This is a genomic window from Bacillus cereus group sp. MYBK95-2, assembly GCF_051915225.1.
Taxonomy (GTDB): Bacteria; Bacillota; Bacilli; order Bacillales; family Bacillaceae_G; genus Bacillus_A; species Bacillus_A cereus.
Genome location: NZ_JBQAEH010000004.1, coordinates 230687 through 288357, shown reverse-complemented (window position 1 = coordinate 288357; position 57671 = coordinate 230687). Strand labels below are relative to the sequence as shown.

Genomic DNA, 57671 nt, shown 5'->3' with positions numbered 1-57671 from the left:
TCAGATACGCCGACTTGCTGCGCTGTAATGGCTTGTAAATTTGAGAACAGTGCATTCGCAGACGTATCAGACCCTGTTAGGAATACGCCAATCCAGCCTAAGAATGGTGAGAAGAACGGGAATAGTCCGCCAGTTCCAGCTAATGCTAACGCTAACGTGGAAGATAGACCAGAATAGTTTGCGATAAATGCAAACCCTAGTACGAATCCGATAGATAGAATTGGCATTTTTAATTCGCTTAACGTTTCTTTAAATGTCACTACTGCATCTTTTACATTCATTTTCAAAATAAACATGGAAATGATACAAGCAATTAAAATCGCTGTTCCGGTTGCCGATAATACATCAAACTTCAGAATTGCCTCGTAAGGCGTTGGTTTATTTACAATTGGCTCTGCTTTCATTACTAGATTATGCAGACCTGGAATTTCAAACTTAAATACAAGACTTTCTAAAGCCCCTCCTGGAGTGAATAATGCCTTAAAGAAACTTTGGCTCCAAATGACTACCATAACCGTTAATACGATAAATGGGGACCATGCCTTCACTACTTTTCCAAACGTTAATTTCGGCATCGATGCCGCTGTCGTTGTTGCTGCTACTTCACTATTTGCTTGCCCAGATTGATAAATTTCTTTCGGCTGCCAAACTTTTAAGAACAGCGCTAAACTAATTAAACTTACAAGTGCCGATGTAATATCCGGAAGTTCTGGTCCTAAAAATGTCGCTGTAATGAACTGCGTAATCGCAAATGAACTACCCGCTACAAATAACGCAGGCCACGTTTGTCGTATCCCCTTAAATCCATCCATTAAAAATACGATAAAGAATGGCACAAATAATGATAGGAACGGTAATTGATGCCCAGCCATTTGTCCAATTTTATGTGGATCAATACCTGTTACTTGTCCAGCAACTGTAATCGGAATTCCCATCGCTCCGAACGCCACTGGTGCAGTATTTGCAATCAAACAAAGACCTGCTGCGTATAAAGGATTTAACCCAAGCCCCGCAAGAAGTGCTGCTGTAATCGCTACTGGTGCCCCAAATCCTGCCGCTCCTTCTAAAAATGCTCCAAATGAAAATCCAATTAAAATAACGAGTAGACGATGATCGCTCGTAATCGATAATACCGATGCACGAATCACATCGAATTGACCTGTTTTCACAGAAATTTTATATAAAAATACCGACATAATGATAATCCAAGCAATTGGCCATAATCCGTATAAGAAACCATATCCGGTCGCTGCCATTGCCATCGTGAACGGCATTTTATAAGCGAATAACGCTACTAAAACTGTAAGTACAACTGTAATAAATCCTGCCACATACCCTTTCATGCGGAAAACTGCTAAAGCTAAGAAAAAAAAGATAATCGGAATAAGTGCTACCGCTGCCGAAATCCAAATGTTTCCGAATGGATCATAAACTTGTGTCCATGTGTTCATTGTTCTCTCCCCCTAAAGAATCCCCTTTTAAATAGAATAACCTCATCAATAGACTATCAGGTCATCATACCTTTAAGTCTAAAATAAAAAAACGTTTAAGAAAACGTTTTCAACAACTTTCATTTATACTGTACCATAACAATTTCCATTAAAAAAGATTTTTTTGAAAATTTTATCATTTAACGAAAAAATCTTACAAAATCGTCATGTTCCTGTAATGTTCATCGATAGAAAGCTTGCAAAATTTATTGCATAATAATAGTATAACAACGGACATTATTTATGAGGTGATATATATGAATGGAAACAAAATATTAGCTGCTTTATCGTACTTTAGTGTACTATTTGCCCCTATCTTATTCCCAATTATCGTTTGGATTGTGGGGGACGCTGAAACAAAGCCACATGCAAAACGTGCTCTATGGACACACATCATTCCAAGTATTGCTACATTTATCGGCGTAGCCATTTTAGGAATTATGGGCATGGGATCTGACCAAGCAGATGTAACACTTGGAATTGGATCAATGATTGTCTTAGCTATTTGCGGAATCATCAGCTTATACTACTTCATCTGGAACATTGTAAAAGGAATTAAAGTGCTGAAAGCTTAATTTTAAACAAACGTTTGTTTAAAAAAGGACCCTTGCAAATTGCAAGGGTCCTTTTCCTAATTCGTTCACTTTATCTTCTGCGTTTCTTCTTTTTTCTCATCATTTTCTTTCGGCGCGTATTCACTTTATCCGCTATAATGTGAAGCGTACTTGCCACAACAATTCCCATTAAGAACGTTACAATTTCAACCTCATGTTTCTTCGCAATTTCTATTAAATTACCATCCAGTGCGATTACATTTAATAGAAATAAAAATGGAGAAAAGACGATTAACATGTACGCAATACGAATCACATCACCAAGTATAATCGTATGCGTAAAGAAAGATCGATGCGGCATTACTTTTTTATAAGGATACCAAAATATACGTAAGAAACCCCATTTGTTATAAGCATTACTGTACGTATCTAAATCTGGTGTTAAAAATGAAGTACCTACTAAAAAACCAATTGCAAAAGTTAATAAAAAATCAAAATTTGTTAATCCATACGAAAAGAGAAAAAACAAAACAACCGGAAGGGATATTAAGTTTATTTTCGTATGCGTTCTTCCTGATGGCATAATGCACTTCCTCGCTTACGTTCGTCCTGTCACCTTATGACAGGTTTCACCTATTGACCTAATTTCTGATCGATAAATGTTGTGTCTATATCCGAACCAAACCATTCTGCCAACTTCACTCGTGCCTTATCTTTCACATCTTCATTGACGTATAACGACACCTGTATTAGTGCGGCCGTTAACGCCCCTAAATCATCCGTATAGCCAATTCCAGCAATGAAATCTGGAATCGCATCAATCGGTGCAATAAAATAAGCAAGTGCTCCAATTACAATAATTTTCACTCGTTTTGGAACATCGGGTCTTTGCAAAACGTAAAACAGTAATAAACTTGCATAAATGACCGACTGCCCAGCTTGCTTTGCAACATGTTTTACTTTCTTCCAAAACGCTTCAACTGAAAATTTTTGTTTCATGTAAAAAGCCTCCCTATTTTTAAAAAGAAATAAGCTACAATATGTTATCAGTAAAAGTTCATGGAAATTACACAAAACCTATCAATGAACTTTTATTGTAACAAACAAACCAAAAAAGAACAAGTGTTCGTTAATTTTCACACGATTTCCTTCATATAATAGATTTCTAGATAACCCTTACCCATCTTCGTTTCTTATTTCTCAACAAAGAAAATTTTCACTTCTACTTAACATTCTGCTCTACCTTTGTTATATTTTCTAGTTGACGGACATATAAACGAATGTTAAAGTTTTCTCTGGTAGTGACAAATCTTATACAAAAAATGTAAAATGTTATAGTGTTTCTCAGAAATGAATTTTGTTGTATAATACAGAAATGACGTTATGCTTATGAGCAACAAAAGAAACCAAAAGGGTATGCATAGTTATAGTCGTATATGGGTGAATATAGAACCTTTAATTATGGCCAAGAAAACTATGTATTTTTTATTTTAGCATTTTTCGCTCCAAAATCGACCAAGCCTGATAGAGAAAGGGTGGAAATGAATGAAAGAAACCTTGAAATCACAATTTCAAAATGTGCGTTTCACTGTATTCGTAGCTTTAGCCTTATGGCTAAAAACTTACCTTATTACACGCACAAGCTTTGACTTAAAACTTGAATCTTTCATGCAAGAATTCATTTTATTCCTTAGCCCATTAGCAGCATCATTACTGCTTGTTGGTCTTGCATTATTTGCAAAAGGGAAAAAACGTAACTATATAGCACTTGGAATTAATTTTGTCTTAACAATCGTTCTTGTTGGTAACGTAATGTTCTACGGATTCTACAATGACTTCGTTACATTACCGGTGCTAGGACAAACATCTAACTTCGGAAGTTTAGGTTCTAGTGTGAAAGAATTATTTAACTACAAAATTATCCTTGCATTTGCAGACATTATCGTTTTCTTCGTTCTATTAAAGAAAATGAAGAACTTTGCACCTACAGAGCGTGTAGCACGCCCGATGCGTTCTCTATACTTCGTATCAACAGTTGCTATTTTCTTCGCAAACTTAGGACTTGCAGAAGCTGAACGCCCAGAACTATTAACACGTTCATTCGACCGCGTTATGCTTGTTAAAAACTTAGGATTATATGTACACCAAGTATACGATCTTGGCTTACAAGCAAAATCAAGTTCACAAAAAGCGTTCGCTGACGGTAGTAAATTACAAGAAACAGAAAACTACGTAAAAACAACACAAAGTAAACCAGATCCAAATATGTTCGGTACTGCAAAAGGGAAAAACGTAATTGTTGTCTCTCTTGAGTCATTACAAACATTCTTAATTGGTGCAACAGTTAACGGACAAGAAGTTACACCATTCTTAAACCAATTTACGAAAGAAAGTTATTACTTTGATAACTTCTTCCATCAAACTGGTCAAGGTAAAACATCTGATGCTGAATTCCTAGTAGATACTTCGTTATATCCACTAGACCGCGGTGCTGTATTCTTCACACACGGTAACAATGAATATACAGCAACTCCAGAAATTTTACGTCAGCAAGGGTATCACACGTCGGTATTCCACGCAAACAACGCAACATTCTGGAACCGTAACATTATGTATCCAGCACTTGGTTATGATCGTTACTACAACGAACTTGACTACAAGATTACACCAGAAACAAAATTAAACTGGGGATTAAAAGATATCGAGTACTTCGATCAATCTATTGATATGTTAAAACAAGTGAAGCAACCATTCTATACTCGCTTCCTTACTTTAACGAATCATTACCCATTCACTTACGATGACAGTACAAAATTAATCGACGAATACAATTCTGGTGATGGAGTATTTGACCGTTACATGGTAACTGCTCGTTACTTAGACGAAGCAATGAAACACTTTATTGAGCGTCTAAAAGCAGAAGGTATTTACGACAACTCAGTAATCGTATTCTACGGTGACCACTACGGTATTTCTGAAAACCATAACCGTGCAATGGCACAGTTCTTAGGAAAAGAAGAAATCACTGCATTTGACCATATGAACTTACAAAAAACACCGATGTTTATTCACGTTCCAGGTCAAAAAGAAGGTAAAACAATTTCGAAACCAACTGGTGAAATTGACATTAAACCAACTATTCTAAACTTACTTGGTGTAGATTCTACAAATGACGTTCGATTCGGTCATGATGTATTCTCACCTGATAATAAAGGATTCGTTGTTCTTCGTGACGGTAGCTTCGTTACAGATAAATACATGTACACAAACAGTACATTCTATGACCGTGCTACTGGCGAAGTTGTACAATTACCGAAAGAAGAATCTCAACCACTAATTGATCGCGCCCAAAATGAATTGAACATGTCTGATAAAATCATTGAAGGTGACTTACTTCGCTTCTCTGAAAGTAATAAGATCAAAACTGGTGAAGTAAAAACAGTTATTAAAGAAGAAAAGAAGAGTGCTGAGTAATCTCAGCCTCTTTTTTTATTTTCTTCCATACAACTACTTATATTCATTAACTTTAAAATTACATAACCTTTACCAAATATTCACATAGTGTTAATGAAGAATCTCTATAATAAAATATGTAAACGAGGTTCTACATATTTCTTATCTCTCATCTTTCGTAAGATCCCTTAAAGAAGTGTGTAAATCTTTTGTTTCTACTTTCTTATAATTGTCTTTCAACATGTTTTGTTTCCATACACAAAACATTCAACGAGACAATGTCCCTATGAAAGATAGCTACCCTCCTTGTGCAGCATTCCATAAGAATGTTGCTTTTTTTTATTTAAAAGCAGGATTCTCATTCTTATTTTCGAATTTGTATATACAAAATGCTGTAAAGTGAAACTTTAATCAGCCCTCACCAATCGGGCAGCTACGGGCAGTTATTCGCCCAATTCACTTCTTTGCTCCACCCGAATTTTTAAGTAGGAGTTTTACTGCCCGTTAATGCGGGGTAAACCATCCTTACTTCTCTATGATTTACAAATACATATACGGTCATATGTAGAGAATTGCTTACATAAAAATTACTATAGTGATTTTTATCTCGCATGAATGAAAGTTTCACATTACTTACGTACTTACGAAAGGATGGGACGGAAATTGGCATACGAAAAATTTGTACTTTGGAATGATGAAGTTATTGATACAACAAAACAACAAACGTACATAGAACTTGAAGAGAGAGGTTCGCAGTTCGGAGATGGTGTCTACGAGGTTATTCGCCTATATAAAGGGAACTTTCACTTATTAGATCCGCACATAACGAGATTATATCGATCCATGGAAGAAGTAGAATTATCGCTCCCTTTCTCAAAAGCTGAGCTCATCACTTTACTTTACAAATTAATTGAACGAAACCATTTCCACGAAGATGGCACAATTTATTTGCAAGTATCTCGTGGTGTACAAGCTCGCACACATGTATTTTCATATGACACCCCTCCGACAATTTATGCCTATATTACAAAAAAAGAAAGACCAGCCTTATGGATTGAATATGGTATACGCGCTATATCAGAACCCGATACTCGATGGCTACGCTGTGACATTAAATCATTAAATTTATTACCAAACGTACTAGCTGCTACGAAAGCTGAACGGAAAGGCTGTAAAGAGGCACTTCTCGTAAGGAATGGTATTGTAACGGAAGGAAGCCATTCCAACTTCTTTTTAATTAAAAATGGAACTCTTTACACACATCCAGCCAATCACCTTATTTTAAATGGCATTATTCGTCAATATGTCCTTTCTTTAGCGAATACTCTTCACATTCCTGTACAGGAAGAACTTTTCAGCGTTCGTGACGTTTATCAAGCAGATGAATGCTTTTTTACAGGCACAACAATTGAAATTTTACCAATGACCCACCTTGATGGAACCGCGATTCAAGATGGGCAAGTTGGACCTATCACCAAAAAACTGCAAAAATCTTTTAATAAAATCTTGTTACAATCCAATATGTCATCTTCTTAAACACGAATAATTTCTGTCCTTTTATATTCAATATATGCATTTAAATGGAAATCAAGGTGTAAATTTATACCTTGATTTTTTCTTGTAATCTTTTTGTCATATTCAGATTCCCACATAAGCCTTGACAGTAATCGACATGCTCTTTAGAATTTTTAACAGTTGGTAAATATTTCTTCACTACATTACAGACAGAAAGGAATCGACAAATTATGAAAAAGTATCTTGCCGGTCTTGCGGCAGTGTCTGTAGCAGGAGGAGCAGCACCTACACTTGATAGTGTTCAAGCTGCACCTGAACAAAATACACAAAAAGCTGCTACAACTGTCCAAGCTTCTGCGTCAAACAACTCATCTTATACGGTAAACGCGAGCGTCTTACATGTTCGTGCGGGATCAAGCACTTCTCACGACATCATCTCACGCGTTTATAACGGTCAATCACTAAACGTGATTGGCGAAGAAAATGGTTGGTTCAAAATTAACATTAACGGAAAAACAGGCTTTGTTAGTGGCGAATTTGTATCAAAAAGTGGAGCAGCAAACAACAATGTAAGCACAGGTGGAAACAATAAAGTTACCGCTGATGTATTACGTGTACGTACAGCTCCTAACACTTCTAGTTCTGTTTCTGGACGTGTATATGCAGGACAAACATTAAACGTAATTGGACAAGAAAATGGTTGGGTGAAAATTAACCATAATGGACAAGTAGGTTATGTAAGTGGCGAATTCGTATCTGGCGTTTCTTCTAATGGGGGTTCTTCAAACAACAATACGAATAATAACAACCAAGAAGTAAAACCAGCAAGCGGAAACTATACAGTAAATGTATCTTCCCTTCGCGTTCGTACAGGTCCTAGCACTTCTCACACAACTGTAGGTTCTGTCAAAAAAGGACAAGTAGTACAAGTTGTCGGCGAAGTTCAAGATTGGTTCAAAATCAATTACGCAGGACAAACTGCTTATATAAGCAAAGACTACGTAACAAAAGGCGGTTCTAACGAAAACGTTACAGAAGGCAACAAACAAGAGCAAAACAATAATGGAACTATTCAAACTGGCGGTTCTTACGTAGTTAACGCTACATCTTTACGTGTTCGTACAGGCCCTGCCGCTTACCATAGTGTAATTGGTGGCGTTTTAAACGGTACAACATTAAACGTAGTTGGATCTGAAAACGGTTGGTTTAAAGTAAATTACCAAGGAAAAACAGGCTTTGTTAGCAGCGAATTTGTAAAATTCGTTAAAGGTGGCACTACTACTCCTGAGCAACCAAAACAACCTGAAAAACCTAACCAAGGTGCGATTGGTGACTACTACATTAATGCTTCTGCACTAAATGTACGTAGCGGCGAAGGTACAAATTATAGAATCATAGGCGCACTTCCACAAGGTCAGAAGGTTCAAGTAATCTCTGAAAACTCTGGATGGAGCAAAATTAACTACAACGGTCAAACTGGTTATATCGGAACACGTTACCTATCTAAAACACCAGTTGGAGGCGCAGTAGATAATAAGCCTAACAATAACCAAAATAACAATCAAAACAATAACAACAACAACAACAACAATAATAATACAGGTAATAATAGCGGCGACAGTTCTTCCGTACTTGCATACGCAAAATCAATGCAAGGTGTACCATACGTTTGGGGCGGAACTTCTGCTAACGGTGTTGACTGCAGTGGTTACATCTACCACGTATTTAAGAAATTTGGTCATAACATTAGCCGCCAAAGTGTTGCAGGATATTGGAGTAGCCTACCAAAAACTTCAAGTCCACAACCTGGTGACTTAATTTATTTCCAAAACACTTATAAATCTGGTCCTTCTCACATGGGTATCTACCTTGGGGGCGGATCATTTATCCAAGCTGGAGATAAAGGTGTAGCAATCGCTTCATTAAGTAACTCTTATTGGAAGAGCCACTTCTTAGGATACACGAAAGCACCTTAATTAATAGTTTCAAAGCCTTCTAGTTTACTAGAAGGCTTTTTTGCTATGAGTTCAACATATTACTCCCTTTCTCCTACCTTCTCTCTACAAAAATAATGTATCCATTCTTCCATTTCATACACTTTATTCTGCAAAAACAATGCATAACGTTATCATAATGTATATATTCCCATAAAAAACATAACCTATTTCATGTCTATTTATTTCATATGTGTTTTTTTGAAGAATTTTCTTTTTATTTAAACTTTTCATTAGACGTTTGACCTCCGATGTCCATTATGATAAGTTACTTAAGATGTTATATTCGTAAACGTATAGACAACTGGTTTATACACTGTTTTTACTATGAGGAAGGAGCATACACTGCATGAATCTTTTATGGGGAATTGGCGGCGTGATTGGAGTATTAGCAATTGCATTCTTACTATCTTCCAACCGCAAAGCTATTAATTGGCGCACAATTTTAATCGCGCTAGCATTACAAATGTCATTTTCATTTATCGTATTACGATGGGATGCTGGTAAAGCAGGTTTAAAACACGCTGCTGACGGTGTTCAAGGATTAATTAATTTTTCTTACGAGGGAATTAAGTTCGTTGCTGGGGATTTAGTCAACGCAAAAGGACCTTGGGGATTTGTATTCTTTATTCAAGCACTACTTCCAATCGTATTTATTAGTTCATTAGTAGCAATCTTATATCATTTTGGTATTATGCAGAAATTTGTTAGCGTCGTTGGTGGTGCATTAAGTAAACTTCTTGGAACTTCTAAAGCAGAAAGCTTAAACTCAGTAACGACTGTATTTTTAGGACAAACTGAAGCTCCAATCTTAATTAAACCTTACTTAGCACGCTTAACAAATAGTGAATTCTTCACTATTATGGTAAGCGGTATGACAGCTGTTGCTGGATCTGTTCTTGTCGGCTATGCAGCAATGGGTATTCCGTTAGAGCACTTATTAGCAGCTGCAATAATGGCAGCTCCATCAAGCTTATTAATTGCGAAACTCATTATGCCAGAGACAGAAAAAGTAGATAATAACGTTGAACTTTCTACAGAACGTGAAGACGCAAACGTTATCGATGCAGCTGCACGCGGTGCATCTGAAGGTATGCAACTTGTTATTAACGTAGCAGCAATGTTAATGGCTTTCATCGCATTAATCGCTTTATTAAATGGATTATTAGGATGGGTTGGTTCTCTGTTCGATATTAAACTTAGCCTTGATTTAATCTTCGGTTACTTATTATCACCATTTGCAATCTTAATCGGGGTTTCTCCTGGTGAAGCTGTACAAGCAGCAAGCTTTATCGGTCAAAAACTTGCAATCAACGAATTCGTTGCATACGCAAACTTAGGACCACACATGGCAGAGTTCTCTGACAAAACAAATCTAATTTTAACATTTGCAATCTGTGGATTCGCAAACTTCTCTTCTATCGCAATTCAATTAGGTGTAACAGGAACGTTAGCTCCTACTCGCCGTAAACAAATTGCACAATTAGGGATTAAAGCAGTTATCGCTGGTACATTAGCGAACTTCTTAAATGCAGCAGTTGCAGGTATGATGTTCCTATAAACTTATATAGAGTCTTCTCTTTCTACAAGAGGAGACTTTTTTCATGCAATCCAAGCGTCTTTTATGCATCTATTAATCACCTTATGCCAAATATAAGAACATTATGATACAATAATGTTTAAGTCTTTTTATTTTTCTAATGAAAATAGCGATACTACTTATCGTTGCCCTTCAAAAGAATGTAACGACATGGTCAATTTCTTAATAATTGTGCATACTACAAGTATCTATTGATGAAATAGCTTTAAGGAGGAAAGTTTTGTGAAAGATAAGTTCTATAAAATCCTCTCTATGTGGATTCTACAAATTGTATTTTATTTTACTACTGTACATGTGACGAATTATGAGCATGCGCTCATTTTTACAATAATATACGTAATCGTAAATGTACTATTCTTATTTTTAGCTGACAAAACAGCATTTATTTTCTTCATACTAGGAACCATTATTTCCGTATTTTATTTGTTTTATGAAGCATGGCTTCATTTATGGAGTACATCAGATCAATGGCAATATATGATTACCCACTTCCTGATGGCAGCTAACTTCTTCATTGTATACATAACAACTCACCTATTGAAAAAAGTGATTCATGAAAATAAAACTTTAACTGAGCGTGTGAGAACGTTAGAACAATATATTGGAGAATCAAAATTACTAACAAGACAAGAATTCGAGAGACGCCAAGCATTATTAACAACTGCAATGAATCGTCGTAATGAAACAGGCGTTATCATTTACTTTGATTTCACTCCCTTTAGTAAATATACGAAGGAAAGTGTTATGGACCGTGTAGCTTCCTTATTAGTTGAAACGGTAAGGAATGATTTTGACCTTGCTGCTGAATATGATAATAATACGCTAGTTATTTTATTACAAAACACAAATGAAGCTGGTGCTGACATTGTAATGAACCGCCTAAAGCCAAAAATGGAGCAATGGCTTGCTGCTGAAGCAATCCGAGATATAAAAATTTCACGCGAGCAAATTGGAAACAAAGGACAGACACTGTTATGATGACTCTCGTTATACTTCTTTTATTCCTTCTGTTTTGCGTACTCGTTTTTTGGATTAGTATCACATTTTCAATTAAATATGTACTTATTTTTACGGCCTTTCTATTCTCTGGCTTACTCGTTTACTACTCTTTCTTAACAATCGCGGGCTTAATTCACCGAAATAGTAAACGAAAAGATCGTACATTAGACCATTATCCAAGCGTCGATATTTTCATACCTGCCCATAATGAAGGCGTCGTTATTAAAGATACTTTAGAGGCGATGGCGCAGATTGAATATCCAGGAAAACTAACTATTTATTTATTAAATGATAACTCTCAAGATGAAACACCTGAAATTGGCGATGATTTCGACAAAGCTTATGCTCATATTCGCCATATTCGTGTTCCACCCGGTGAACCGAAGGGTAAATCACGTGTACTAAACTACGGCCTTAGTATTTCAGATGGTGAATACTTCTGTGTGTACGATGCAGATAACCAGCCTGAACCACACGCACTGCGAATGCTTGTAGAACACGCTGAAACAACTAAAGATGCTGTTGGAGCTGTTGGACATGTTCGTACAGTAAATGAAAAGCGCAACTGGCTGACGCGAATGATTTCACTGGAATTTCAAATCTTCCAGCTCCTTATGCAATCTGGACGCTGGTTACTATTCCAAACAGGCTCACTGACAGGAACAAATATGCTTCTTCGTCGCTCCGCACTAGAAGAGCTTGGTGGCTATGACCCTTATGCAATTGCAGAAGATGCTGAATTAACATTAAGAATTACACAAAAAGGTTATCTCTTACCAATCGTCCCAGAATCAGTTACTTGGGAACAAGAACCAGAGCATTTAAAAATTCTTATTAAACAACGTACACGTTGGCTCCAAGGGAATTTATACATTTTAGAAAAAATGTTCTCATCATTAAGTTTCTTTAAAGGAAAACTTCTCGTCCATTCCTTACAACAAGTTCTAGTGTATGTTGTATTTTGGCTATTCCTAATCATTTCGAACGTTTGGTTTGTAATTGGGCTACTCGGGATATTCCAAATTCAATATAGCATCCCGCTACTATTTATGTGGTATGTCGCATATATTACATATGTTTCTCAATTATTTAGTGCCCAGAGTGTCGAACGAACCTTTACACCGACTAATATTTTTATTAGCGTTATTATGTACTTTACGTACGCACAGCTCTTTACGTACTTATTTATTCGTAGCTTAATCTTATACTTACGTGCAAAGAGCAAGAAACAAGTCATTGGCTGGGATAAGACAGTTCGATTCAAAAAAGAGAAATAATAACAATAAGCACAGAGCGCCGTATGCTCTGTGCTTATTTATTGCCGTATAAATTATATATCAGACAATACCCCTTAGCTGAAAGTAATTTCACGTCCATCCCCCAACGAACGATCGACCTTCATTTATATACGAAAAAGTGATTGCTATTTTTGTAGAACCAATTGCTTCTCTTGCTGTTCTTTGCGCGTTTCAGTCTTAGGTTCCGTGCTTTCTTGGACACTACGATGTGCCACACGTTTCAAACAAATATGCTTCCACTTTCTTTCGTAACGTTTCATTATTCTAGATGTCCCCCTTGAATGCGCTTTAAAACTATTTGAAATCGCTTACAGGAAATAATATAGCACATATATATAAACGTGACAACACATTTCCGACATATTTTTGACAAAAATACGAATAGAATTCGTAAGGTATCGAATATTGTCGAAACCTATCGTTTTTTCTTCGTATAAAAGGCATACTACTTATATGGTAAAGTATTTTATTTCCCCTACCCGCATTTCAAATTCCTTCTATATAAAGTGAAACTTTCATTAGCCATCACCAATCGTACTTTTACAGGCAAATAGAGAAATAAAAAAGAGCTGATATGAAATCAGCTCTTTTCCTTCTATTATTAATGACGCTTCATACGTCCTTCTTTTTGTAACTCTTTAAATAATGCCACCATCATAAAGAAAATAACAAAGACGAACGGGAATGCTGCAATGATAGCTGCCGTTTGTAAGGCTTCTAATCCGCCAATATATAATAGCGTAGAAGCTATCGCGGCTAGAACGATACCCCAAATCATTTTAATACGATTGGGTGGGTTTAAACTACCATGTGTCGTTAACATCCCTAAAACGAATGTTGCAGAGTCTGCAGATGTAATAAAGAATGTTGCAATAAGTAAAATACCTAAAACTGATAAAGCTGATCCAAAGCTGCCCATCTGATCGAACATAGCGAATAATCCTACTTCTGTTCCCATTTCTTTCACTTTGTCGAAGATATGTGCATCACCAAACAACTCCATATGAATACCAGTACCGCCGAACACAGAGAACCAAAGTGCACCAATTACGGTCGGCACAAGTAACACACCGATAACAAACTCACGAATCGTACGACCTCGTGAAACACGAGCAATAAACGTACCTACGAACGGTGACCACGCAATCCACCATGCCCAATAGAAAATTGTCCATGACTGAATCCATTGATTCCCACCTTCGTCTAATGGACTTAAACGGAAACTCATACTTGGCAATTCCTGAATATAAGAACCGATTGTTGAAGTGAAGTAATTCATAATAAAGTTTGTTGGACCTGCAAATAATACAATGATCATAAGTGCAAATGCAAAAATAATATTCGTATTACTTAAATATTTAATTCCTTTATCAAGACCTGTTTGCGCAGATAACATAAATAATACTGTTACGATTGCAATAATAACTAACTGAGTCGTTAATGAGTTCGGGATAGATGTTAAATAACTAACACCACCTGCAATTTGTTTCGCACCAAGACCTAATGACGTTGCAACACCAAATACAGTTGCGAAAACAGCTAACACATCAAATGAATGAGCAATACGCCCGTGTTCCCCGCCCTTAAATAACGGACCTACTGTCGCACTAATCGTACTTGCTTTTCCTTTTCTAAAAGTAAAGTAAGCAATACATAACGCTACAAACGCATATAGTCCCCAAGGATGTAATCCCCAATGGAAAAACGAAAAACGCAGTGCAAGGCGCGCACTTTCCTCAGTTGCACTATCTCCAAACGGAGGTGCGTATAAATGGTTTAATGGTTCGGCAACGCCCCAGAAAACTAAGCCAATACCCATACCAGCACTAAATAACATAGCAAACCATGTCATATAACTATAATCAGGTTCATCATCATCTTTACCTAAACGAATAGAACCGTATTTCGAAACAATTAAAAAGATAGACACACCTAAAATAATAGACACGGAAATAATATAAAACCACCCGAACTTACTAACTAATGCAGTTTGAATTGCGGTTGTTACATTTCCTAAGCTACCTTTTCCAATAATAGATTCGGGAATAATCCCCCAAATTGTAAATGCAATACATAATGTTAATGAAACGATGAATGTTTTTGTCAGTTTCCTCATCAAATCCCCCTTCGTAGGTTTCGCTTTTGTAAATAACATAAATTCCGATATGTAAAATCGGATAGAAAACTATAATTTTGCGGTGATTTTCTTACTTTCACCTTCACCAATTCGAATTCTTATGGACAGCCTTACCTTTCGTATAACTTTTTCACTCTGCAAGAGCTACAAGTTAGAAATACTGCTGTCAAATTGTGTGAGAAAAACGCGGATAGGAATGTATTTTCCTAAAAAAGGATGTGTTACATATGTAAAAAAGGGCAAAGTTCTTCCTTGCAACCCTTTCGTTTTGTAACAATTATGCGGTTTTTTTGCTAGTATATAGCACGTGTTTATAGCTTCACAAACAAAATGTTTATGTTTATATAACTATATTACCCATAAAACGGTAAAATACTCAAGGAATGTAATCGTTTAGTAAACATCATGTAACATCCCTGTAACATTTTTATTTACGTCGAAAAAAACATGTTGTATTAAATATTTTGAATATAACTAGAAACCTATGAGTCATATAGAATGAAAAACGCTTTCCTATATTTTTTGTTATATTACAGGATGTTAACGACTTATTACGAATGGTTTGTAATTGTGTGTTTTCCTCAAATCCGAAAAAATCTGTTGCTATAATGAGGACACGAAAACAAACGCAATGGAGGCTATCATGAAAAAATTAATTGGTATAGCAACAGCAGCAGTTTTTGGTCTTGGGATTTTCACATCATCTGCTAATGCAGAAACTGTTGTAACAACAGACGTACTAAACGTACGCGAAAACCCTACTACTGAATCAAAAGTTGTCGGTAAATTACTAAACGGTAATAAAATAGATGTTCAAAATACAGAGAACGGATGGTCAAAAATTACTTTAGACGGTAAAGACGCATTCGTAAGTGCAGAGTTCACAAAAAGCATCTACTACGTAACAGCTAACGTATTAAACGTACGTGCTGAAGCGAACACAAACTCAGAGGTTCTTGGAAAGTTGAAGAAAGACGATGTAATCGAAACAACGAACCAAGTACAAAATGAGTGGTTACAATTTGAATATAACGGGAAAACAGCTTATGTTCATGTTCCTTTCTTAACAGGTACAGCACCTGTAATTGAGAAACAAGAAACAACTGCTCCTGCTAAAGCTGCAGCTGCAGCACCAGCTAAGGCTCAAGCACCTGTAGCACAAGCAAAACCAGCTGCTAAGCCTGCTGTGAAAGCTGCTGAAACTAGCACACCATCTGGTGGTCGTGAGTTAACAGTTGTAGCTACAGCATATACAGCTCACCCGAGCGAAAACGGTGGCACATATGGCGGCCGTGTATTAACTGCAATGGGTCATGATTTAACTGCGAATCCAAACATGAAAATGATCGCTGTTGACCCGAAAGTAATCCCATTAGGATCTAAAGTATGGGTAGAAGGTTACGGAGAAGCTATCGCTGGAGATACTGGTGGTGCAATTAAAGGTAACCGTATTGATATCTTACTTGGATCAGATAGCGCTGCTCAAAAATGGGGACGCAAAACTGTTAAAGTGAAAATTTTAAAATAACCAATGACTGCTAAATTACAAGCCGGTTCTCTTTATTGAGAGCTGGCTTTTATTTATTTATAATACATATAAGGAGGCTACGCCCATGAATGTGCAAGCAAAAGTAGACTGGATTGGTACGCCAAAACCGTACATATATAAAGATGAAGTGACATATAACGCTACTTCTATTGATTTTTCACTCGCTGGCGATGATAACCGCTATAAGTTAATTGTGCTCAAGTCTGAAAACAATACACATTACAAAATTGTGCAATATGGAATAAAACCAGGCTCTCAAAAGCCATTTCCTATCGACATTCCATTTGAACAAAACATGTTACCAATTATAGAGCAAATATTACATGATCCATATGTACAAGCGATACTAAAGGAAACACACTCATAATTGTAAAAAAATATATCAACGATTTTTCAATTATATCTATCATAAATCGCAATATATCAACGATTTTTCGATTATATCTATCATAACTTACGATATATCAACGGTTCGACACGAAATATCGATTTAGCTACAAAAAAGAAGCTGTTCAAATATTGAACAGCTTCTCTCATATTAACGAGTTGGACCAGATACATCTTCTGATTTCAACGTATTATTTGCACCAAGAGAATGATACAACATCTTTCCATTTCCATTCACAGTTACAATATGTTCGTTATTAAAACTTTTGAACTTCACAGATCCATCACCGTAACGAATATGATACTCTTCATATGTCGTTACTTTATATTTCGTAGCACTTTGACGCTCTACATTACGAACTTCCATCGTTAATAAGTCTTCTGTAATTCCTTTTTTGTGTAAATACTGTATATAATCACGGTCTTCCTTATACGATTTCCCGCCCTTATCATAATTATTTTCAATTAAACTAAAATCATTTAATGAAATTGCACGTACGTTATCATAAATATGATTTCTTACAAATTCGCCCACTGCTGAACTTGATGTTTCTTTCGGGAATTTTAAGTAATATGTGCTTTGGTCTCCAATTTTAACACTTTCAGATTTCATCACACCAAGATCAGTAGTTTTCTCTAAATGTACTTCTACTGTTTCATCTGTGGATACAGGGCCAAGCTTATAACTTCCATAATTTAATTTTCCACGTTTTTTCCCATTCACAAATACAGTTGCATCACTTTCATCAGAAGAAATGCTTACATACTTGCCTTCAAGCGATAAATCCACTTTCACTTTCTCGCTCTGTTCATCCGCTAAATCTACTTCTTTCTCTGTTTCTAATTCAGTAAGTTCTGTCTTCGCCGTTGCCTTTACAACATATGTACCTGGGAAGTATGGCCCCAACTCTTTCGAATTTTTATCACTAGAAAGCTCTGTTTCTTTTTTGTCATTCACATATATTTCTGCATTCTTTGCAGTTGTACTTACATTCATATAATAAGATTTCATGCTGAACTTATACTTTGGATATAAGAACCACTCTTTTCCCTCTTCTACTATTTCCCCGTCTTTAAATGCAGGTTTATCTTTTGTTAACTTTTGATCTACTGTCTCTTTCTGTAAATAAGACAGTAATTGTTTGTTGTAAGAAGGATTCTCTTTTAAATAACGCATGTACGCTTTAAGATCCTCTGTCTTAATCTTTAAGCTTGAATCATTTGCTTTTACAAACTCATCGATTGCATTAATATCTTTCTTTTGGAATGCTTCAATCATTACATTTACTTGCTTTTCTTTTGAAAACTTATATGCTCCAAATTTATATGCCCCAAATAATAAAATAACAATAATAGCTAAACCAATGATTAAAAATAAATTTCTCTTACTTTTCACTGATTTTGTCTCACTTTGTAATTCTGTATATGAAGCAGCAGTGTTATCAACGATTACTTCTACTTTACTCCCACACTCAGGACAAAAGTTCAAATGGTCTGCAACGTTCTTTTTACATGTTCCACAAAACTTCAACGTGCTCTCCTCCTATTTTTTAGCTAATTTCATTCCAGCAAATGCTGCTACATATGTCACAATAAAACTAAACAAAATTAAATATGTAAATGAATTTTGCATAGATAGTACTGTTCCGCTTGTTCCAAATAAACTTGTTACAGTTCCTGAAACATTAATTTGGAACTTAGAAATCATATTCATTACAATCATCATAATTGTGTAAGAACCACTGCATACCGCTAATGTAATATATATATTGGCAGTCGGTAATTTAGCTAACTTTCTTCCCGCTCTAAACATAAAGAACAATGGAATAATAAGCAGTAATAAACCGTAATGGAATACGTTATTCACTTTATCAAATTCTGCAAGGCTTCCCTCATTTGCTCCTTTTGAAATCAATATCTCTCTAAGCTCTACGCCATTTACAGAGACGCCTGATATAAATGAAAACGATAGTGTGCTCTCATATGCATTTGATTTCTTACCAATTCTAGTAAATTCCTTACTAAGTGCTGGACTTGATACTTCTAACGGCGCAAAATGAGCCATACTCCATAATTGAGGTGTTAACTCTAATGCTAATAATGTACTTTCAGATTTTAAAGTTGTTATTTCTTTTAATGGTTCAATACCGTCTTCCTTACTTACTAACGCCATAATACAAACCGCTACTGCTGTTACTAAAAGTCCTTTTATCATAGCCGAAACACCGTAATAAACAGACGCTCCATATGGCATTAACTCTTGAAATGCTGCTGCCATATTGTTTTTGCTTGTATGAGCAATAAATCCTAATAAGGTAAATAATGTCCCACATACAAAACCACTCAATAAACTCTTCATCGCTGAATAGCCAACCGTAATCTTACCTGCTTCTGAGAATGGGATTGCAAAAGATTGTGATGCTATAAAACTTATAATGAATAAAAAGACTCCATAAATAATACCAACTGTTGCTGCCATAAAGATTTGATCTTTAATCGTTTTCGCAACATGCTGTTTCCCTAACCAAATTCCTGTACCAGCGAAAATAATAAATGGAATGATTAATAATAATGTAAATGGAGTATGCCAAGATAAAGAAAATATCAATCCACTATCATCGTTAGCTGTAAAACCAAGTAAATGGTAACTTAACATCGTAGAAGTTGCACTCGAATAAAAACTTGGCAACATTTCTAATTCTTTCGCAAATTTGCTAAACATCTCACTTAACATAGAGGCAAATAATAAACTACCAATCCAACCAGCAATTAACATGAGAATACTTGCAACAGCCCCACCAATAAAACCTTTTTGTAAAACGGCTTTATCTGCTTTAAATTCAACTTTAGGAGCACCATCCATTGTAGGCAATTTTACAGTTTGTTCTTTTTTCTTCACAACAGATAAAGAATACCCACACTTTTGACAATATAAATTTTTTTGAGCATTTTCACTGCCACAACCTCTGCAGTATTTTGCAGTATCTTTTTCTAATGTTACTGCATCTATAGCTCCTGCAATCTCCATACTACCTTCATTTGGGCAATAATTTACTTCTTCACCATGTTGTTTTCCACATGTGCGACAATACATTTAATTCACTCCCCACTTTGCTTAATTCCACAAACTGGACAGTAAGTAGAGTTTTTATCGATATGCTCATTACATGAAATACAATTTACCGTTTCACCTTCATTTTCTACTGTTAACATCGGGTTAGGCTTTCCACACGAACCACAAAACTTATCATTTATTGATAAAGGTCCACCACATTCACATGTAGCTTTTTCACCTTGTTGTTTTTGCAATTCAACAATGCGCTTTCTTGCTTGATAAATAGCTACATCAAATTCTTGAACTGGAGCAATCATTTCTTTTAAGCTCGCTTCATTTACTCCACTTCCTCTTAATTGAACATACACTTGCTGTCCAACCTCTAATAGAACCTCTGCTTTTTTCTGCATTTGCACTTGCATTCCCTTTTTCAATTGAGCAATTTCTTGTGCAACTTGCAACTTCATTTTCCCTTGTTCTATTCCTTCTTGTAACTTATTCATTCCACTACCTAACTTCGTCTGTAAATCTGACAAATCATTTCTCCTCCTATACATATATATTCATATATGAAATTAACATTTTATATATTACCATGATTTTCAAGTTATGTAATCCAAATTTCATTTTTTCTGTTTTGAGCATTTTTTGTTTATAATGGTAAAGGAAAGAAATATGTGTACGGAGGAATATTATGCTGCAACACTCAATTACGAAAGATGAAATTATGATGATTGCGAATGAGTTCGTTCAAGGACTAGATCCACAGCAAACAGCTGATCAGGAACATGTCGCTACAGCTCGGCACCTATATCGTAGTGGTGTTGTCTACAACGTTGACTTTGATGGTTATACACTATCAGGAACTGTAGATGCGGAAGGCAACGTATATAGCGTTCATATTCCGATTCGTAATGTCGCTGAAAGTTATTGTGATTGCTTCGCACCAACACAATGTGAGCATATGCTCGCTGTATTACTATCTGCAGCGTCTAGTTTCGGGCAAGTAGGAGATGTATTAACTTTATTTAAAAATAATACGAAACCTTCCCTTCCTCCTATTCGAACTGCAAGACAAGTATTGCAATCATCAGCTTTTGAAGAAACGGATTATAAAAGTTGGGAATCGTATTTTGAAAAAGAATATGAATCATTTAAAAAAGAACAAGCTCGCCTTACTTATAAACAAATGTATTTTCTTATGAGTATCTTTACAGATTTCTATACGAAACTTGAGCGGAAAGCTCCGCGCGTAATCGCCATACATGAATTATTCAGGTTACATGCAGCACTTTACTGCTTTCAAAAATTATTAGAAGAAATCCAGGCATTCGAAGCAAACAAAACATATTCTTATCACCAACCTGTTAATGTCGTTCGCCTATTTGTAGACAAAGTGGAATCCATCGTTCGGGACTTACAATCAGAAGCGATTCCTTCAGAGTCTGAAATAATTTTGCAAGAAACAGCTCGTCTCGTTCATGAAGTATTCTTCTCTACCGACGCTTATACGCAAGAGCGATTTTTCATTTATCGCCACATATGGAGTGAACTTTTAAACAATAAAGAGAAAATACAAGAGGAAGAAAAACGAATCGATACGAAAATTAATCCACTATCTAAAGCGTTAGCGTCTTCTCACCTTCTCTTTTTAAATGAAGAAGATCTACTAGCGATGGACTTACTAAAAAAACAGCCTGCTTCTGTTGTGAGTCTATACTTCTATTGGTTAGAAGAACTATTAAGTGCCATGCAGTGGGATCGTGCGAAAAACTGGCTTTCCTTTACGTATAAACAAGTAAAGAAAACAATCCAAGATCACGAAAATACGATTTTTATAAAAGATATCGTTCGGCTATTTGTAATCATGTATGAAACATATGCAACACATACAAATGAACAAGCTGGTTTTGAAATGATCTTGCAGGAACTATTACCGTATAGTTTCACAAACTATGAACAGTACGTACTCGCGAAAAAACAGTATCGTACATGGGCAGAGCTTCATCTCTTATATGGGTTTGAAGCAATTGAACTGTTAAAAGAACCACTGAAAGATATTGAAAAAGAAGCGCCAGAAGCAGCACTTCCTCTTTATCATCTTGCTGCTGTAGAAGCAATTGAAGAACGAAATCGTAAATCATATAGACGCGCAGTTCGTTACTTAAAGAAATTACGTACATTATATAAACGATTAAAACGCACCGATGAATGGGATGCTTTCATTATTCACATCGCCAATCTCCATTCACGTCTGCGTGCACTACAAGAGGAATTACGGAAAGGAAAATTAATCGATGATCAATCAAACTGAAGTAACAATTAGGCTCCAGCATGTTAGTCAAGGTTGGTTCCTTTGGGGAGAAGATGACAGCGGTACTCCATTATCCGTAACAAGTTGGAAACGAAATGCATTCACATGGCACTCCACTTCTTTCTACGGTACGTTTCTAAAAGAAGCAACCTTCGAAGGAAAACAAGGTGTGCTACTAACAAATGCACAAGCCTTTGAATACATTGCAAACAAACCGATGAATTCCTTTGCACATATTCAACTGAACGGCCCTATTACAGCACTTACAAAAGATGCAAATGAATTATGGGATGCCTTTACGAGTGGTAGCTTCGTACCAGATATGGAGCACTGGCCCAAACAACCATCTTGGAAAGTTCAAAATACGCCAATTGAAGATGACACATTAGCATCTCTTTTCTCAGCAGCAGTTAATGAAAGCATATTACAAGACAATCGCTCAAATGACGGCTGGGAAGATGCTAAAAGACTATATGAACATTACGACTTTACGAAAAGACAATTGGAAACAGCACTACATGAAGAAGATTGGCTTCGAAAAATTGGTTATATTGAAGATGATCTTCCGTTTACAATCGGACTAAGACTGCAAGAACCACAAGAAGAATTTGAAATGTGGAAACTTGAAACAATCGTGACACCAAAGCGCGGGGCGCATCGCATATATGTATATGAAAACATCGATTCCTTACCGAAAAGATGGCACGATTACGAAGAACGGATTACAGAAACACAAGAAGGTTTTAGTAAGCTCATACCGTGGTTAAAAGAAGGAGATACATTCCGAAATGAGCTCTTTGAAACAGAAGCTTGGAACTTCTTAACAGAAGCAAGCAATGAATTACTTGCAGCCGGCATTACAATTTTACTACCATCATGGTGGCAAAATTTAAAAGCAACAAAACCGAAATTACGTGTTCAACTGAAGCAAAATACAGTACAAACACAATCGTTCTTCGGTATGAATACGCTCGTTAATTTTGACTGGCGCATTTCTACGAATGGCATTGACTTATCAGAAAGCGAATTTTTCGAACTCGTTGAACAAAACAAACGTCTATTTAATATAAACGGTCAATGGATGCGACTAGATCCAGCCTTTATCGAAGAAGTAAGGAAACTCATGAACCGTGCCGATAAATACGGACTAGAGATGAAAGATGTCCTGCAGCAACATTTATCAAATACGGCTGAAACAGAAATTGTAGAAGATGATAGTCCGTTTACTGATATTGAAATCGAACTAGATGGATATTATGAGGAACTATTCCAAAAGCTACTTCATATTGGAGATATTCCAAAAGTAGATGTCCCCGCTTCACTAAACGCAACACTTCGTCCGTATCAACAACACGGCATTGAATGGTTGTTATATTTACGAAAGCTTGGATTTGGAGCATTGCTAGCTGACGATATGGGACTCGGGAAAAGTATTCAAACAATCTCTTACTTACTATATATAAAAGAAAATAATCTCAAAACAGGCCCTGCATTAATCGTAGCGCCGACATCTGTTCTTGGAAATTGGCAAAAAGAATTTGAGCGTTTCGCACCGAATTTACGTGTTCAATTACATTACGGAAGTAATAGAGATAAGGGCAATTCTTTTGAAGATTTCCTTCAATCAGCAGATGTTGTATTAACATCTTATGCATTGGCTCAACTCGATGAGGAAGAACTAACTTCATTATGCTGGGATGCTGTTATTTTGGATGAAGCACAAAATATTAAGAACCCACATACGAAACAGTCGAAAGCAGTACGAAACTTACAAGCAAATCACAAAATCGCTTTAACTGGTACGCCGATGGAAAATCGCCTCGCTGAACTTTGGTCCATTTTCGACTTTATTAATCATGGATATCTCGGAAGCTTAGGGCAATTCCAACGCCGCTTCGTCACACCAATTGAAAAGGATCGTGATGAAGGAAAAATCCAGCAAGTTCAACGGTTTATCTCACCATTTTTACTGCGCCGAACGAAGAAAGATCAAACGGTCGCATTAAATTTACCAGATAAACAAGAACAAAAAGCTTACTGTCCCCTTACTGGTGAACAAGCTTCCTTATATGAACAACTTGTTCAAGATACACTGCAAAATGTTGAGGGATTAAGTGGAATTGAAAGACGCGGCTTTATATTACTTATGCTGAACAAGCTAAAACAAATTTGTAATCATCCAGCTCTTTATTTAAAAGAAGAAGAGCCACAAAATGTCGTTGAACGTTCTATGAAAACAAAAACGTTAATGGAGCTCATCGAAAATATAAAAGATCAAAATGAAAGTTGCCTCATCTTCACTCAATACATCGGCATGGGGAACATGCTAAAACGTGTGCTAGAAGAAAAATTCGGCCAGCGTGTCCTCTTCTTAAACGGTAGTGTGCCGAAAAAAGATCGCGACAAGATGATTGAGGAGTTCCAAAACGGAACGTATGACATTTTCATCTTATCCTTAAAAGCTGGCGGAACAGGATTAAACTTAACCGCTGCCAACCATGTCATTCACTACGATCGTTGGTGGAATCCAGCTGTGGAAAATCAAGCAACAGACCGCGCATATCGCATTGGTCAAAAACGATTTGTTCATGTTCACAAACTTATTACAACAGGAACATTAGAAGAAAAAATTGATGAAATGCTAGAAAGAAAACAATCTCTAAACAATGCGGTCATCACAAGCGATAGCTGGATGACTGAACTATCAACAGACGAACTAAAAGAATTACTTGGTGTATAAAGTGAAACTTTAATCAGTGGAGGTTTTACTCCCCGCAAAAAAAGCGCTAATCTCATTTGAGATTAGCGCTTTTTTCTATTCCAAAACCAATTACTTATTATAATTCCCGTTAATCCGCCGCACGTATCAAGCAATGAATCTTGCCACATTGGTGTACGGTCTCCCGTATACCATTGGTGAATTTCATCAAATGTTGCATAACCCGCAACGAAAAGAAGGGCATATATAAAACATCTTTTCCTCGAATAACCTGATCGATGAAAAGCGTAATAAATCAATGAACCTAGCATAAAGAACACCATAAAATGAGCACCTTTACGAAGGAAAAACTCAATAAATCCGCCTACACCTTTATTCGCAATACTAACAGGGGTTCCTCCACCATAATCGATAGATACCCATGAAAAATGCTCTTTCACAAATTCAACATTTACATATTGTTCAATATCTGAACGCATATCCTGCTTTTTATATGGTTGTGCCGAAGAATAGAAAATCAGCCCCATCCATAGTAATACAGGAATCCAAAATAACCATTTACGATTCATTATCCAGAATTCTCCTCTCTTAATCTTTTAAGGGTACCAAAAAAAAGAAAAAATTTCACGCCAAAACATGACATTTGTACCCTATTTATAAAGTGAAAGGAGGTGATACACATGGCAATTGAAACAATCGTAATGGATTTAACTTTACGTCTTGTCTTAAACAACGGATTAGATAAGAACGGAAAAACAGTTTTCAAGAGCAAACAATTTAAACGTGTTAAAACAAATGCGAGCTTAGATCAAGTACACAATGTAGCTCATGCTCTAGCTTCCTTACAAGCATCACCACTTCACGCTGTACAACTTGTAAGCACATCAGATCTTTCTAAACTATAAAGTAAAACTCGGATCAGTGGGGATTTTATTCATCCCCGCTGATTATTAGACCGCAATTTAACCGGCAGACCCGAATCCCATAAATAGCTTGATAAATACAAAGGAGGGAATAACACATGCAAGTACTAGAGTTGATTTTCGCAAAAGAAGATGGAAAAACAGTCGTTTTTTCTATCGATACGCCCATCACACCAATCGATGCACAAGTCGTAAATCAAGTAATGGATACAATCCTCGCCTCATCTGTATTTTCATCCATTGATGAAAATACACGAAAAAAGGGAGCTCGCCTTGTAGAAAAAAATGTATCTGAAGTTCCAATTACTCTATAAAATGAAAAAGACGAATCTGCATCATTTTGCAGATTCGTCTTTTTTCTTCGGCATTTCAATCGGAATAAAAATCTTTGAGAAACCGACGCATACGTACTTATAATGTTCTTCACCTATATCAAACTCAGTCGTATATGTTGAGAAGAATATATAATCATTTCGCTTCGTATAATGATCAATTAATAACCCAACTTGTGGCTCAACATACTTTTTCGCTAACTTTTTACCGGCCGATGCCAAGTCGCCAAGGAGACCCTCTTCATTCTCTTTTTGAACTTCATCTAGCTTCTTACTCACATCATTACGCTTCATAAACTGCTTCGCTGCCCATTCTGTATATTCGCCCTTACTCGGATTACTGTTTGCTAAATATACTAGGAGAACGACAACTAAAGCCATAATAATATACTTTTTCTTCATACTATATCACCGCCTACTCTTTTCTATTTTCATATATATGTACAAGCGATGCAAATTAGAAAGACTATCACCTATTGATTGTAAACGAATAGACAAAATTTACAATACAAAACAAAATATTAACACCGAGTTTACTTATTCCGTATATAATTATATTCGAAATATTAATTTCATAAGGGAGGACTTAAAATCATGAATGATGAAAATAACATTATTATTTCTAGTTCTACTATGATGCTTGTTCCATACAATCACCCTTATTATCGTACAAAACTTATCGACAGTAGCGGAAACCATCTTTACTCCTGTCAAACTGCTCTCCAACTTATACAGAAATCTTGTCTAACAAATATTCATTCTACTTATCAAGGGAGACGTAATGCTGTAAAAACAAAATTTAAATTTAAACAAAACGTTCCAATTCCGATCAATCATAGAGAATATATTTGTGCTTTCCCAACAAAATCTCCTGCTTCTCCAAATTGTATTTGGCTTTTCTTCAAACATGTTCATACAATAGAGTTTTTCAAAAAAGCTAAACGAGCTAAAATTCATTTTTCAAACGGAGCTACCGTAACGATACAAATTAGTCCCCATAAGTTAAGCCAGCAATTATGGAAAGCTGGATATGTATTATCCCAAATGAACATGCAAGATTCATCACCTTAATAACAAATAGAATGGAAGGTAGTATTTCCTTACCTTCCATTCTATTTTCTATTTTTATCCTTTTACACTATCTCGCATTTTCTCGAGTGCTTGCCGATACATCCATCTTACTTGATAATATGTCATTTCCGTCTCTAAAGCGATTTCTCCCATCGTCTTCCCTACAAAAAAACGTTCAAAAATAATATACTTCTCCTTCTCATCTAACACGCTCATAAAATCCTTCACTCTTATTTCAACGTCCTCAAAATGAAAGATATCCTCATACTCTCCTACACATACACATCTCTCCTGCACTGCGAACTCTTTCTTCAATCTCTCTAATATATAACCTCGCACCGTGACAACTGCATATGCAGGGAAATACCCCTTCTTTTCATCAAATCTTTCATACGCATGCCAAAGACCGATTAAACCACATTGATAATACTCTTCATAATCTTTACGAATACCTAATTTCTTTATTTGATTTACAATCATCCCTTCATACAAAACAACTGCCTCTTTAAAAGTCGCTGGCTTCACACAGTACCCGTTTCTAAAAGGTATACCTTTCTAGTATTCCGCGGTACCTTCACAATATAAAAATAAAGAAAAGATTTCACTGTGAGTAATTTCAAATACTACCGACGGAATTTGAAATTAAACTAGATAGTATTTGAAATTTTGTTGGTGGTATTTGAAATAGGGGTAAAAATAAAAAAGGTGATTCTCAGGTAAAGTCTATTCTATAGGATATTTCTTTTATAATAAAAGGGTAATTTGAATCAGAGAATGTCCAAAATGACAAAATCTATTTACAGAAAGAGAAATTAAATTTCTATCAAATAATCCATACGTAAAATCTATAAATCAAAAGGTATCACTTTTACAGAGGAATTTAAGCATATTTTTATTGAGGAAAATGAAAAAGGAAAGCTACCTCGACATATTTTTGAAGAGTATGAATTTGACATATAGATATAATTGGAATGAAACGGGTTATTTCATTAGGAAGTAGATGGCACGCTAATTATCTGGAAAATGGCATATTCACTTTATTGGACTTGTGTATAGAATGTGCTGAAAAAAACCTTGAGAGAGAGCTTATGTTAGAAGAAAAGTATGCCTGTTTAAAAGCCAAACTAAACTTACTAAAGGCAGAAAATGAATTGCTAAAAAATTAAACTTATGGAAGAGAGGATGAAAAGGAAATAACACTATCACTTAGTCAGGAATTTCTCTTGATTCGTTCTGTCATCATAAAATATAACCTAAGGAATATGGTCAGGCATATGTGTAAAATAAAAATAGCTTTTGGAAGCGGAATACTCATAATTGCATAGGCTTGAGTCACTGCTACGGTTAAAAGAAAAAGCATCACCTTTTTGGCAATACTTTTGAAACCAACTTTACTTTTTAACTTCTTGTTATAATCTGATGCTAATACTCCTGTGATATAGTTAACAGCCTCCATGATAAATAACTAGAACTTTCAATATTGTATTTCATCCCCCCAAGAAATATCCACAGAATTCACTAAAAGTAGTTATAACTACTTTCATTAATACATTAATATGATCCATTTCGGCTCCCCTTTAAGAAAAATGAAAAGGAGACATACCGCGCTCCCTCCTTTTCCATTTTTATTCTTTTAATTAATCAAAGTACATTACTTTCGTGATGTTAGCTTTTAATAAATCTATTGACAGCACTCTTTGATTTCAAGTTCCCCATTTTATAATCATTAAGTATATCTAGATAATTATAAGTTTCATTAATAGCAATAATATCTTTTGGATTTATGAATTGTATTTTAAAATCTTTAGTTTTTACATGCCTTTCCTTATTAATTTTATAAAATTCTTTTTATAACATCTTCTGTTTTCTAACATTCAATTTTTCTTTTGACTATACCACCTTTCGGCTTAAATTTCTTTTATTTAGATTTATTATTTTTTAGATTTTTTACGAGTGTTTCAGATAACAATTCAATTACTGGAGAGACAGTTAAACATCCTTTTTTTGAATAAAAGCCGTATTTTATTCAAAAGTACATTAGTATAATCCTGCCAATATTAAGTGAAAAATGTTATATTAATAGTTGTCATATTTTTAATATTAGAGGAGTTACTTAAAATGTATAAAACGGCATTTCTTTTGATTGTATTTTCCGGTTTCTTTATTAATTTTTTACCAATAAGTCCAATTTATCTTTTTTTCACACTGTCATTTGTAGGACTATTTCTACAGACCTTAAAAAGAAAAAAATTGGTGTTCAATTCTTTAATTAGTATAACAATGGTCCTTTTATGCTACTTATTAGTTACACAGTTAATGATTATTCCAGAAAAGACCAATGCGTTGTATAACGTGATATTATCACTTATATACTTTGTTTTTAGTTTTCAAGTTTTGTATAGTTTAAGTTCTGATAAGATTTTGAATATATCAGTTAAGTTCATTAACATATCAATATTGCTTGTAATAATAGAAACTATTTGGAGGCTTACGCATCCATGGCAACCGCAAACAACATGGCAATTCATGCAAGTGGATTCAAGTTTTTATAAGTACAAAATGAATAGCATAATGTACCAAGATTCGAACTTTGTAGGGATTTTTATAGTAACTTTGTTTTTCTTTTGTATCTACTTAAGACGTTACCAAGCAATATCGCTTAAATGGCAGATGTTTATGTTAACCATTTTATGCGTACTTACTTTCTCAAGAGCTGCTATATTTACGCTGATTGCATTTTATATCTTGATAGGGTTCAAAACAAAAATAATGAAAATTTTATTATCCATTACAGCAATTATCACAGGGGCTACCTTCATTTTCGGTTATATGAATTCGGACATAAGTTTCTTATCAAAAATCGAAATTGTAGATAGGGCTTTTGAGTTTTTAAGTGATACAACTATGAGTAATGTTTTACTTGGTATTGGGTTTGGTAATTCTTTTGAATACCTAAGAATAGGTGCACATAATTTCATGATTACATACTTAATAGAGTCTGGTTTAATAGGATTCATCCTTTTATTTGTACTCTGGTGGAGAATACTTAAAAAAACTAAATTTAAAGCAGGAATTGTTATGCTACCATTCTTATTAGCAGGGATGTCTTTGGCTGGTCATGCAATTACGTATCTCTATTGTATATTTGCAATCATTTACATCCTTGAAAAAAAGTATGGATCAAATGAGGGAAATTCAAATCCTTTGTTCTCCAAAACAACATAATGTTTACAATAAAAAGAGCAAATCGCTCTTTTTATTTAATTAAGCTGCTAATTGAATAATTATGTTCCATTTAACCACTAAATTTACATCTGTTGAATTAGTTAATACAAATTGTTTGTTCGCTCTATCTTCAGTGATAGTGATTTTTCTTGAAAGTGCACCATCCACAGATGTAAGTGTTGCTATGTTTAAAGTTGTTCCGTATGATACAAAAGATATTCTTGATAAGTTGCTTATGCAGAGTTATCGGAAAATGATGACAACACACACAGACGACCTACAGAAGAACCACCTGTACTTTTTTCAAACTTAGAAACAGGCATATTTAACACTGAACCATTATTAACACTTTTATAATTGTTAATAATTCTAAATTCACCTGTTGTGTTTTCTAATATTTGAATAAGAACATTGGAAAACTTAGTGTTTATGAATTTAAATTCGTTATAATAAACAACTAATGCTAGGATATCGCCACCCAAAAACACAATCAACAAAAAGAAAATTTTCAGAAGGAATATTCTCTTGTATTATTAAGGTTCTATCAAGGTTGCATTTTACCATTTCACTATTCTTCAAGAAGTTAACCAATATACTCTCAGTGGATGTAGTCTTTATTATCTTAATATAACATTTTTAATGTAAACTCTATAAAATCCAGTATTATCACCTCAAATAAAAAAGGACGTTTCCCCACACCATCAATATTGACGTTTGTAATTTCTAAATCTGCGCAAGCGTTAATCTCAATATTATCTCCTAGAACATATTTACAGATAATGTTATTTACTTTTCCTCTTTTAGACCGAGTTAAAGTAATAGCGATTCCGGTACTGTGAGTTAACGTTTCGAATATTAGATTGTTCGGCGTGTAATCTTCTACTTTATAGAAATTAATTCCAAATTAATACATATTTTTAACTACAAAGTTAACAATTTCGATATTATTACAATCTTTTTTCGAATACGTCCCGTAAAAATAAAACCTCTTGTGTTTGTCATTCCGTTCCCATCACACACAAAACTTTAGGTATTCTGGGCCTACAAGAAAAACGGGGAGGATCTAAACCAATATATGAAATAAGTCAAGATGCTAGAATACAACAATTAAACGCGGAAAATGCATACTTAAAAAAGCTATTAGATACGAAAAAAGGGCTGAAATTAAAGAGAGTAAATCAGTAGCATGAGAGATCATTCATACCTTAAAACGGAGTTTTTTAATTGGATTTCCCTGTAAAATTGCAGGTGTTTCAAGAAGTGGCTATTATAAGTGAAAAAAGAATCAACAATCCCTCTGAAAAAATGAAAGGGGACCAATTTATCATGTCTAAAATAGAAAAATGGGGCTACAAGCTAAGATTCAAAAAAAGTGGCGAAATTTTACTTTGAAGAAACAATCCATCGTGTCGGAAAATCTGTTAAATAAAGAATTTTCAGCTACACGGCCAAATGAAAAATGGGTTTCTGATATAATCTATCTTACCTTTAATAATAAGCGCATATATCTTTCAATGATATTCGATTTTTACAATAACGAAGGTGTGGTCTATCAAATGAGCAAATACAACAATTTAAAATTAGTTACAGACACATTCAATAAAGCCTAAAAAAGAGCGGCCCACGAAATAACTGTGGTTATATCTAGAAAAGGAAATTGTCATGATAATGCGTGTATAAAGAGGGTTTCTGATAATTTTAAGGCGGAATGCTTTTATAGACATACATTTTATGAAAAGACAGAAGTCTGTAAAACTATTAAAAGATATATAAGCTTTTTCAATAATAAAAGATTTCAAAAAATATTAAACAACCTTAGTCCTATTGAAATTAGAACTAAGGCTACTTAATGAAAAGATACCTAATCTATTACTGTCTACTTAACAGGGGTAAGACCAGGATACAGAAATTATCTTCTTTATGGCACATAACTTTTTTTAATGTCCTTTACAAAGAGTACAGATTATGGGAGAGCCACCTTTCTTAACAAATATATCATGCACCAATGCCAGCTAACCCTCTTACAACGCCTAATCCAATTGTTAGGATAAAGAAGATTACAATTAAAATCGTAGCTTGTTTCTTACTTAAACCAGCTACAATGTGTAAGCCTAGTCCTGTTAGAATGAGGCTCCAAATATTAAAAATTTCAATTGAAGAGGCAATTCCATGTGCTACTGTCCCTTGTTCAAATAAAGGAGCTAAACTTGTATAAACATCAGTGCCATTTCCATCAAAAATAAAGCCTAATCCTGCATTTAACAATCCGCCGATATAATAAACAAGATTAGCATATAAGTAAATCGATAATATTTTCATGTACGGTGTATCATTGCTCATAAACATCATAATAATTTTATAAAAACCTGCCGCAATAAAGAGACCTATAGGTGTTCCTAATAGACCAACAAGTGCGCCTCCACCAAGGGTAAATCCTTTTACCATTGCCCCTGCTTCACCATTTAATTCTTTTGCCAATTCTGGAGTACTAATTAATGTTAAGTAAGACACTGCTGTTGCTATAATCGTTCCTAATATAACAAATAAGAAAAATACTCCCCAAACCGGACTTTTCGTCTTCATTCTCTCAAACTGCTCACCTGGAGAAGTAATCATTCCAAATAATGATGGCTTCTTCGCACCTACATCTTGCGTATTAATATTTGCTTCCATTATAACGCCTCCTTCTATTTATATAACCCGTTCTAACGGGCGGTTCACTTCCTCATATAGAGGCTACGAACCGCCCACTAGAACGGTAATGTGTAGTTCTACTACATTATTAATTACTCATAACGCAATGCTTCAATTGGATCTAATTTCGCAGCTTTATTTGCTGGAATTAATCCAAAAATAATACCGAGTGTCATTGAGAACAGTACGCCTCCAACGACAACTTCCCATGAAACAAGTGGTGGCCATTTTGCGAATGTAGAAACGATATATGCTCCGCCATACCCAAGACCAATTCCGATTAAACCACCTAGAAGTGTTAACATAACAGCTTCAATTAAAAACTGTAATAAAATTTTACTACGTGTTGCTCCGAGTGCTTTACGTATCCCTATTTCGCGTGTACGCTCCGTTACAGATACGAGCATAATATTCATAACACCAATACCACCAACAACTAGTGAAATACCAGCAATACCACCGATGATCATCGTCATAATATTAGTAACTTTAGAAACACCTTCTTGGAATTCTTTTAAATTCACCAATTCATATTTACCTGGAATATCACTTGGTTTACGACCATTTAATACATCAACAGCTTTTTTCCCTGCCGTTTCTAAATTATCTACGTTTTTAGATTGAATGGCGATACTTTGAATTTCATCTGTTCCGTATAAGACGGGCCATAAAGTAAGAGGAATTAACATTTCCTCAGCCTCGAATCCCATAAACTCATTATCTGATTTATAGACACCAATAATTTGCATCGGTTGTCCTTTCATTTCAATAATTTTCCCTACTGGATTTTCATCTTTAAATAACGTCTCTTCTGATTTCGTACTAATCATAACAACGTTATTTCCTTGTGAAATATCAGATTCATTTAATGAACGGCCTTTAACCACTTTCACTTTATTTACTTCAAAATACTCACTATCAAGTCCAATAACATTAATCATTGATTTTTTATCATTAATGTCCATTGTTTCCATCGTATTATTCGTCGTAATAACATGGGAAACATCTTTAACTTGCTTTACTTCCATAATATCTTCTTCTGTTAATTTCGGTACTTGATGCCCACCCATACTAAACTCATCATTAATATCTGGTTTAAATTGAATTGGCATAAGATTATTACCAGAACCAGCGATTTTCGACTTCAGCATCGCTTCTCCGCCTTGCCCAATTGCAACGACAGTAATAATCGAACCTACCCCGATAATAATACCGAGCATCGTAAGAGCAGAACGCAGTTTATGAGCTAAAATAGAAGACAGGGCAATTTTTATACTATCTAGTAAACTCATACCGCACACCTTCTATCTTCTGTAACTTTCCCATCTCGCAGTACAATGCGGCGGGAAGAATAAGCTGCTACTTCCTCTTCATGCGTAACCATAACAATCGTCGTACCTTCTGCATTAAGCTTCGTGAAAATATCCATAACTTGCTCACCAGACTTCGTATCAAGTGCACCAGTCGGTTCATCGGCCATAATGAACGTTGGATTATTCGCAATCGCTCTTGCAATCGCTACACGCTGCTTCTGTCCACCTGATAACTCATTTGGTAAATGATGCACGCGATCTGCCAATCCAACTTTACCTAACGCCTCCAAAGCACGCTTGCGACGCTCCGCTTTCTTCACGCCACCATATACGAGCGGAAGCTCAACATTTTCCACTGCGGAAAGACGAGGTAGTAAATTAAAGTGCTGGAATACAAAGCCAATATATTCATTACGAATTAAAGCAAGCTTTGACTCGTCTGCTGTTAAGATATTCACGTCATTCAGCATATATTCACCTTCTGTTGGACGATCTAAACAACCGATAATATTCATAAGCGTCGACTTACCAGAACCAGATGGTCCCATAATCGAAACGAAATCACCGCTCTGAATTGTTAAACTAATACCATGCAAAATCGGCACCGCCAATTTTCCTTGATAATACGTTTTAGCAATATTATTTAACGTAATCATTTCTCTTTCACTTCCATTCCGTCATACACATCGTCGGAAGGATTTTTAACCACCTTTTGCCCCACTGTTACGCCTTCTACAACCTCTGTCCAGTCTTCATCAGTAGAACCTTTTTTCACATTTTGTTTACGAAGCTTTCCTTTCTCCTCAACATAAACAAATGCATCATCGCCTTTTTCTACAATGCTTTTACTTGGAACAGCAACCATCGTCTTATTCTCTAAGTTTACTTGCAGAGAAACGTGATAACCTGGAGATAAACCATCTTGACTATCAAGGCTAGCTTTATATGTATACTGAGACATATTTTGAGTTGCTTCACCCATGCCGCCAGCTTGCGCCATCTCTGCACTTGTTGGGAACTCACTTACCTCTGTAATCTTACCTGTCCACTTCTTCTTATTATTTGCTTTTGCAGTTACAGTGAATGTTTGATCTTTTTGAATTTGTGACTTTTGAAGCTCAGTTAACGTACCTTGAACTTGGAATGGATCTTTAGAAGCTACTTGTAAAAACGCTTTTCCTTGACCACCTAGCGCTTGAGATGAACTTTGTGCCGCATCTTTATCTAACTTTTGAACAACACCAGCAAAATTGCTATAAATCGTAAGTTCTTTCTGCTTCTTACTTAACTCTTCTTTCTGCAACTTTCCTTTTTCTTTCTCAAGGTCAATTGTTTTTTGTCCTATCTCTAACTCGTTTACTTGCTCGTCCATCGGATCTGTTACTTCTTTCCCAGCTCCGCTATCTTTCGCCTTCTTAATTTCTTTCTTCAACGAATCAATCTTCTTTTTCCCTTGATCATAACGCATATCCGCCATCTTCTGATCAAGCTCAGCTTGCTTCATTTGAAGGTTAATCTCTTCATTATCATAAGAGAATAACTTCGTGCCTTTCTCTACCTCTTGCCCTTCTTTTACCTCAATATCTTTCACTTTCCCTTTGGCCGGATCTGCATAGAAGCTTTCAATATTACCAGGCTTCACCTGACCAGAAATTAACTTCGTATTATTCAGCTTACGCTCTGTCACTTTCTCAAAACTTACAGCATCAGCATTTGTTGATGCGCCCTTCTTCTTACCTTGCATAACAAAAATATTAATTGCCGCTACAATAACAATTAGTGCAATAACCCCAATAATAATCCATTTCTTCTTCTTGTTTGGAGTACGAACCGTATTTGGTAACATATTCTCTCTCCCTTTATAAATTAATAGTTTAATAAATAACATAATTGTATAAAACTTTCTGAAAATAAACTGTATATTATTACAATCTTTTTACAAAGTTTTACACATCCATTTATATTGTAACAAAAATTCCAATGATTAGAAATATGACATTATATCTTTTAAGATAGATTTAAGGAAAGAAAAAAGAGCAATTTTAATTGAATGGAAGCCATTCTTTATTAACAAACTTCTTGCCAAAATGAATCATTAAAATCATTTTCCTAATTGCACCATCGCTATTTTGTCATATATATTTGACATTTCATTTATTCAATTATAAAATGTCACATATAAATGACATTTTGGTACACGAGATCTACAACCATAAATGGGAGGGTTATATTTGAATAACGTTAAACAATATCGAAAATCTGAAGGGCTATCGCAGCTAGAGTTAGCTAAAAAAGTTAACGTGGCGAGACAGACAATAAATTTAATTGAAAATAATAAATATAACCCTTCTTTAGCCTTATGTATCGAATTAGCAAAAGCACTAAAAACAGATTTAAACAGTCTATTTTGGGAGGGAGATTAAATGATGAAAATTGAATGGAAAGAAAGAGTTTATAATAGTTTTGTTGGAACACTGAGTGAGAGAGATGAATATCAAAAACAAGAAATCAATAAAGAATTATCTGTAGCTGGAATTGGTTTATGGTGGCTAAATATGTTGGTAATGCTTATTATGTTACTTGTTGATACTATGAACCACACAATATCTATAGGGACAATATTCATTTTTCTGTCTAATATGATTTACGCTAATTACTTAGCCTTTAAATTCAAGAAAAAAGGTTTAAGTGATACTGAATGTGCAACAAAAGAAGAATATTTACAACACAAGAAAAAATTAAGAAAAGCTGGCTTAAAAGCAGGTGTGCTTTGGGGCTTTCAAATGTTTGTTTTTATGAATTATATCCTTCCCTATGTAGGTTCAGAAGAAATCTCTATTTCTTTATTTAAGGTTGTAATTTTCATCTGTGGCGGTGGATTTTTCGGTCTAACTATGTACGTGATTGGTTTATTAAATCTAAAAAAATTATATTAAGTAACAAAAACCTTTTACACATTAAACTCCAATTTTACATACTGTTTGTTTTTTCTAAATAAAAATATAAAAGCTATCCAATATAACAATTGGATAGCTTTTTCAAATAAAATATTATACTACTTTAGAAGATTTTCTCTCATGTCCCATTTGAACAATCAGTAAGAATATTGTTGATAAAATACCGCCTGCTAACAGTAACATGAAGCAACCATCCCAGCCAGAACGATCAACAATAATACCAATTGCTGCGTTAGCTACGAAACTACCTCCAACATAACCGAACAGACCACACATACCAACTGTTGTACCTACTGCAAACTTCGGTACTAATTCCATTGCACTTAAACCGATTAAGAACTGTGGCACATAAATTAAACAGCCAATTACAGAAACTGCAATACTTACAACAAGTATACTAGTTGCTTGCCAATATACAATCGTACCAACAACAACTCCAGCCATACTCATAACACATAATGGCATACGTTTTCCTTTGAATAATTTATCACTTAAAAAACCGACAATTAAAGAACTTGGAATCGCTGCTGCTTCAAATATTGAATATGCTGCATGTGCTTCTGTTTTCGTAAAACCTTTAACTGTTGTTAAGTAAATCGGTACCCAGTTAATAACACCGAAACGAATTAAATAAACAAATGCATTTGCAATACATAAGAACCAAACAAATTTATTTTTCACTACATACTTCATTAAAATTTCTTTTGGTGACATCTTATTAGCATTATCTGCTTTTTCAAGATTTTCATAGTCATTACGATACTCATCAATTGGCGGAAGACCTTCAGATTCTGGCGTATCTTTCGCATTAATCCAAACAAGAACGGCAATTACCATTGCGATAATCGCTGGGAAAATAAATACGCCACCTTGCCAATGACTTTCACCGAAGATACCTACACCAATTCCAATGAATGGTGGAACAAGTAATCCACCAACGTTATGTGAAATATTCCAAAGACCTGTTTTCGTCCCACGTTCTTTCTTTGAAAACCATTTCGTCATAACAATACTACAAGGTGGTGCTCCCATACCTTGTACAATACCGTTTAGAACAAGTAATGTTAAGATCATCCCAAAGGAAGATGCATAACCGAAACAAATATTAACAAGCCCAGATAAAAATAAACCTACTGCAATAAATCGTTGAGCAAATGCCTTATCCGATAAATTACCCATAAAGAATTTACTAAGTCCGTAAACAACAGCCATTACTGCACCTAATAATCCGATTTGTGTAGTGCTAAATCCGAACTCGTCTACTAAATACGTAGTAGATAAATTAAAGTTACTACGAACTAAATAATAAGCAGCATATCCAACTGAAATCCCGATTAACACACGAATACGTAGTAATCGATATACACGGTCGATCATATCCGCTGGCAATCTTTCAATTGCAGGTGCTGGCTTGAGCCATTTAAACATATATTTTCGTCTCCTTTTCTCACTTCAGAGAGAGACGCTGTCTATTCCATATCTCAATTATTCCGCTATTTGATATATTTTGGTTCGTCCTTCTAACCGGCTGTCCTTCTATTTCTTTCTCATTCTTCGCAAACATCGTTGGTACGCCAAACGACACTTTTTCTAAAATATGACCCGCTTCTTCTGATAAACAATAATCAATAAATAAATCCGCAATAATACCACTCGGTGCACGTTTTAGTTTCGAAATCGCATTAACAGATAACCCTGTTTGCTCAGGTTCGTTACTTAAAATCGGAAAGCCTTGTTTTTGAAGCATTCTCTGATCTCCCATAAAGTTGATGCCTACCATATATTCACCGCTCGCAACAAGTTCTGCTGGAATGTAACCATTCACTGTTACTTCTCCAACTTGTTCTGCCAGATTCTTCACATATTCCTTCGCTTCCTCTTCACCTAACGTATCAATAAGTGATTGAAAAAACGTATATGCTGTACCTGAAACATTTGGATCGGGCATGACAATCTTTCCTTTATATACTGGATTCAATAAATCTTTCCATCTTAATGGATACGAGAGACCGAGCGGCGCTATTTCCTCGTTCCACCGCTCTTTATTAATCGCAATTGCCAGCTTCTCCACTTCATAACCGTACCAATAACCATCTTTATCTTTAACGGTTTTCGAAATACGATTTGCATGTTGGCTTATCACAGGAATAGAAAGATTTTTTTGCTTCATCATTTGATGCGCATCTACTGTACCGCCAATAATAATATCCGCCTTCGGATTTCCAGCTTCTTCTTCCACTCTACGAAGAAGTTCTTCTGTTGAAAGACGAATAAATTCATACGTACATCCGCGCGGCTTACAAAATGATGAAAGTAACGCTTCACCAACTTCCTCACGAGCCGCTACATACGCAACAATATGACGATCATCCAAAATAGGGAGACCATTTTTACTATATTTAATAGAGGTTGTATCTCGAGAGCAACTAGACATCGCTCCTCCAATTACTAGCAAAAAGAAGAAAAAGGCTATCTTTCTCATGACGCATTCTCCTTTACGAATAACTCTGCTAGAGAGCTTTTCATATACATGACATTTCCGTTATTATCACCGAGATATTGCACAACAAAGTACGATGGATACACAGAAATCGTAAGAATATCTTCACGATCATTCTTTACACGCTTACCTGTTTTATAAGCTGTAATATAAGCAATCGGTTCATTCTGCGATTGTAATAACTTCTGAATTTCTCCGTAATCTGTAATTTGCTTTGCGTACCGAATAGAATCAAGTATGTGCGTAAGATTGATAGTACGTACCACATCACCTTGACGTACTACGACATCCTTTGCTGAAGCAAAGAAATCACTAATACGCTCTGGCGTGTAATACAGGCTTAATAAATACGTTTGAAGTGCTGAAATCATCGGATCCATGCCATTCTTTCCGTATACATTTTCCCCATACTGGAACAAGTCACCTACTGCAAAAGTACGCTTATGTCCATTCAAGTACGTTACTTCTCCAGTAAATACTTGTTCTTGGCTCTTAACGCCCTCAGGCTCTATTCGAATTCGGTCAAAGAATGAAACAATCGTATGCAAACGAACTTCATCCGTTACAACAATTTCTCCCCACTTTTCATGTCTTACTTTCACTTCAATTGGAAGAGATTCATTCACCCTTTGTAAAACGGCTTGTTTATCATTTACAATGTTGATTCGATTATAGATTTGCTTCTCCATAACATAAAACAAAACAAGAGAAACAATCATACAAATGACAAACATAAGAATTTGAAATGATAGCCTTTTCATTTCTGCCTACCTCCAAGATAAAAAAACGTTGTTTCGAAAATACCGCATAATTGTTTCATAAATGTATCATTTAACCGCTTTCAAGTTTTTTATGTCTTCCATCCTTCTCGGAAGCAAAAATGTAATGAATATTATAGTACCTATTTCTTCACTACTCTCAATCCGCATGCTTCCGCCCTGCTTACTCATAATCTCCTGACAAATATACAAACCATAACCATTCCCGTAACTAGAAGGAAGTGCCTTTCCTTTCGGAGACTCATTCCACTCCGCAAGCACCACTTCATCTATACCGATCCCATCATCATGAACAAAGACCTTCGCCTCATGCTCATTTACAATTACATTCATACGAATGTGCGCAGCATCACTATACTTAATTGCATTATCAAGCACATTTAAGAAAATTTGCTTCGTCTTATCAAAATCTGCAACAACATGTACATCTGTTAACTCATTTATCACTTCAATTTCAAACTGATTTAGACGAGGCTTCACAATTGAAACTGCTTCCTCTGCCAATTCCTTTATGTTCACAACTGTAGGAGACACTTCAAACGTACTCGTTCCATATTTCGAGGACTTAAGCAGCTCCTCTACAAGTGATAATAAACGCTCACTTTCCACAGCCACATAACGGAGACTTTCCTGTACATCTTCTTTCGATTGTAACTTTGGAATTAAATCAACATAACCGATAATTGCCGTTAGCGGTGTTTTTAGCTCATGCGTAATGCGGTCTAGGAAATCTTTCTGCTTCTCTTTCTCCTCCTGCAATTGCTTAATATGCAGCTCAATTCCATCAGCCATCGCATTAAAAGATGCTGAAAGCTGAGCGATTTCCACGTACTCATTTAACTCAATCTTACTCTTATAATCACCATTCGCGAGCCTCTGTGCCATTTGTCTCAACTGATCAATTGGTTTATGAAGAGACTTCGCCAAACGAATCGCAAAGAAAATACCGGTAGCTACTAGGCAAAGAGACGTCATTAAGAAAGTCCAGCTCACATTTGTTAAAACTTCCTTCTCACCCGTTAACTCATTTATAAAACGAATACTTCCAATGACATCGTTTCCATAATAAACCGGGCTTGAAAACAAAAGAATGGGAGCGGGATCCGCCTCCTCAAAAACATAAGACTTCTTTCCCTTCAAGGAACTCTCAATGTCGATGTTACGGTGAAGCAATGCTCCTTTTTGTGTATCTGCAACAACATCGCCATTCTTCCCGATCATCTGCACACGGACATCCATACGCTTCGCTAAATACGACGCAATTAAAAGTGAATTCGGACCAAGCGTATCCACTTCTGCTTCCTTCTCTAAATAATTCATCGTATAAATTTGCGCTTCTACACTTAACTTTTCTAAAGAATCTGCTGCGTTATGATACATATTCTTTTCTAACGTAATATAAACAACTGCATATAAAAGAACAAAAATCGGAATTAACAGCCCAACTATTCCGAACACCATATTTCGCTTTAAAGACATACCATCACCACTTAACAATCCAGTTTATAGCCAACGCCATAAATTGTCTTAATATATTCTCCGCTCGTCCCAAGCTTCTTTCGAAGTCTCTGCACCATAATATCAACTGCTCTCGTATTTCCGATATACTCAAATCCCCATACTTTCTCAAGCAACTCATCCCTCATAAACACACGCTGCGGATTTGAAACAAATAACTGACATAAATTAAACTCTCGGTACGTTAACTGAATCTCTTGTCCACTCACATGTACCTTTCTTTCCTTAGGACAAATCACGATCTCTCCAGCCTCAATTACTTCATGACTTACAGCGGCCTCCGTCTTCTTTACACGCCGCGCCATATTCTTAACCCGAAGAATAAGCTCCGCATAATTAAACGGCTTCGTCACATAATCATCCGCACCAAGCTGCAAGCCAAGCAACTTATCATTCATCTGACTCTTTGCCGTTAACATAAGCACCGGAATATCCCTATCCCTCTCACGGAACAAACGAAGCAACTCATACCCATCCGTATCCGGAAGCATAACATCCAAAATCAATACATCCGGCCCTTCATTCCATCGCTCCAAAGCTTCTCTCCCATCAGCCGCTGCCAATACTTCATAACCTTCCATCTCCAACTGCATCCGAATCAAATTACGAATACTCGATTCATCATCCACCACAAGTATTTTCATCATTCTCCTCCTTCCACCACGTATTATAGTACAGTTTAGTATAGCAAAAATCCTATAAAAAAAGAGAGGGTATTGTCGAACATATTTTGTCGACGATACCCTCTCTTTCACTTATTATATTTATTTAGCATATCCATTCGGTTGCTTTTGATGCCAATTCCAAGCATGTTCAATGATTGTCTTAACATTTACATACTTAGGATCCCATCCTAGCTTCTCTTTCGCTTTCTTAGAAGAAGCAACTAAACGTGCTGGATCGCCCGCACGGCGCGGTGCTACCTCAGCAGGAATTTCATGATTTGTAACTTCGCGAACTGCATCAACGATTTCTTTTACACTGAAACCATTACCATTTCCTAAGTTATAGAAATCACTCTCTCCGCCGTTCTGCAAGTCCTTAAGCCCTAAGAAATGAGCCGCTACTAAATCTTCAACATGAATATAATCACGGATACAAGTACCGTCTGGTGTATTATAATCATCACCAAACATCATAATCTTCTCACGTTGACCTAAAGCCACTTGCAACACAAGAGGAATTAAATGTGTCTCTGGGCGATGATCTTCCCCAATAATACCATTTGGAGTTGCACCAGCCACATTAAAGTATCTGAAAATCTTATAACGTAAATTTGAAGCTTGGCTATACCAATGAAGCATCTTCTCGATTGCTAACTTCGTCTCTCCGTACGTATTCGTTGGATTTGTCATCGTTTCCTCAGTAATAAGATCTACATCTACCTCACCATACGTCGCCGCAGTAGAAGAGAAAATAAACTTATCTACCTTAAACTCATCCATTACCTCTAATAAGCAAAGTGCACCATACACATTGTTATTATAATATTGAAGAGGCTTCTCCATACTAACTCCAACTAAAGAATCAGCTGCAAAATGCATAACAGCCTCAATATTTTCTTGTGTAAAAACATCTCTTAAAAATGCTTTATCACGAAGGTCGCCATTATAAAACTTCGCGCCTTCCGTAATTGCATCCTCATGACCCGTTTGTAAGTTATCTACTACTACTACAGATAAACCTTCGTCTACTAATTTTTTCACAGCGTGAGAACCGATGTAGCCGGCTCCGCCGCAGATTAGGATTGCGTTCATTGTCTTCCTCCTACATATATTAGGATTTCTTATTCACTCTCTTATTATAAAAGGTATACGATTGCTCGTATATCTTTTGTGTACCTTTATTACTTAGTTACCTATAGCATAGACGTACATTTCAATTATCTATAGTGTGTACACTTAGAACTTAAAAATATTATTTAATATAGCCATTTTTATTATTGGATTGCCATCTCCAAGAATCTGCACACATTTCTTCTAATCCACGCATCGCTTCCCATCCTAGTTCACGTTTTGCTTTTGATGCATCTGCAAAACATACCGCCACATCACCAGGACGACGCTCCGTAATTTTATAAGGAACTTTCTTTCCCGAAACTTTTTCAAATGCTTTAACCATCTCTAGTACACTATACCCCGTACCCGTTCCCAAATTATAAGCATCTACTCCTGTTGTATTCAGTACTTTCTCTAGTGCTTTTACGTGACCTTTTGCTAAGTCTACAACATGAATGTAATCACGGACGCCTGTTCCATCTTTCGTTGGGTAGTCATTTCCAAATACACTTAATTCTTTTAGCTTACCTACTGCCACTTGCGTTACATATGGCATTAAGTTATTTGGAATTCCATTTGGATCCTCTCCAATGCGTCCACTTTCATGTGCACCAAATGGGTTGAAGTAGCGAAGTAACGCGATACTCCATGCTGTATCCGCAAATGCCACATCACGCATAATTTGTTCAATCATTAATTTCGTTTGACCATATGGATTTGTTGCACTTAATGGAAATTCTTCCGTAATTGGTGATGTTTCTGGAATACCATATACTGTTGCAGATGAACTAAAAATCATCTTCTTCACATTACGCTTTTGCATAACTTCACATAATACTAATGTGCTAATAATATTATTATTATAGTACATTAATGGCTTTGCTACCGATTCTCCTACAGCTTTTAAACCTGCAAAGTGAATGACAGCTTCAATTTTATTTTCCTCAAAAATTTTATTCAGTACCTCGTAATTCACAAGATCCTCTTTATAAAACTTAAATTGTTTTCCTGTTAACTCTTTCACTCGATTGATAGACTCTATTGAGCTATTTGAAAGATTATCTACTACAATAATTTCATAATCATTGTTCAGTAATTCTATGCATGTATGACTACCAATATATCCTGCTCCACCCGTTACAAGTATTGCCATAAATATACCTCCAGTACTATTAAATATTAATAAAAAAGAAAATCATTTATCTTTTATAAAACAAATGATTTCCTCCTCACAGATTTTATTTAGCGATAAAATAATCCGTTACATATTGCGCCCAAACTTCATGCCCTTTATCACTCGGGAAACCAAACTCTTCTTTTAAGTAAGGTAAAATAGCCTTTGTTGTTGCATCGGGCCAAGCACCCCAATGATCCACATATGTATAACCATTTTGCGTCGCAAATTGCTTTAATGCCTCAATCGCTTTCGGATAATTCTTCGCACCATAAACTGGATTTGATGGTTGAATCATAATCGTGGCGCCCTTCGCACTAGTAGAAAGTGCTTGAACAAACTTCTGTGTACTCGCAACAGAGTTCCCATTACCAGTTTTACCGTTATCAGTAATAAATGGTGGCTCAAATAAAATTACATCTGGATTCTCTTTCGCAATCTCTTTATCACGCTTATTCGCGATTAACTCTTCTGTGCTTTCACCCTTATATTCCTTTACAGTCACATTCCATAAACCTTTACCGTAAGCAGTTTCTAAATTAGACGTTAACTTAGCTGCCCAAGCACCTTTTTCAGATGAAGAAGCTTCATCACCAACAATAACAAGATTTACTGCCTTTTTATCCTCAGCAGCTTTCTTTAACTTCTCTTTCACTGCATCTGGCAAGTTCTTCGCGTATGCTTCATTAAAAGATGACTTCGCATCTTGTTTTTTCTCTTCCTTTTTCTCTTCTTTCTTCGCTCCGCTATCTTTCACTTCAGCCTTTGTTTTCGTTACTTCACTCGTTTGTCCTGTTGCATTCGCAATCTTCTTATTCCAGTACAGTTTACCACTCACAACCGAAGCAACAAACAATACAAAAATAACAAGGACAAGTACCGCTTTCTTATTCATCGATTCACCTCATCTATTAATCTCACAATATATAATACTAATATAAATCCATGCAAAAATAAACCCAACTCCTTCCAAAGGAGTTGGGTTATTACATATTACTTAGTCACTTCAAGATGCGCTCTTAACTTATTCGTTAAATCTTGTTTTGCTGCATCCGGAACATAGTAATACCAAATACCGTCGGCAGCTTTGTGTCCGTCTCCTGAGATTTGGATATCCTCACTGTTCTGCAAACAATCTTTATAGTTCTTTTGCATATCAAACATTTGATCTTGTGTTAAGTTTGTTTTCACGTTCTTTTGAATTGCTGTAAGTACATCCCCATAACTTGTTAAAGAGGAGAAGCTTGCGCCCTTTTTAATTACAGCTTGCATAACTTGACGTTGACGCATTTGACGTCCGAAGTCACCGCGTGGGTCTTCTTTACGCATACGTGTATACGCCAGAGCTTGGTCACCAGTTAAGTGGATAGTCCCCTTTTGGAAGTGCTTTCCTTCTAGAGAAAACTCTAAATCATTATTAACATCCACACCGCCTACTGCATCGACAATATCCTTAAATCCTTCCATATTTACTTCAATGTAGTAATTAATAGGTACATTTAAGAACTTTTCTACAGTTGCGACAGACATATCTACTCCACCAAATGCATACGCATGGTTGATTTTATCACTTTTTCCTTTTCCAACGATTTCTGTATATGTGTCACGAGGGATACTTACTGTTTTCATTGAATTATTTTTAGGATTTAAAGTAATAACCATTAGGGAATCTGAACGGCCTTTATCCTCACCACGCTCATCAGCTCCTAATAATAAGATAGATACTGGTTGGGATTTATTAATTTTTTCTTCTTGTTTATTACCTTCATCACGCTTTAATGGTTTATGAACTTCATCTAATGTTTTTGAAACAGAAGAATATATAGTATAAGCGTAAATTCCACCACCTATAATGACTGCCCCCATAATTCCAAGAATCCATAAGGTAACCTTCTTTTTCATTATCATACCTTCTTTCTAAAATCTGGTTCACCTTTAATATATTTTAACCTTCAACCAAGTCGTGCCTTTAACTTTAAAATCAATTCCTTAACTATAGAGACACATTCCTTTAAAAGGCTATAATTTGTTAACAACATCATAATAACTATCATACATGATATCATGATGTATACCATAATATCCATATTTAGATACTGAATTACCCCTGCTATTGCAAATAGAACTAGATTTTTTGATAAATGTATCTTATCTATTACTACATCAATATACTTCCTAGTGTCAATAATCCTAATAATCCACATTGCAAAACAAGATATACAAGTACCGACTGCTGATGCCACAGCACCAAATTTCGGTACAAAAGCAATATTTAATATTATATTTAACAGCCCAACCACTAGGGTACTATAAAATATACTGGCAGTCCTTTTAGCTAATAGATGTGTTACTGAATAAAACCCTGCCATAACAACAAAAAAATTAGCGCCTAACAAAAATGGTATATATACCCATGATCCAAAGTAATCCGGAGTAGCAATAACTTTAACTATAGGCTTTTGTACTAGTAACATAAAAATTGAAACTGCCACGAAAAACACATAATACACCTTGAATACCTTGGAAAAAATAGCTTTATTTTCACTTGATTTATATAATTGATTAGCAGTGGTTTGCCATGCCAAAGTAAATATGCTTGAAAATATCATTAATATACTTGCATATTTAAAAGCTAAAGCATATAATCCTACCGTATCAAAATTTGTATATTCAACCAAAATAAATCTATCAGAAGCATTTATAAACCACCATGCTAAAACATTTGGAACTAATGGGGCCCCATACTTCAGCATTTCCTTAGCATATACACTACTATAAAGGCTTAATCGCACATAACGCCATATTTTAATCCAGGTCAATAATATACATATACTGAAAACGTTAGAAAAAATAAGGGAATAAAAATATCCATCTACCCCCATTCCCTTTGTATGCAGTAAATAAATTGCCCCACTAGCAAGGAGAGTAGTTTGTAAAATATCTGTGGCTGCAAAGGCCATAGATTTCTCAATCCCTCGCGCGATTTGTTTAAAAACACCAATGAACATAGCACTAATACAAACCCAAAATACCAATATTGACCTATCTTGTAAAATATCATCATTAACAGAAGACTGACTTATAAAATATGATACTATTCCAAATATAATAGTTGAAAATAAAATAACTATTATAGTAGACGATATTATTTTTCCCCGCTCTTTATCGTCCGAGGCATCTAACAAAAATCTATAACTTGCATCAGACAATTGAAAACTAATAATCGGTACCAAAATAAATACAAGTACATTAATAAGCTCTATATAACCAAATTCTCCTTTTGTCAAAGTGTGTGTGTATAGCGGTATTAAAAGAAAGGCTATAATTTTAGTACCAAAGGAACCAAAGGCAAAAACTATTATATTCTTTAACAAATCTTTGAACTTGGAATTAATATATTTCCCCTTCTTTCATATTTTCATCTATGTTTTAATGATCTACTTTTTCAACGTTACATTGTCACAGATTTTTGTCCATCGATCATAATAAGTAGAATTCTTCCCGTAAGAATTATCAATTACCACATTTTCTTTATTCATTAAACAAGACAAAATATGTCCGTGTAACCTAGATGTGCTTATACACTGATACTCCCCAAATACTTTAATAGATTTATTTACTAAATAATCGCTATAAAGTTCCCATAATTTATGAATAGGTAATATATTAAACATTACTCTATCGATCTTGCTTATAAATTGAAACATGTTCACTGTCTTATGGTCCAATTTTGATAATAAAACAGGCCAATCTAAAATATCACCTTCAGGACTCCCTGTTCCCTCTAATTTTAAGTTTATCTCATCATCCGTACGAATAAAATGTAACACTTCTTTTTTAGCCACTTCTTCCACATGAATAGGCCATAATTGATGAGCCATATCTGGAGATAGATATGCATTTACATTAAATTCATTTTTGATTATCTCATAAGATTTTTCATCCCTTACAAATAAATGCACATCTTTGTGCTTATTAAAGATCGCAGCTGTTTCTTTTAAATTTTCCTTGGACTTATAATAGATTGTTTGGGGTAAAATAACTATCCTATTATCTGGATAATTTCCAACTAAGTACTCTCTTAATTGTTGAGGCCCCCTATATAAATCACCAAAATTACCTCCACCTTGACAAACAATTATACAATCTTGAGGTAATTTCACTTTTTTTCTAAAATTCATAAAACTGTATCTTGCCACTACCTCAATCTCATTATCTTTAAAAAACTTCTCTGTTCCCTTCATAATTAATAAATCGCCAACATTATTATAAACAGGGTACTCCATATATATAATTCTTGATTTCCTTGGAATAGCAGTTAAAATCTGCTCTAATTCTCTTTTTAATCTTTCCATAGGATGCAAATTACTTTCTGTCATATAAAAATATACTCCTTATTCTTTATTAATACTTTCACAGATTTTATTGGCATAAAGCCTCTAAATTATTACATTTGGTCCTTCATATATCGTTATAATTTATCCAAATAAAAAAGGTATTACACTTATTATCACCATTTAAATCAATAACCTAGTAACCATTGACATAACCTACAAATTCACTTCTTTCTCTCGCAGAAGATACTTATACATCATCCCTCTAATGCGATTAGGTAAAATCCTAAAAATTGATCTAATAAATAAATTTACAACAAATTCAGACCTAGTAATAAATTGCATTTCCACAAATTCTTTTTGTAGTTCTAATTCTTTTATTAAATATTGAATTCCACCTCTTCGTTCAAATAAAGACACACCTGCTCGAACTAACACTAGAGATTCTTCTATATTTGCAAATCGATATCCCGATTTCAACATCCTTACCCATAAATAATAGTCTTCATTCCATAAAAAGTGTCGATATCCTCCTGAATTAATAACCGCTTCTTTACGAAACATAACTGACATATGGTTAAGTGGATTTCTTTTTTTAGCTGCCTTAAAAATTTCTTCATGCGAAGTTGGGACCTTCCTAACTGAAACGATTTCTTTAGCATCTTTCTCAAATTCACTTATCCATGTTCCTACTATAGATATATCTGGGTTTTCACATAAAAAATTCAATTGTTTTTCGAACCTGGTAGGAACACATATATCATCACTATCCATTCTTGCGACTATTTCGTGGCTACAAGAATTCAATCCAATCCCTAACGCCTTACCCAATCCTTGATTTACTTCCAATTCTACTATTTTAAATAGATTAGGCTTTAATTCTTGATATTTTAAAATTATATTATCTAACTCCCTAGTTAATTTCCCATCTTTTACTATTACAATTTCATCAGGCACAATAGTTTGATTTATTAAACTCTCTAAACAAATAGCTAAATATTCAGGTACCTCTTTTTGATATACAGACATTAATACTGAATATTGCATACTCACTCTCCTTTCTTATTGTTGTAATTAGTATTTTTTTGATATATCCTCTGATATTTCTCTGTCATAATTTCCGCTGACAAGTAATTAATTATGATATTACTTGCCGCAAGTGACATATCAGTATAGTTCTTAGTTATAGTATCTTGCATTTTTCTCGCTAAGTCTTTATAGTCCCCTGTCGAGAATAAAAAACCAGCAGTTTTATCTACAGACAACACTTCACGATGTGAGTCAATATCTGATAATATTACTGGTAATCCTGTTGATAATGCCTCCATAACAGCCATTGGTAAACCCTCTGAATACGAGCTAGCTACATAGAAATCAGAAGCCTTATAGTAATCTATTGGATTATTAACTTTACCAACTAGTTTGATATTATTATCCCCATTTATATATTCCTTACACTCTTCATACAAATTACCATCACCAACTATCAACAACACATTATCCTCATTTTTATTAATACTTTTAAATGCATCGATGACCATTAATGGATTTTTTCTAGGAATTAGTGCCCCTAAATATAAAAAAACTTTTTTCTCTTGTGATATACCTAACATATTTCGTTTTTTCATTTTTTCTTCAGTTGTTGTGTAATTAAAAACATTGGTATCAATACCATTTTGGATAACTTCGTACTCTTTTTTAGTCTTTTCTTTAATCTTTTTACTTACTGAATATGAACATGCAATTGGTTCTTTTATTTTCTTAAATGACCACAAATTAGTGATTGCCATTACTGTCCCTAGTATTTTCTTATATGCTAATACATAATCTTCATATGGATAATTATGTATAGTAGATACAGTATAATAATTTGATAGGTATACTGCTGAAAAGATATCTGCTCTTATTCCATGAGAATGAATTACATCTGGATCCAATTCAGCTAAAACACTTCTGATATATTTTTTTTTAGTAAATGCCCCCATCATTCCATCTATATCCAATGTAAAAACTTTTACATCTAACGCTTCAAATTCTTCCTTACGAGAATTAACCTTTTCTTCCGAAAAGGTTAATATTATTGGCTCAAAATTTTCCCTATCCATATTATTAATAATATTATAAATAACATTTACTGGACCGCATCTCTCTAGAGTTGAAACAAAATAAAGTACTTTCATCTTAGCTCCTCTCCTATATACCTTAAATATTGATTGAACCTACTATCCCATGTATTATCAATTAAAAAATCTTCTATTCCATCTAAGCAAACCGAATAATTTATTTCTTTTGCTTCTTCTTCAATAAAAACATAATTATTGTTTTGATAATTTAAAACTTCTGGAATTGGTGTTGAAATCACTGGTACACCTGCTCCCAAATATTCAAATAACTTAGTAGGAAAAACACCCTTAGTAAATTCATTCACTTTATAAGGAATTAATCCATATTTCATTTTCTCCAAATATTGTTGTAAGTCATCTTTAGATACTTGACCAGTCATAATAACATTTTTATATTTTTTTAATTGCAATGCAGTTTTATCTAGTACACCACCAACTATAAGAAACGTGAGCATTGGATTCATTTCTATTAATCGAAATAAATACTCATAATCAATATGTGGATGTAAATGGCCTACATATCCAACTAATTCTCTATCTTGTTCTTTTTCAAATAAAATTTTTGTAGCATCATATCCCTGGGGGACATATTTTATATTTGAATTTAAATGTTTATAATCTTCAAAGGTTGCTAAATTATCAACAAACACTATATCAGCCTCCGAAACGGCTTTTTTTTCCAACTCTTTCATTTGGTTACTCAATTTCGGATTAGCTTGCCTGCGCTCCGCTAAATCTATTACTTTAAAACTAGATTGTTGAAAAAACAAATAATTAGTTGGATTAATATAAGTGGCCCAAAAAAAATTTTTCTCGCCCAATTTCACCTTCGAATTAAGGATTGAATAATTGATTCTTGTAGATAACTTATCAAAACGATGAATATAATAACTATTAATAAAATTCATATTCTCCGCTGTTTTTTGTGAATTATTAATAGATTTCTGTTTTTTTAATTTATTACATACCTTTTTAATGAATTCTGCTGAAAAGACATTATAATTAATTAAACCTAAAGGGGGAAATATATTAATTTCTCTATCTATAGATCTTGCAAATCTATAAACAAGTTCATGTTGTCTCTCCCAAGCATGAGACCAATGTTGGGCTGGAAAGAAAGTAAAACTATCAAACTTCTCAAACAAAAAAAAACTCCTCCAATCTAATTAAATCCATAGACTATTTATATTCATTTGTTACTCTCATACTTTATATTAGTTAAACAATTATATAATCCTAAAAACATCCAAAAATACCTTGAACTCAAAAATTCTACAACAAACCCTTGCATTAAATAAACAGTTATTCTCACGAAAAAACTATTCCGAATTAACTTATATTCATTTAATAGTTCCATAACCTTCAATTTGTATAAAGATATTATTTAGAATAAAAACGCTAAAAAATCTATGAATCCAAACTTAACCATTATCCTTAATATGAGATTATGCCAATTCAATTGAACAACCAAATTCACAATATACCTTAATACATTAATTATTATACTATTGCTTTTAATTGGAATGATTCTATAATATTAATATCCCTAAATTATTACTGTATAGTGTGTATATACTGGCTTTTTAACTAACTAGAAAAACACTTTTTATTCTCCATATTCCACGGCCAAAGTGGAGATATCTGTCATCAAGCGTTACCTTGCTCCGTTTCCCGTAAATACTACCTTTATTGTTTTAATAAATATTAAAACATCTAATTTTAGGCTTTCATTTTCAATATAATACATGTCTAATTCAAATTTCTCTCTTGGCGTAATATTATACCCACCATTAATTTGTGCCCAACCTGTTAAACCCGGTTTAACTAAAATTCTCATTTGAAAATCTGGAATTTCTTTTTCAAATTGGTCAATAAATATTTTCCTTTCAGGTCTAGGTCCAATGATAGCCATTTCACCCTTTAAAACATTTATTAGTTGTGGTAATTCATCAATTCTCGTCTTTCTTATAAATGCACCCATTTTAGTCACACGTGGATCATTTTGATTTGCCCATTGTGGTCCTTTTTTTTCTGCATCATTTCGCATGGATCTAATTTTTAAAATCATAAAAGGTTTATTCCCCATTCCAATCCTCTCTTGCTTATAAAAAATAGGGCCAGGTGACTCCATTTTAACTAGTATTCCTATACATAGAATTAGTGGAGAAGTTAAAATGAGAAGTAATAATGAAAAAATAATTTCTAAGCATCTTTTTATAGATCCATAAATTGTCCCAGTCTCTCTATTATATAATCTCTCTTTTTTCAATTCCCATGTTACATCTTGGACTCTATTATATCTCTGAGGCTGCACTATTTTTACTCCTCCTTTTATATTTTCAATTAAATAATTCTAATCCCCTCATAATTAATTTAACTATTTCTTCAAGATACACTTAAAGAATACCCTTGCTACTAATCTTCTTAATAATTTATCTTTTAAATCCAATATAGGGAGACTAAAAATATTTTTTGCCATCCATATCCCATGTTTTGAACCTTTTCTGCAAATATCTATCCATAATAGCTGAATGATTTTTGCCACATCATGTCCGTCAGATATATTATTTGAATTATATGCCATTTCCAATTCTTCTTTTGCTTGTACTATTTCTTTTTTAGAAAGATAGGTCTTATCATATTTATTTCTATTGAAATTAATTCCAATTCCCTGTAGAGCTTTCATTGAGATTGATATTTCCATTTTTTTTTGTTCAACCTCATGTACTCTACTAATCCCCGTTGAAGATAAACGATAAAATAATAAAGGTTGTTTTAGATTTACAATCTTATACCTGCTACTAACTCTCTGAAATAATTCATAGTCTTCCGCATGTATAAACGCTTCATCATAACGGATATTCTCTTTTTTGAATATCGAATTTCTTATCATAACTGAAGGGTGTATTAAACAGTTTTTCACAACTAGATAGTTTTTTATATTTTCCGTACCCTCTACTAAAAATGGAAAAGAAAACCTCTTACCAATAAATCTTAAACTGGTTCCACAAATTACAATTTCCTTGTCCTCGTCCATTGTTTTTACTTGTAATTCTAATCTTCGAGGATGTGCAATATCATCACTATCCATCCGTGCGATATATTCTCCTGTAGCCAAATCCAGTCCTTTATTAAGAGTACGAATTAATTTTAAATTTACTTCATTATTCACTAATCTAATCCTAGAATCTTGAAATGAATTTATAATCTCTAGTGACTTATCTGTCGAGCCATCATTAATTATTAAAAGCTCAAAATCCTTATATGTTTGATTTAAAATACTTTCTATAGCTTCACCTAAATAGCTTTCTCCATTATATACTGGCATCAAAACAGTGACCCTTGCCATAAAACCCTCCATTTAAACTCTCATTTTCGTTTCTTACTACTACAATAGATCTACCTATATTTTAATCTTTTTTTGCTGTACAACCTCATTCATATATTCTATTAAAACTTCTTTAATCTCTTCATTCTGAAGTGCCATCTCAATCGTCGTCTTAATAAATCCAAATTTCTCCCCAACATCGTAACGAGTGCCTTCGAAGTCATAAGCAAATACACGTTGAATTTCATTTAATCGTTGAATTGCATCTGTTAATTGAATTTCCCCACCTGCACCTGTTTGTTGATTTTCAAGAAACATAAAAATTTCTGGCGTTAATACGTAACGTCCCATAATTGCTAAATTTGATGGAGCTGTGCCTTCTGCTGGTTTCTCCACAAATTGACGCACTTGATAACGACGATCATTTTGTTCAACTGGATCGATAATACCGTAACGATGTGTTTCATTTTCAGGCACTGTTTGTACACCAATAACCGATGATTGTGTACCTTCATATTGATCCATTAATTGACGTAGACATGGCGTTTCTGCTTGTACAATATCATCACCAAGTAATACTGCAAATGGTTCGTTTCCTATAAATTTACGCGCGCACCATACCGCATGTCCAAGTCCTTTCGGTTCCTTTTGTCTTATGTAATGAATGTTAATTCTTGAAGAAGCTTGTACCTTTTCAAGCATTTCATACTTTCCTTTTTCTAAAAGGTTTTGTTCTAATTCGAATGAATGATCAAAATGATCTTCAATCGCGCGTTTTCCTTTTCCAGTAACAATAATAATATCTTCAATTCCTGATTCTATCGCTTCTTCTATTATGTATTGAATTGTTGGTTTATCGACGATAGGTAACATTTCTTTCGGCATTGCTTTCGTTGCTGGTAAAAACCTTGTCCCCAGTCCAGCAGCTGGAATAATTGCTTTTCTTACTTTTTTCAAATCTAGTACCCCCAAAAATAAATTATTATATTTGTATGTAGCAATAACAAAAACCCTACTTATAGGGTCGTCTTTACAACTCCATAAGTAGAGTTTCTATCATAAATAAATTATGGGCATCTAACCCATCCTCACGTCATACTCCCGACGACAAGCGTCTAAGGTAGGTGCGAAATAAAAATTTCTACCCACAGCACGACCGAGTGCCCCCATTGATAACGGTTAGGAGACATCACCAGTTCTTTATTTAAAAAATACCAAACAATTTTTTACGACGAATTTGTTCTGGATCTTCTTTGTAAATTGCCTTCCCGCTAATTAATAAGTACGGATTTTCTTTCAAATCACTCATAACACTCATTCCAAATTCTTTCTCAATTAGTTCATAGCTTTCCGCTAAATGAAATCCTCTCGATGTCGTGTTATGCGCATCTGATGCGATCATATGTGTTAAATTATGTTCCACAAGCTGTAGTGAGAATTTTTTAATCTTTTTACCAAATTTCCCAAGCAAACTACCTGCTGTCACTTGTGTTAATGCACCTTTATTAACAAGGTTATATAACTTATCTGGCCGCTCGATTAACTCGGCATTACGTTCTGGATGAACGATAATTGGAATCATTCCCTTTACACGTAATTCGTATAATAATTGTTCGGTATAACGAGGTACGTGATTCGATGGAAATTCAATGAATATGTATTTATTTGTTTCATTTAAAGTAACGATTTTACCAGCCTCATAGTCTTCTAATAAATCACCATATAACCTGACCTCTTGCCCCGGTAAAATAGTAAGTGGAATATTATGTTTTTGTAGTTCATCATTTAGTTGTTTTACGTGATGAATAATTGAGGTACGTTCATTTACATATTTGCCATTTTGATGGTGCGGCGTTGCGACAATGGTATGTATTCCTTCTGACACGGCTTGTTGTGCCATTACTAAACTATCGGTTACTGTCTGTGCACCATCATCGATACCAGGTAAAATGTGACAATGTAAATCTATCATTTGTTTCATCCTCCCTCTCTCCTATAAAGATCTTTTTTCCCTTGAATATGAGATATTGCTCATATTCAAGGGAAAAAAGGAGATATGTTTTTACCATATCTCACTTTAAAATTAGTTTGCACCGTAGTAATAATATAAGCCGTTTTCACGTTCACGATCGTTTAGAACAACACCTAACAATTTTCCCTTTGCAGACTCCAATAATACTTTTGCTTTTACTGCTGTTTCTTTTTCTGTTGATTCACTACGAACAACAAGAATAGAAGCATCACATACATTTGCCATAATTTGCGCATCGGTAACAGCTAAAATAGGTGGCATATCAAAAATAACTAAGTCGTACATGCTGTATGCTTGTCCAAGAAGTTCTTTCATTGATTTCGACCCTAGCAATTCGGCCGGATTTGGCGGAATTGGACCACAAGCTAAAAAGTGTAGATTATCAACTAATGTTGTTTGCACACATTTCTCTAAACGTTCACTATGTGTTAATACATTCGTTAAGCCAAAAATGTTATCTACTTGGAACATTTGATGCATCGCCGGCTTACGCATATCAGCATCAATTAATAATACTTTCTTTCCT

Annotated in this window: 51 protein-coding genes and 2 pseudogenes (2 of these 53 running past the window's edge); 19 read left to right on the top strand and 34 right to left on the bottom strand. The window is 34.8% G+C overall.

Annotation, left to right across the window (positions count from 1 at the left end; all coding sequences use genetic code 11):
* Nucleotides 1–1451, bottom strand: the 5' portion of a protein-coding gene (lldP, locus tag ACTFN4_RS15985) for an L-lactate permease (protein ID WP_071740933.1). It extends 211 nt beyond the left edge of the window; only the first 1451 of its 1662 coding nucleotides appear in the window; the start codon lies at nucleotides 1449–1451; its stop codon lies beyond the left edge, outside the window.
* Between the two features lie 296 nt (nucleotides 1452–1747).
* Between lldP and ACTFN4_RS15980 the strand changes: the two genes are divergently transcribed.
* Complete coding sequence (locus ACTFN4_RS15980) at nucleotides 1748–2065, top strand: DUF4870 domain-containing protein (protein ID WP_001014096.1); 318 nt, start codon at nucleotides 1748–1750, stop codon at nucleotides 2063–2065.
* Nucleotides 2066–2135: 70 nt separating this feature from the next.
* Here the strand turns inward: ACTFN4_RS15980 and ACTFN4_RS15975 are convergent, their stop codons facing one another.
* Nucleotides 2136–2627 (bottom strand): metal-binding protein, encoded by a 492-nt coding sequence (locus tag ACTFN4_RS15975; RefSeq protein ID WP_001139056.1) that lies wholly within the window; start codon nucleotides 2625–2627, stop codon nucleotides 2136–2138.
* Nucleotides 2628–2677: 50 nt separating this feature from the next.
* On the bottom strand, nucleotides 2678–3043 hold the full coding sequence (locus tag ACTFN4_RS15970; protein WP_000810369.1) for a YkvA family protein: 366 nt from the start codon (nucleotides 3041–3043) through the stop codon (nucleotides 2678–2680).
* A gap of 546 nt (nucleotides 3044–3589) precedes the next feature.
* Here ACTFN4_RS15970 and ACTFN4_RS15965 point away from each other — a divergent pair.
* The 6 genes from ACTFN4_RS15965 (at nucleotide 3590) to ACTFN4_RS15940 (ending at nucleotide 12882) form a co-directional block, all read left to right on the top strand.
* The gene (locus ACTFN4_RS15965; protein WP_000665358.1) at nucleotides 3590–5518 is read left to right on the top strand and encodes an LTA synthase family protein; all 1929 of its coding nucleotides are present in this window, start codon (nucleotides 3590–3592) and stop codon (nucleotides 5516–5518) included.
* Nucleotides 5519–6148: 630 nt separating this feature from the next.
* Nucleotides 6149–7033: a D-amino-acid transaminase gene (locus ACTFN4_RS15960; protein ID WP_078186980.1), complete on the top strand. Its 885-nt coding sequence runs from the start codon at nucleotides 6149–6151 to the stop codon at nucleotides 7031–7033.
* 209 nt (nucleotides 7034–7242) lie between these two features.
* Complete coding sequence (locus tag ACTFN4_RS15955) at nucleotides 7243–8988, top strand: C40 family peptidase (protein WP_439962527.1); 1746 nt, start codon at nucleotides 7243–7245, stop codon at nucleotides 8986–8988.
* Nucleotides 8989–9355: 367 nt separating this feature from the next.
* Nucleotides 9356–10567: a NupC/NupG family nucleoside CNT transporter gene (locus ACTFN4_RS15950; protein ID WP_001051019.1), complete on the top strand. Its 1212-nt coding sequence runs from the start codon at nucleotides 9356–9358 to the stop codon at nucleotides 10565–10567.
* Between the two features lie 261 nt (nucleotides 10568–10828).
* The gene (locus tag ACTFN4_RS15945; protein ID WP_074553758.1) at nucleotides 10829–11584 is read left to right on the top strand and encodes a diguanylate cyclase; all 756 of its coding nucleotides are present in this window, start codon (nucleotides 10829–10831) and stop codon (nucleotides 11582–11584) included.
* A complete protein-coding gene (locus ACTFN4_RS15940; RefSeq protein WP_439962526.1) occupies nucleotides 11581–12882 on the top strand; it encodes a glycosyltransferase family 2 protein in 1302 nt (433 codons plus the stop codon). The genes ACTFN4_RS15945 and ACTFN4_RS15940 overlap by 4 nt, the downstream gene beginning before the upstream one ends.
* 622 nt (nucleotides 12883–13504) lie before the next feature.
* On the opposite strand, the gene opuD is transcribed toward ACTFN4_RS15940, so the two are convergent.
* On the bottom strand, nucleotides 13505–15019 hold the full coding sequence (gene opuD / locus ACTFN4_RS15935) for a glycine betaine transporter OpuD (RefSeq protein ID WP_144560810.1): 1515 nt from the start codon (nucleotides 15017–15019) through the stop codon (nucleotides 13505–13507).
* 664 nt (nucleotides 15020–15683) lie between these two features.
* On the opposite strand from opuD, the gene ACTFN4_RS15930 reads away from it, so the two are divergent.
* Nucleotides 15684–16568, top strand: coding sequence for a cell wall-binding protein EntA (locus ACTFN4_RS15930; RefSeq protein WP_000733325.1), 885 nt, complete (start codon nucleotides 15684–15686; stop codon nucleotides 16566–16568).
* An 85-nt stretch (nucleotides 16569–16653) separates the two neighbouring features.
* Nucleotides 16654–16956, top strand: coding sequence for a DUF3910 family protein (locus ACTFN4_RS15925; protein WP_001102539.1), 303 nt, complete (start codon nucleotides 16654–16656; stop codon nucleotides 16954–16956).
* Between the two features lie 171 nt (nucleotides 16957–17127).
* On the opposite strand, the gene ACTFN4_RS15920 is transcribed toward ACTFN4_RS15925, so the two are convergent.
* Genes ACTFN4_RS15920 through ACTFN4_RS15910 form a run of 3 tightly spaced genes read right to left on the bottom strand, consistent with a single transcriptional unit; the run spans nucleotide 17128 to nucleotide 20567 of the window.
* Complete coding sequence (locus tag ACTFN4_RS15920; RefSeq protein ID WP_439962525.1) at nucleotides 17128–18507, bottom strand: zinc ribbon domain-containing protein; 1380 nt, start codon at nucleotides 18505–18507, stop codon at nucleotides 17128–17130.
* Nucleotides 18508–18519: 12 nt separating this feature from the next.
* Complete coding sequence (locus ACTFN4_RS15915) at nucleotides 18520–20070, bottom strand: zinc ribbon domain-containing protein (RefSeq protein ID WP_000271649.1); 1551 nt, start codon at nucleotides 20068–20070, stop codon at nucleotides 18520–18522.
* A 5-nt stretch (nucleotides 20071–20075) separates the two neighbouring features.
* Entirely contained in the window at nucleotides 20076–20567 is a 492-nt protein-coding gene (locus ACTFN4_RS15910) for a zinc ribbon domain-containing protein (RefSeq protein WP_001281754.1), read from the bottom strand.
* 158 nt (nucleotides 20568–20725) lie between these two features.
* Here ACTFN4_RS15910 and ACTFN4_RS15905 point away from each other — a divergent pair, with 158 nt between their 5' ends.
* Both ACTFN4_RS15905 and ACTFN4_RS15900 read left to right on the top strand, forming a co-directional pair.
* Nucleotides 20726–22345: an SWIM zinc finger family protein gene (locus tag ACTFN4_RS15905; RefSeq protein ID WP_000939139.1), complete on the top strand. Its 1620-nt coding sequence runs from the start codon at nucleotides 20726–20728 to the stop codon at nucleotides 22343–22345.
* Entirely contained in the window at nucleotides 22329–25085 is a 2757-nt protein-coding gene (locus ACTFN4_RS15900; protein WP_000610118.1) for a DEAD/DEAH box helicase, read from the top strand. Before ACTFN4_RS15905 ends, ACTFN4_RS15900 begins: the two co-directional genes overlap by 17 nt.
* A 62-nt stretch (nucleotides 25086–25147) precedes the next feature.
* On the opposite strand, the gene ACTFN4_RS15895 is transcribed toward ACTFN4_RS15900, so the two are convergent.
* Nucleotides 25148–25633 (bottom strand): VanZ family protein, encoded by a 486-nt coding sequence (locus tag ACTFN4_RS15895; RefSeq protein ID WP_001080709.1) that lies wholly within the window; start codon nucleotides 25631–25633, stop codon nucleotides 25148–25150.
* 111 nt (nucleotides 25634–25744) lie between these two features.
* Here ACTFN4_RS15895 and ACTFN4_RS15890 point away from each other — a divergent pair, with 111 nt between their 5' ends.
* Both ACTFN4_RS15890 and ACTFN4_RS15885 read left to right on the top strand, forming a co-directional pair.
* The gene (locus ACTFN4_RS15890; RefSeq protein WP_000963861.1) at nucleotides 25745–25969 is read left to right on the top strand and encodes a DUF1659 domain-containing protein; all 225 of its coding nucleotides are present in this window, start codon (nucleotides 25745–25747) and stop codon (nucleotides 25967–25969) included.
* Nucleotides 25970–26085: 116 nt separating this feature from the next.
* Nucleotides 26086–26301: a DUF2922 domain-containing protein gene (locus ACTFN4_RS15885; RefSeq protein ID WP_001197593.1), complete on the top strand. Its 216-nt coding sequence runs from the start codon at nucleotides 26086–26088 to the stop codon at nucleotides 26299–26301.
* 21 nt (nucleotides 26302–26322) lie between these two features.
* On the opposite strand, the gene ACTFN4_RS15880 is transcribed toward ACTFN4_RS15885, so the two are convergent.
* Nucleotides 26323–26721: a DUF4359 domain-containing protein gene (locus tag ACTFN4_RS15880; RefSeq protein ID WP_000731405.1), complete on the bottom strand. Its 399-nt coding sequence runs from the start codon at nucleotides 26719–26721 to the stop codon at nucleotides 26323–26325.
* Nucleotides 26722–26913: 192 nt separating this feature from the next.
* On the opposite strand from ACTFN4_RS15880, the gene ACTFN4_RS15875 reads away from it, so the two are divergent.
* Nucleotides 26914–27390: a competence protein ComK gene (locus tag ACTFN4_RS15875; protein WP_439962524.1), complete on the top strand. Its 477-nt coding sequence runs from the start codon at nucleotides 26914–26916 to the stop codon at nucleotides 27388–27390.
* Nucleotides 27391–27444: 54 nt separating this feature from the next.
* Here ACTFN4_RS15875 and ACTFN4_RS15870 read toward each other — a convergent pair whose 3' ends face one another.
* Nucleotides 27445–27915, bottom strand: a complete 471-nt coding sequence (locus tag ACTFN4_RS15870; protein WP_002025078.1) for a sigma-70 family RNA polymerase sigma factor — start codon at nucleotides 27913–27915, stop codon at nucleotides 27445–27447.
* Nucleotides 27916–28164: 249 nt separating this feature from the next.
* Between ACTFN4_RS15870 and ACTFN4_RS15865 the strand changes: the two are divergent.
* A pseudogene (locus tag ACTFN4_RS15865) lies at nucleotides 28165–28697 on the top strand (HTH domain-containing protein); the annotation flags it as partial.
* A gap of 20 nt (nucleotides 28698–28717) precedes the next feature.
* Here ACTFN4_RS15865 and ACTFN4_RS15860 read toward each other — a convergent pair.
* Nucleotides 28718–28955 (bottom strand): annotated as a pseudogene (locus ACTFN4_RS15860) (phage holin family protein); the annotation flags it as partial.
* A 553-nt stretch (nucleotides 28956–29508) separates the two neighbouring features.
* Here ACTFN4_RS15860 and ACTFN4_RS15855 point away from each other — a divergent pair.
* Nucleotides 29509–30615, top strand: a complete 1107-nt coding sequence (locus ACTFN4_RS15855) for a hypothetical protein (RefSeq protein ID WP_152121691.1) — start codon at nucleotides 29509–29511, stop codon at nucleotides 30613–30615.
* 1634 nt (nucleotides 30616–32249) lie between these two features.
* Nucleotides 32250–32465, top strand: a complete 216-nt coding sequence (locus ACTFN4_RS15850) for an IS3 family transposase (protein ID WP_439962523.1) — start codon at nucleotides 32250–32252, stop codon at nucleotides 32463–32465.
* A gap of 145 nt (nucleotides 32466–32610) precedes the next feature.
* On the opposite strand, the gene ACTFN4_RS15845 is transcribed toward ACTFN4_RS15850, so the two are convergent.
* The 4 genes from ACTFN4_RS15845 to ACTFN4_RS15830 form a co-directional block, all read right to left on the bottom strand.
* Complete coding sequence (locus ACTFN4_RS15845; protein WP_152121693.1) at nucleotides 32611–33288, bottom strand: Yip1 family protein; 678 nt, start codon at nucleotides 33286–33288, stop codon at nucleotides 32611–32613.
* Between the two features lie 113 nt (nucleotides 33289–33401).
* Entirely contained in the window at nucleotides 33402–34601 is a 1200-nt protein-coding gene (locus ACTFN4_RS15840) for an ABC transporter permease (RefSeq protein WP_152121695.1), read from the bottom strand.
* Nucleotides 34598–35278, bottom strand: coding sequence for an ABC transporter ATP-binding protein (locus tag ACTFN4_RS15835; protein WP_439962522.1), 681 nt, complete (start codon nucleotides 35276–35278; stop codon nucleotides 34598–34600). The genes ACTFN4_RS15840 and ACTFN4_RS15835 overlap by 4 nt, the downstream gene beginning before the upstream one ends.
* Entirely contained in the window at nucleotides 35275–36468 is a 1194-nt protein-coding gene (locus ACTFN4_RS15830; RefSeq protein WP_439962521.1) for an efflux RND transporter periplasmic adaptor subunit, read from the bottom strand. Before ACTFN4_RS15830 ends, ACTFN4_RS15835 begins: the two co-directional genes overlap by 4 nt.
* Before the next feature lie 385 nt (nucleotides 36469–36853).
* On the opposite strand from ACTFN4_RS15830, the gene ACTFN4_RS15825 reads away from it, so the two are divergent.
* Both ACTFN4_RS15825 and ACTFN4_RS15820 read left to right on the top strand, forming a co-directional pair.
* On the top strand, nucleotides 36854–37045 hold the full coding sequence (locus ACTFN4_RS15825; RefSeq protein ID WP_001067016.1) for a helix-turn-helix transcriptional regulator: 192 nt from the start codon (nucleotides 36854–36856) through the stop codon (nucleotides 37043–37045).
* Nucleotides 37046–37558: a DUF3278 domain-containing protein gene (locus ACTFN4_RS15820; RefSeq protein WP_000975591.1), complete on the top strand. Its 513-nt coding sequence runs from the start codon at nucleotides 37046–37048 to the stop codon at nucleotides 37556–37558.
* A 114-nt stretch (nucleotides 37559–37672) separates the two neighbouring features.
* Here the strand turns inward: ACTFN4_RS15820 and ACTFN4_RS15815 are convergent, their stop codons facing one another.
* From ACTFN4_RS15815 to ACTFN4_RS15725, 19 genes are all read right to left on the bottom strand, one after another.
* Nucleotides 37673–39007, bottom strand: coding sequence for an MFS transporter (locus ACTFN4_RS15815; RefSeq protein ID WP_025709692.1), 1335 nt, complete (start codon nucleotides 39005–39007; stop codon nucleotides 37673–37675).
* A 19-nt stretch (nucleotides 39008–39026) separates the two neighbouring features.
* Nucleotides 39027–40061: an ABC transporter substrate-binding protein gene (locus ACTFN4_RS15810; RefSeq protein ID WP_439962520.1), complete on the bottom strand. Its 1035-nt coding sequence runs from the start codon at nucleotides 40059–40061 to the stop codon at nucleotides 39027–39029.
* A complete protein-coding gene (locus ACTFN4_RS15805; RefSeq protein WP_006925814.1) occupies nucleotides 40058–40840 on the bottom strand; it encodes a DUF3919 family protein in 783 nt (260 codons plus the stop codon). The genes ACTFN4_RS15810 and ACTFN4_RS15805 overlap by 4 nt, the downstream gene beginning before the upstream one ends.
* A gap of 66 nt (nucleotides 40841–40906) precedes the next feature.
* Nucleotides 40907–42337: a HAMP domain-containing sensor histidine kinase gene (locus ACTFN4_RS15800; RefSeq protein WP_439962518.1), complete on the bottom strand. Its 1431-nt coding sequence runs from the start codon at nucleotides 42335–42337 to the stop codon at nucleotides 40907–40909.
* Between the two features lie 11 nt (nucleotides 42338–42348).
* Nucleotides 42349–43020, bottom strand: a complete 672-nt coding sequence (locus tag ACTFN4_RS15795; RefSeq protein ID WP_000699553.1) for a response regulator transcription factor — start codon at nucleotides 43018–43020, stop codon at nucleotides 42349–42351.
* Nucleotides 43021–43140: 120 nt separating this feature from the next.
* A complete protein-coding gene (gene galE / locus ACTFN4_RS15790) occupies nucleotides 43141–44133 on the bottom strand; it encodes a UDP-glucose 4-epimerase GalE (protein ID WP_234574298.1) in 993 nt (330 codons plus the stop codon).
* A 160-nt stretch (nucleotides 44134–44293) separates the two neighbouring features.
* On the bottom strand, nucleotides 44294–45307 hold the full coding sequence (gene galE, locus ACTFN4_RS15785) for a UDP-glucose 4-epimerase GalE (RefSeq protein ID WP_234574299.1): 1014 nt from the start codon (nucleotides 45305–45307) through the stop codon (nucleotides 44294–44296).
* A gap of 85 nt (nucleotides 45308–45392) precedes the next feature.
* Complete coding sequence (locus tag ACTFN4_RS15780; RefSeq protein WP_152121704.1) at nucleotides 45393–46223, bottom strand: SGNH/GDSL hydrolase family protein; 831 nt, start codon at nucleotides 46221–46223, stop codon at nucleotides 45393–45395.
* Nucleotides 46224–46321: 98 nt separating this feature from the next.
* Nucleotides 46322–47230: a polyisoprenyl-teichoic acid--peptidoglycan teichoic acid transferase TagU gene (tagU, locus tag ACTFN4_RS15775; RefSeq protein WP_152121706.1), complete on the bottom strand. Its 909-nt coding sequence runs from the start codon at nucleotides 47228–47230 to the stop codon at nucleotides 46322–46324.
* 50 nt (nucleotides 47231–47280) lie between these two features.
* Nucleotides 47281–48702: a lipopolysaccharide biosynthesis protein gene (locus tag ACTFN4_RS15770; protein ID WP_201144793.1), complete on the bottom strand. Its 1422-nt coding sequence runs from the start codon at nucleotides 48700–48702 to the stop codon at nucleotides 47281–47283.
* A gap of 63 nt (nucleotides 48703–48765) precedes the next feature.
* On the bottom strand, nucleotides 48766–49707 hold the full coding sequence (locus tag ACTFN4_RS15765; RefSeq protein ID WP_152121709.1) for a polysaccharide pyruvyl transferase family protein: 942 nt from the start codon (nucleotides 49705–49707) through the stop codon (nucleotides 48766–48768).
* Between the two features lie 171 nt (nucleotides 49708–49878).
* Complete coding sequence (locus tag ACTFN4_RS15760; protein WP_152121711.1) at nucleotides 49879–50709, bottom strand: glycosyltransferase family 2 protein; 831 nt, start codon at nucleotides 50707–50709, stop codon at nucleotides 49879–49881.
* Nucleotides 50710–50711: 2 nt separating this feature from the next.
* Entirely contained in the window at nucleotides 50712–51842 is a 1131-nt protein-coding gene (locus ACTFN4_RS15755) for a glycosyltransferase family 4 protein (RefSeq protein WP_201144798.1), read from the bottom strand.
* Nucleotides 51839–52930: a glycosyltransferase gene (locus ACTFN4_RS15750; protein WP_234574301.1), complete on the bottom strand. Its 1092-nt coding sequence runs from the start codon at nucleotides 52928–52930 to the stop codon at nucleotides 51839–51841. The genes ACTFN4_RS15755 and ACTFN4_RS15750 overlap by 4 nt, the downstream gene beginning before the upstream one ends.
* Nucleotides 52931–53439: 509 nt before the next feature.
* The gene (locus ACTFN4_RS15745) at nucleotides 53440–54054 is read right to left on the bottom strand and encodes an exopolysaccharide biosynthesis polyprenyl glycosylphosphotransferase (RefSeq protein WP_226800162.1); all 615 of its coding nucleotides are present in this window, start codon (nucleotides 54052–54054) and stop codon (nucleotides 53440–53442) included.
* 108 nt (nucleotides 54055–54162) lie between these two features.
* Nucleotides 54163–55134 (bottom strand): glycosyltransferase family 2 protein, encoded by a 972-nt coding sequence (locus tag ACTFN4_RS15740; protein ID WP_152121719.1) that lies wholly within the window; start codon nucleotides 55132–55134, stop codon nucleotides 54163–54165.
* Nucleotides 55135–55188: 54 nt separating this feature from the next.
* The gene (gene bpsC, locus ACTFN4_RS15735; RefSeq protein ID WP_201144804.1) at nucleotides 55189–56070 is read right to left on the bottom strand and encodes a UTP--glucose-1-phosphate uridylyltransferase BpsC; all 882 of its coding nucleotides are present in this window, start codon (nucleotides 56068–56070) and stop codon (nucleotides 55189–55191) included.
* Nucleotides 56071–56317: 247 nt separating this feature from the next.
* Nucleotides 56318–57085, bottom strand: a complete 768-nt coding sequence (locus tag ACTFN4_RS15730) for a tyrosine-protein phosphatase (RefSeq protein WP_439962572.1) — start codon at nucleotides 57083–57085, stop codon at nucleotides 56318–56320.
* Between the two features lie 111 nt (nucleotides 57086–57196).
* Nucleotides 57197–57671 carry the 3' portion of a CpsD/CapB family tyrosine-protein kinase gene (locus ACTFN4_RS15725; RefSeq protein ID WP_234574302.1) on the bottom strand. It continues 227 nt past the right edge of the window, so 475 of the gene's 702 nt are visible here — the last part of the coding sequence; its start codon lies off the right edge, out of view; its stop codon occupies nucleotides 57197–57199.

What these genes read in the sequence shown, in the direction of transcription:
- ACTFN4_RS15960 (WP_078186980.1), top strand. Translation starts at nt 6,149, where the DNA reads ATGGGACGGAAATTGGCATACGAAAAATTTGTACTTTGGAATGATGAA.
- ACTFN4_RS15855 (WP_152121691.1), top strand. Translation starts at nt 29,509, where the DNA reads ATGTATAAAACGGCATTTCTTTTGATTGTATTTTCCGGTTTCTTTATT.
- ACTFN4_RS15975 (WP_001139056.1), bottom strand. Translation starts at nt 2,627, where the DNA reads ATGCCATCAGGAAGAACGCATACGAAAATAAACTTAATATCCCTTCCG.
- ACTFN4_RS15955 (WP_439962527.1), top strand. Translation starts at nt 7,243, where the DNA reads ATGAAAAAGTATCTTGCCGGTCTTGCGGCAGTGTCTGTAGCAGGAGGA.
- ACTFN4_RS15950 (WP_001051019.1), top strand. Translation starts at nt 9,356, where the DNA reads ATGAATCTTTTATGGGGAATTGGCGGCGTGATTGGAGTATTAGCAATT.
- ACTFN4_RS15730 (WP_439962572.1), bottom strand. Translation starts at nt 57,085, where the DNA reads ATGATAGATTTACATTGTCACATTTTACCTGGTATCGATGATGGTGCA.
- ACTFN4_RS15970 (WP_000810369.1), bottom strand. Translation starts at nt 3,043, where the DNA reads ATGAAACAAAAATTTTCAGTTGAAGCGTTTTGGAAGAAAGTAAAACAT.
- ACTFN4_RS15885 (WP_001197593.1), top strand. Translation starts at nt 26,086, where the DNA reads ATGCAAGTACTAGAGTTGATTTTCGCAAAAGAAGATGGAAAAACAGTC.
- ACTFN4_RS15980 (WP_001014096.1), top strand. Translation starts at nt 1,748, where the DNA reads ATGAATGGAAACAAAATATTAGCTGCTTTATCGTACTTTAGTGTACTA.
- tagU (WP_152121706.1), bottom strand. Translation starts at nt 47,230, where the DNA reads ATGAAAAAGAAGGTTACCTTATGGATTCTTGGAATTATGGGGGCAGTC.
- ACTFN4_RS15740 (WP_152121719.1), bottom strand. Translation starts at nt 55,134, where the DNA reads ATGGCAAGGGTCACTGTTTTGATGCCAGTATATAATGGAGAAAGCTAT.
- ACTFN4_RS15940 (WP_439962526.1), top strand. Translation starts at nt 11,581, where the DNA reads ATGATGACTCTCGTTATACTTCTTTTATTCCTTCTGTTTTGCGTACTC.
- ACTFN4_RS15765 (WP_152121709.1), bottom strand. Translation starts at nt 49,707, where the DNA reads ATGACAGAAAGTAATTTGCATCCTATGGAAAGATTAAAAAGAGAATTA.
- ACTFN4_RS15895 (WP_001080709.1), bottom strand. Translation starts at nt 25,633, where the DNA reads ATGAATCGTAAATGGTTATTTTGGATTCCTGTATTACTATGGATGGGG.
- ACTFN4_RS15840 (WP_152121695.1), bottom strand. Translation starts at nt 34,601, where the DNA reads ATGAGTTTACTAGATAGTATAAAAATTGCCCTGTCTTCTATTTTAGCT.
- ACTFN4_RS15905 (WP_000939139.1), top strand. Translation starts at nt 20,726, where the DNA reads ATGCTGCAACACTCAATTACGAAAGATGAAATTATGATGATTGCGAAT.
- ACTFN4_RS15965 (WP_000665358.1), top strand. Translation starts at nt 3,590, where the DNA reads ATGAAAGAAACCTTGAAATCACAATTTCAAAATGTGCGTTTCACTGTA.
- ACTFN4_RS15845 (WP_152121693.1), bottom strand. Translation starts at nt 33,288, where the DNA reads ATGGAAGCAAATATTAATACGCAAGATGTAGGTGCGAAGAAGCCATCA.
- ACTFN4_RS15800 (WP_439962518.1), bottom strand. Translation starts at nt 42,337, where the DNA reads ATGTCTTTAAAGCGAAATATGGTGTTCGGAATAGTTGGGCTGTTAATT.
- galE (WP_234574298.1), bottom strand. Translation starts at nt 44,133, where the DNA reads ATGAACGCAATCCTAATCTGCGGCGGAGCCGGCTACATCGGTTCTCAC.
- ACTFN4_RS15795 (WP_000699553.1), bottom strand. Translation starts at nt 43,020, where the DNA reads ATGAAAATACTTGTGGTGGATGATGAATCGAGTATTCGTAATTTGATT.
- ACTFN4_RS15815 (WP_025709692.1), bottom strand. Translation starts at nt 39,007, where the DNA reads ATGTTTAAATGGCTCAAGCCAGCACCTGCAATTGAAAGATTGCCAGCG.
- ACTFN4_RS15925 (WP_001102539.1), top strand. Translation starts at nt 16,654, where the DNA reads ATGAATGTGCAAGCAAAAGTAGACTGGATTGGTACGCCAAAACCGTAC.
- ACTFN4_RS15900 (WP_000610118.1), top strand. Translation starts at nt 22,329, where the DNA reads ATGATCAATCAAACTGAAGTAACAATTAGGCTCCAGCATGTTAGTCAA.
- opuD (WP_144560810.1), bottom strand. Translation starts at nt 15,019, where the DNA reads ATGAGGAAACTGACAAAAACATTCATCGTTTCATTAACATTATGTATT.
- ACTFN4_RS15875 (WP_439962524.1), top strand. Translation starts at nt 26,914, where the DNA reads ATGAATGATGAAAATAACATTATTATTTCTAGTTCTACTATGATGCTT.
- ACTFN4_RS15780 (WP_152121704.1), bottom strand. Translation starts at nt 46,223, where the DNA reads ATGAATAAGAAAGCGGTACTTGTCCTTGTTATTTTTGTATTGTTTGTT.
- galE (WP_234574299.1), bottom strand. Translation starts at nt 45,307, where the DNA reads ATGGCAATACTTGTAACGGGTGGAGCAGGATATATTGGTAGTCATACA.
- ACTFN4_RS15805 (WP_006925814.1), bottom strand. Translation starts at nt 40,840, where the DNA reads ATGAAAAGGCTATCATTTCAAATTCTTATGTTTGTCATTTGTATGATT.
- ACTFN4_RS15755 (WP_201144798.1), bottom strand. Translation starts at nt 51,842, where the DNA reads ATGAAAGTACTTTATTTTGTTTCAACTCTAGAGAGATGCGGTCCAGTA.
- ACTFN4_RS15760 (WP_152121711.1), bottom strand. Translation starts at nt 50,709, where the DNA reads ATGCAATATTCAGTATTAATGTCTGTATATCAAAAAGAGGTACCTGAA.
- ACTFN4_RS15890 (WP_000963861.1), top strand. Translation starts at nt 25,745, where the DNA reads ATGGCAATTGAAACAATCGTAATGGATTTAACTTTACGTCTTGTCTTA.
- ACTFN4_RS15880 (WP_000731405.1), bottom strand. Translation starts at nt 26,721, where the DNA reads ATGAAGAAAAAGTATATTATTATGGCTTTAGTTGTCGTTCTCCTAGTA.
- ACTFN4_RS15915 (WP_000271649.1), bottom strand. Translation starts at nt 20,070, where the DNA reads ATGTATTGTCGCACATGTGGAAAACAACATGGTGAAGAAGTAAATTAT.
- ACTFN4_RS15835 (WP_439962522.1), bottom strand. Translation starts at nt 35,278, where the DNA reads ATGATTACGTTAAATAATATTGCTAAAACGTATTATCAAGGAAAATTG.
- ACTFN4_RS15820 (WP_000975591.1), top strand. Translation starts at nt 37,046, where the DNA reads ATGATGAAAATTGAATGGAAAGAAAGAGTTTATAATAGTTTTGTTGGA.
- ACTFN4_RS15930 (WP_000733325.1), top strand. Translation starts at nt 15,684, where the DNA reads ATGAAAAAATTAATTGGTATAGCAACAGCAGCAGTTTTTGGTCTTGGG.
- ACTFN4_RS15830 (WP_439962521.1), bottom strand. Translation starts at nt 36,468, where the DNA reads ATGTTACCAAATACGGTTCGTACTCCAAACAAGAAGAAGAAATGGATT.
- ACTFN4_RS15810 (WP_439962520.1), bottom strand. Translation starts at nt 40,061, where the DNA reads ATGAGAAAGATAGCCTTTTTCTTCTTTTTGCTAGTAATTGGAGGAGCG.